The 57261-nt window shown below is 62.9% G+C and carries 51 protein-coding genes and 2 tRNA genes (1 of these 53 only partly in view); 33 read left to right on the top strand and 20 right to left on the bottom strand.

The features are described from left to right. Together greA and PSEMO_RS13305 are read left to right on the top strand one after the other, a co-directional pair. On the top strand, positions 1 to 218 hold the final stretch of the coding sequence (gene greA / locus PSEMO_RS13310) for a transcription elongation factor GreA (RefSeq protein WP_075803536.1). The gene continues 265 nt to the left of window position 1, outside the view; 218 of the gene's 483 nt are visible here — the last part of the coding sequence; its start codon lies beyond the left edge, outside the window; it ends in the stop codon at positions 216 to 218. Next, entirely contained in the window at positions 196 to 633 is a 438-nt protein-coding gene (locus PSEMO_RS13305) for an MFS transporter (protein WP_075803535.1), read from the top strand. The genes greA and PSEMO_RS13305 overlap by 23 nt, the downstream gene beginning before the upstream one ends. A 25-nt stretch (positions 634 to 658) precedes the next feature. Here the strand turns inward: PSEMO_RS13305 and yhbY are convergent, their stop codons facing one another. After that, entirely contained in the window at positions 659 to 967 is a 309-nt protein-coding gene (gene yhbY, locus PSEMO_RS13300) for a ribosome assembly RNA-binding protein YhbY (protein WP_075803534.1), read from the bottom strand. A gap of 103 nt (positions 968 to 1070) precedes the next feature. Between yhbY and rlmE the strand changes: the two genes are divergently transcribed. From rlmE to PSEMO_RS13220, 16 genes are all read left to right on the top strand, one after another. Continuing rightward, positions 1071 to 1697, top strand: a complete 627-nt coding sequence (gene rlmE, locus PSEMO_RS13295) for a 23S rRNA (uridine(2552)-2'-O)-methyltransferase RlmE (protein ID WP_075803533.1) — start codon at positions 1071 to 1073, stop codon at positions 1695 to 1697. 211 nt (positions 1698 to 1908) lie between these two features. Then, complete coding sequence (gene ftsH / locus PSEMO_RS13290) at positions 1909 to 3816, top strand: ATP-dependent zinc metalloprotease FtsH (protein ID WP_075803532.1); 1908 nt, start codon at positions 1909 to 1911, stop codon at positions 3814 to 3816. Between the two features lie 8 nt (positions 3817 to 3824). Beyond that, a complete protein-coding gene (gene folP / locus PSEMO_RS13285; protein WP_075803531.1) occupies positions 3825 to 4676 on the top strand; it encodes a dihydropteroate synthase in 852 nt (283 codons plus the stop codon). 17 nt (positions 4677 to 4693) lie between these two features. Next, the gene (gene glmM, locus PSEMO_RS13280) at positions 4694 to 6034 is read left to right on the top strand and encodes a phosphoglucosamine mutase (protein ID WP_075803530.1); all 1341 of its coding nucleotides are present in this window, start codon (positions 4694 to 4696) and stop codon (positions 6032 to 6034) included. Between the two features lie 66 nt (positions 6035 to 6100). After that, positions 6101 to 6856, top strand: coding sequence for a triose-phosphate isomerase (gene tpiA / locus PSEMO_RS13275; protein ID WP_075803529.1), 756 nt, complete (start codon positions 6101 to 6103; stop codon positions 6854 to 6856). Between the two features lie 3 nt (positions 6857 to 6859). After that, positions 6860 to 7255: a preprotein translocase subunit SecG gene (secG, locus tag PSEMO_RS13270; protein ID WP_075803528.1), complete on the top strand. Its 396-nt coding sequence runs from the start codon at positions 6860 to 6862 to the stop codon at positions 7253 to 7255. A gap of 20 nt (positions 7256 to 7275) precedes the next feature. Continuing rightward, positions 7276 to 7361, top strand: a tRNA-Leu gene (locus PSEMO_RS13265). 96 nt (positions 7362 to 7457) lie between these two features. After that, a tRNA-Met gene (locus PSEMO_RS13260) sits at positions 7458 to 7534 on the top strand. 129 nt (positions 7535 to 7663) lie between these two features. Then, entirely contained in the window at positions 7664 to 8122 is a 459-nt protein-coding gene (gene rimP / locus PSEMO_RS13255; RefSeq protein ID WP_009404298.1) for a ribosome maturation factor RimP, read from the top strand. Between the two features lie 58 nt (positions 8123 to 8180). Continuing rightward, a complete protein-coding gene (nusA, locus tag PSEMO_RS13250; protein ID WP_075803527.1) occupies positions 8181 to 9662 on the top strand; it encodes a transcription termination factor NusA in 1482 nt (493 codons plus the stop codon). A gap of 26 nt (positions 9663 to 9688) precedes the next feature. Next, positions 9689 to 12202 carry a translation initiation factor IF-2 gene (gene infB, locus PSEMO_RS13245; RefSeq protein ID WP_075803526.1) on the top strand — a complete coding sequence of 838 codons (2514 nt, stop codon included), beginning with the start codon at positions 9689 to 9691 and terminating at the stop codon, positions 12200 to 12202. Between the two features lie 122 nt (positions 12203 to 12324). After that, positions 12325 to 12726, top strand: coding sequence for a 30S ribosome-binding factor RbfA (rbfA, locus tag PSEMO_RS13240; protein ID WP_075803525.1), 402 nt, complete (start codon positions 12325 to 12327; stop codon positions 12724 to 12726). Between the two features lie 3 nt (positions 12727 to 12729). Next, the gene (gene truB, locus PSEMO_RS13235; protein WP_075803524.1) at positions 12730 to 13647 is read left to right on the top strand and encodes a tRNA pseudouridine(55) synthase TruB; all 918 of its coding nucleotides are present in this window, start codon (positions 12730 to 12732) and stop codon (positions 13645 to 13647) included. 147 nt (positions 13648 to 13794) lie between these two features. Beyond that, the gene (rpsO, locus tag PSEMO_RS13230; RefSeq protein WP_009404303.1) at positions 13795 to 14064 is read left to right on the top strand and encodes a 30S ribosomal protein S15; all 270 of its coding nucleotides are present in this window, start codon (positions 13795 to 13797) and stop codon (positions 14062 to 14064) included. A gap of 253 nt (positions 14065 to 14317) precedes the next feature. After that, the gene (pnp, locus tag PSEMO_RS13225; RefSeq protein ID WP_075803523.1) at positions 14318 to 16423 is read left to right on the top strand and encodes a polyribonucleotide nucleotidyltransferase; all 2106 of its coding nucleotides are present in this window, start codon (positions 14318 to 14320) and stop codon (positions 16421 to 16423) included. A gap of 366 nt (positions 16424 to 16789) precedes the next feature. Next, positions 16790 to 17140, top strand: a complete 351-nt coding sequence (locus PSEMO_RS13220; RefSeq protein WP_075803522.1) for a BON domain-containing protein — start codon at positions 16790 to 16792, stop codon at positions 17138 to 17140. Positions 17141 to 17247: 107 nt separating this feature from the next. Here PSEMO_RS13220 and PSEMO_RS13215 read toward each other — a convergent pair whose 3' ends face one another. The 15 genes from PSEMO_RS13215 to dksA form a co-directional block, all read right to left on the bottom strand. Next, positions 17248 to 20175 (bottom strand): DUF748 domain-containing protein, encoded by a 2928-nt coding sequence (locus PSEMO_RS13215; protein ID WP_075803521.1) that lies wholly within the window; start codon positions 20173 to 20175, stop codon positions 17248 to 17250. A gap of 97 nt (positions 20176 to 20272) precedes the next feature. Further along, positions 20273 to 21292: a class I SAM-dependent rRNA methyltransferase gene (locus PSEMO_RS13210; protein WP_075803520.1), complete on the bottom strand. Its 1020-nt coding sequence runs from the start codon at positions 21290 to 21292 to the stop codon at positions 20273 to 20275. Between the two features lie 79 nt (positions 21293 to 21371). Continuing rightward, positions 21372 to 22550, bottom strand: coding sequence for an acetyl-CoA C-acetyltransferase (locus PSEMO_RS13205; RefSeq protein ID WP_075803519.1), 1179 nt, complete (start codon positions 22548 to 22550; stop codon positions 21372 to 21374). A gap of 208 nt (positions 22551 to 22758) precedes the next feature. Beyond that, positions 22759 to 23631 (bottom strand): oxygenase MpaB family protein, encoded by an 873-nt coding sequence (locus tag PSEMO_RS13200; protein WP_075803518.1) that lies wholly within the window; start codon positions 23629 to 23631, stop codon positions 22759 to 22761. A 58-nt stretch (positions 23632 to 23689) separates the two neighbouring features. Next, positions 23690 to 25624, bottom strand: coding sequence for an acetate--CoA ligase (gene acs, locus PSEMO_RS13195; protein WP_075803517.1), 1935 nt, complete (start codon positions 25622 to 25624; stop codon positions 23690 to 23692). Positions 25625 to 25756: 132 nt separating this feature from the next. Then, positions 25757 to 27421, bottom strand: coding sequence for a glucose-6-phosphate isomerase (gene pgi / locus PSEMO_RS13190; RefSeq protein ID WP_075803516.1), 1665 nt, complete (start codon positions 27419 to 27421; stop codon positions 25757 to 25759). A gap of 165 nt (positions 27422 to 27586) precedes the next feature. Continuing rightward, the gene (gene panC / locus PSEMO_RS13185; protein WP_075803515.1) at positions 27587 to 28444 is read right to left on the bottom strand and encodes a pantoate--beta-alanine ligase; all 858 of its coding nucleotides are present in this window, start codon (positions 28442 to 28444) and stop codon (positions 27587 to 27589) included. Beyond that, the gene (panB, locus tag PSEMO_RS13180) at positions 28441 to 29241 is read right to left on the bottom strand and encodes a 3-methyl-2-oxobutanoate hydroxymethyltransferase (RefSeq protein WP_075803514.1); all 801 of its coding nucleotides are present in this window, start codon (positions 29239 to 29241) and stop codon (positions 28441 to 28443) included. The genes panC and panB overlap by 4 nt, the downstream gene beginning before the upstream one ends. A gap of 214 nt (positions 29242 to 29455) precedes the next feature. Further along, entirely contained in the window at positions 29456 to 29935 is a 480-nt protein-coding gene (folK, locus tag PSEMO_RS13175) for a 2-amino-4-hydroxy-6-hydroxymethyldihydropteridine diphosphokinase (protein ID WP_075803513.1), read from the bottom strand. Beyond that, complete coding sequence (locus tag PSEMO_RS13170; protein ID WP_075803512.1) at positions 29932 to 31320, bottom strand: polynucleotide adenylyltransferase PcnB; 1389 nt, start codon at positions 31318 to 31320, stop codon at positions 29932 to 29934. Before PSEMO_RS13170 ends, folK begins: the two co-directional genes overlap by 4 nt. Before the next feature lie 731 nt (positions 31321 to 32051). Further along, positions 32052 to 33491 (bottom strand): sigma-54-dependent transcriptional regulator, encoded by a 1440-nt coding sequence (locus PSEMO_RS13165; RefSeq protein WP_075803511.1) that lies wholly within the window; start codon positions 33489 to 33491, stop codon positions 32052 to 32054. 22 nt (positions 33492 to 33513) lie between these two features. After that, positions 33514 to 36468, bottom strand: a complete 2955-nt coding sequence (locus PSEMO_RS13160) for a sensor histidine kinase (protein ID WP_178391996.1) — start codon at positions 36466 to 36468, stop codon at positions 33514 to 33516. After that, complete coding sequence (locus tag PSEMO_RS32535) at positions 36452 to 36628, bottom strand: hypothetical protein (protein WP_003250005.1); 177 nt, start codon at positions 36626 to 36628, stop codon at positions 36452 to 36454. Before PSEMO_RS32535 ends, PSEMO_RS13160 begins: the two co-directional genes overlap by 17 nt. 152 nt (positions 36629 to 36780) lie before the next feature. Next, complete coding sequence (gene gluQRS / locus PSEMO_RS13155) at positions 36781 to 37668, bottom strand: tRNA glutamyl-Q(34) synthetase GluQRS (protein ID WP_075803509.1); 888 nt, start codon at positions 37666 to 37668, stop codon at positions 36781 to 36783. A 64-nt stretch (positions 37669 to 37732) separates the two neighbouring features. Further along, positions 37733 to 38179, bottom strand: coding sequence for an RNA polymerase-binding protein DksA (gene dksA, locus PSEMO_RS13150; protein WP_075803508.1), 447 nt, complete (start codon positions 38177 to 38179; stop codon positions 37733 to 37735). A gap of 213 nt (positions 38180 to 38392) precedes the next feature. On the opposite strand from dksA, the gene PSEMO_RS13145 reads away from it, so the two are divergent. Together PSEMO_RS13145 and sfsA are read left to right on the top strand one after the other, a co-directional pair. Further along, positions 38393 to 39565 (top strand): pyridoxal phosphate-dependent aminotransferase, encoded by a 1173-nt coding sequence (locus PSEMO_RS13145; RefSeq protein WP_075803507.1) that lies wholly within the window; start codon positions 38393 to 38395, stop codon positions 39563 to 39565. Then, positions 39565 to 40278 (top strand): DNA/RNA nuclease SfsA, encoded by a 714-nt coding sequence (gene sfsA / locus PSEMO_RS13140; RefSeq protein WP_075803506.1) that lies wholly within the window; start codon positions 39565 to 39567, stop codon positions 40276 to 40278. Before PSEMO_RS13145 ends, sfsA begins: the two co-directional genes overlap by 1 nt. Here the strand turns inward: sfsA and PSEMO_RS13135 are convergent. After that, entirely contained in the window at positions 40268 to 40585 is a 318-nt protein-coding gene (locus PSEMO_RS13135) for a Rieske (2Fe-2S) protein (protein WP_075803505.1), read from the bottom strand. The two genes, sfsA and PSEMO_RS13135, sit on opposite strands and share 11 nt — an antisense overlap. Before the next feature lie 137 nt (positions 40586 to 40722). On the opposite strand from PSEMO_RS13135, the gene PSEMO_RS13130 reads away from it, so the two are divergent. From PSEMO_RS13130 to PSEMO_RS13115, 4 genes are read left to right on the top strand one after another with little or no spacing between them, the layout of a single operon-like run. After that, positions 40723 to 41601 (top strand): heme/hemin ABC transporter substrate-binding protein, encoded by an 879-nt coding sequence (locus tag PSEMO_RS13130; protein WP_075803504.1) that lies wholly within the window; start codon positions 40723 to 40725, stop codon positions 41599 to 41601. Between the two features lie 50 nt (positions 41602 to 41651). After that, on the top strand, positions 41652 to 42635 hold the full coding sequence (locus tag PSEMO_RS13125) for a FecCD family ABC transporter permease (RefSeq protein ID WP_178391997.1): 984 nt from the start codon (positions 41652 to 41654) through the stop codon (positions 42633 to 42635). Next, positions 42635 to 43402, top strand: a complete 768-nt coding sequence (locus PSEMO_RS13120; RefSeq protein ID WP_075803502.1) for a heme ABC transporter ATP-binding protein — start codon at positions 42635 to 42637, stop codon at positions 43400 to 43402. The genes PSEMO_RS13125 and PSEMO_RS13120 overlap by 1 nt, the downstream gene beginning before the upstream one ends. A gap of 9 nt (positions 43403 to 43411) precedes the next feature. After that, positions 43412 to 44311, top strand: a complete 900-nt coding sequence (locus PSEMO_RS13115) for a ChaN family lipoprotein (RefSeq protein ID WP_075803501.1) — start codon at positions 43412 to 43414, stop codon at positions 44309 to 44311. Positions 44312 to 44610: 299 nt separating this feature from the next. On the opposite strand, the gene PSEMO_RS13110 is transcribed toward PSEMO_RS13115, so the two are convergent. From PSEMO_RS13110 to PSEMO_RS13100, 3 genes are all read right to left on the bottom strand, one after another. After that, a complete protein-coding gene (locus PSEMO_RS13110; protein WP_009398805.1) occupies positions 44611 to 44883 on the bottom strand; it encodes a TfoX/Sxy family protein in 273 nt (90 codons plus the stop codon). A 153-nt stretch (positions 44884 to 45036) separates the two neighbouring features. Further along, a complete protein-coding gene (locus PSEMO_RS13105) occupies positions 45037 to 45381 on the bottom strand; it encodes a pentapeptide repeat-containing protein (RefSeq protein ID WP_075803500.1) in 345 nt (114 codons plus the stop codon). A gap of 117 nt (positions 45382 to 45498) precedes the next feature. After that, on the bottom strand, positions 45499 to 47061 hold the full coding sequence (locus PSEMO_RS13100; protein ID WP_075803499.1) for a bifunctional aminoglycoside phosphotransferase/ATP-binding protein: 1563 nt from the start codon (positions 47059 to 47061) through the stop codon (positions 45499 to 45501). 118 nt (positions 47062 to 47179) lie between these two features. On the opposite strand from PSEMO_RS13100, the gene mrcB reads away from it, so the two are divergent. From mrcB to msrQ, 9 genes are all read left to right on the top strand, one after another. After that, entirely contained in the window at positions 47180 to 49501 is a 2322-nt protein-coding gene (gene mrcB, locus PSEMO_RS13095) for a penicillin-binding protein 1B (RefSeq protein ID WP_075803498.1), read from the top strand. A 25-nt stretch (positions 49502 to 49526) separates the two neighbouring features. Continuing rightward, a complete protein-coding gene (locus PSEMO_RS13090) occupies positions 49527 to 50270 on the top strand; it encodes a tetratricopeptide repeat protein (RefSeq protein ID WP_075803497.1) in 744 nt (247 codons plus the stop codon). After that, positions 50267 to 50599: a YqcC family protein gene (locus PSEMO_RS13085; RefSeq protein ID WP_075803496.1), complete on the top strand. Its 333-nt coding sequence runs from the start codon at positions 50267 to 50269 to the stop codon at positions 50597 to 50599. The genes PSEMO_RS13090 and PSEMO_RS13085 overlap by 4 nt, the downstream gene beginning before the upstream one ends. 424 nt (positions 50600 to 51023) lie before the next feature. Further along, positions 51024 to 52748 (top strand): acetolactate synthase 3 large subunit, encoded by a 1725-nt coding sequence (locus tag PSEMO_RS13080; RefSeq protein ID WP_075803568.1) that lies wholly within the window; start codon positions 51024 to 51026, stop codon positions 52746 to 52748. 1 nt (position 52749) lies between these two features. After that, positions 52750 to 53241 carry an acetolactate synthase small subunit gene (gene ilvN, locus PSEMO_RS13075; RefSeq protein ID WP_008096911.1) on the top strand — a complete coding sequence of 164 codons (492 nt, stop codon included), beginning with the start codon at positions 52750 to 52752 and terminating at the stop codon, positions 53239 to 53241. 54 nt (positions 53242 to 53295) lie between these two features. Continuing rightward, the gene (gene ilvC, locus PSEMO_RS13070; RefSeq protein ID WP_075803495.1) at positions 53296 to 54312 is read left to right on the top strand and encodes a ketol-acid reductoisomerase; all 1017 of its coding nucleotides are present in this window, start codon (positions 53296 to 53298) and stop codon (positions 54310 to 54312) included. A 147-nt stretch (positions 54313 to 54459) separates the two neighbouring features. After that, entirely contained in the window at positions 54460 to 55317 is an 858-nt protein-coding gene (gene pssA, locus PSEMO_RS13065; RefSeq protein ID WP_009398818.1) for a CDP-diacylglycerol--serine O-phosphatidyltransferase, read from the top strand. A gap of 66 nt (positions 55318 to 55383) precedes the next feature. Beyond that, positions 55384 to 56397: a protein-methionine-sulfoxide reductase catalytic subunit MsrP gene (gene msrP / locus PSEMO_RS13060; RefSeq protein WP_075803494.1), complete on the top strand. Its 1014-nt coding sequence runs from the start codon at positions 55384 to 55386 to the stop codon at positions 56395 to 56397. Next, on the top strand, positions 56397 to 57017 hold the full coding sequence (gene msrQ, locus PSEMO_RS13055) for a protein-methionine-sulfoxide reductase heme-binding subunit MsrQ (protein WP_075803493.1): 621 nt from the start codon (positions 56397 to 56399) through the stop codon (positions 57015 to 57017). The genes msrP and msrQ overlap by 1 nt, the downstream gene beginning before the upstream one ends. Positions 57018 to 57261 lie beyond the last annotated feature (244 nt).

Below are 57261 nucleotides of genomic sequence, written 5' to 3'. Positions count from 1 at the left end.
TCTTCGGTACCACCGTGGATCTGGAAAACACCGAAACCGGCGATCAGGTGACCTACCAGATCGTTGGCGAGGACGAGGCCGACATCAAGAAGGGCAAGCTCTCTGCGAGCGCGCCCATCGCCCGTGCCATCATCGGCAAGGAAGAAGGTGATGCGGTCGTGGTGAAAACCCCGAGCGGCACGGTCGAGTACGAGATTGTCGAAGTCAAGCACATCTGACGACAGCCTTGGCGGGCTACCCGTCGAGGCCATCCTCTGGCAACTGGCCCAGGTGTTCTGGGTCGGTGGCTTGTGGGTGTTTCATGTCGGGCTGGTGCCGGCATTGAAAGTCAGCAGTCTGGCGCCCCTGCTGGTGCAGGATATTTCCGTGCAGATCGACCGCTGGTTGATCGGCGTGGCGGCGCTTGGGTTGTTGACCCAGATGGCGGTGCTGCTGCGCCTGAGGGGTGTGGCGGCATTCGGAAAGCTGTTCAGCGGCAAGTTGCTGCTGGTCGGTTTCACCGCGTGCATTGGTTACTACACATTGCGTTACGGCGTTTCCGCTGGGGAGCGCTGGCAGGTGTTCTGCTTTGTCGTGCTGGGTTTCAGCGGTATTGCGCTGGTGGCCCAGCCCGTTCCGACCAGGGCGCGTTGAAACGCGCCACTGGCTGGAGCCACCGTCACTTGTAACGGTGGATATTGGACAGCTGCTTGTTCGGCTGCGGGTTGCGGCGGTACAGCAGGACCATCTTGCCGATGATCTGTACCTGCTCGGCACGGCCGACCTTGGCCAGCTCGTCCATGACGGCGCGACGTTCTTCCCGGTCTTCGAGCTTGACCTGCACCTTGATCAGTTCATGATCTACAAGGGCACGTTCCAGTTCGCCGAGGACACCTTCGGTCAAGCCATTGCCTGCCACGATCAGGACCGGTTTCAGGTCGTGACCAATGGATTTGTACTGTTTCTTCTGCTCGTTATTGAGCGGCATAATCTGACCCTTTCGTCTGGATTCTGTAAAAATGGCGGCCATTTTACCCGAGGGCCCGTGGCTCCGCCCAGTTAATCACGACGCTTAATCATCGAGGTGCCCAGTGGCGCAGCGTTCCAAGAGCAGCCATAACTGGCTGAGAGAGCATTTCAACGATCCTTTCGTCAAACAGGCGCAGAAGGATGGCTATCGCTCGCGCGCGAGCTACAAACTGCTGGAGATCCAGGAAAAGGACCGCTTGATCCGTCCGGGCATGAGCGTGATCGACCTCGGCGCGGCGCCAGGTGGCTGGTCCCAGGTCACCAGTCGGTTGATCGGCGGGCAAGGCCGGCTGATCGCCTCCGACATCCTGGAAATGGACAGCATTCCCGACGTCACCTTCATTCAGGGTGACTTCACCCGCGACGACGTGCTCGCGCAGATTCTCGAGGCCGTAGGTAATTCGCAAGTGGACCTTGTGATTTCCGATATGGCCCCCAATATGAGTGGTACGCCTGCCGTCGATATGCCACGGGCGATGTTCCTGTGTGAGTTGGCCCTTGATCTAGCCAGCCGGGTCCTACGCCCGGGTGGGGATTTTCTGATCAAGATCTTCCAGGGTGAAGGTTTCGACGTTTATCTGAAGGACGTTCGTCAGAAATTCGAGAAGGTCCAGATGCGCAAGCCGTCGTCTTCACGTGACCGTTCACGCGAGCAGTATCTGTTGGCGAGAGGGTATCGCGGCGAATAAGGCGTCAGCGCGGCAGCTTTCGGGCCTTCCGATAGGTTTTTCCAATCGGTGGGCCTGCCTGATGTGGATGAATATCGTGTAGTCTGAATTCACAAAGGGTTACAGACGGCGCCAACAGCCGTTGTAGGTAATGTAGTAAGTTAAGCCGCTGATTATCATGCGAGGCACGGTTGCGCCTAAACCTGCTTCAGAGGGTAGCGAATTGAACGATATGGCAAAGAATTTGATCCTGTGGTTGATCATCGCGGCCGTCCTGGTGACGGTGATGAACAACTTCTCCAGCCCGAATGAGCCGCAGACCCTCAACTATTCCGACTTCATCCAGCAAGTCAAGGATGGCAAGGTCGAGCGCGTCACGGTCGACGGTGCTGTCATTACCGGCAAGCGCAGCGACGGCGATACCTTCAAGACCATCCGTCCGGCGATCCAGGACAACGGCCTGATCGGCGACCTGGTCGACAACCACGTGGTGATCGAGGGTCGTCAGCCAGAGCAGCAGAGCATCTGGACCCAGTTGCTGGTCGCGAGCTTCCCGATCCTGGTGATCATCGCCGTGTTCATGTTCTTCATGCGCCAGATGCAGGGCGGTGCCGGCGGTAAAGGCGGCCCGATGAGCTTCGGCAAGAGCAAGGCGCGCCTGCTGTCGGAAGACCAGGTCAAGACTACCCTGGCCGACGTCGCTGGCTGCGACGAAGCCAAGGAAGAAGTCGGCGAGCTGGTCGAGTTCCTGCGTGATCCGGGCAAATTCCAGCGCCTCGGCGGTCGTATCCCCCGTGGCGTGCTGATGGTCGGCCCGCCTGGTACCGGTAAGACCCTGCTGGCCAAGGCCATCGCAGGTGAGGCCAAGGTGCCGTTCTTCACCATTTCCGGTTCGGACTTCGTGGAAATGTTCGTCGGTGTCGGCGCCAGCCGTGTGCGCGACATGTTCGAGCAGGCCAAGAAGCATGCACCGTGCATCATCTTCATCGACGAGATCGACGCCGTGGGTCGCCATCGTGGCGCCGGCATGGGCGGCGGTCATGACGAGCGCGAGCAGACCCTCAACCAGTTGCTGGTCGAGATGGACGGCTTCGAAATGAACGATGGCATCATCGTCATCGCCGCCACCAACCGTCCTGACGTGCTTGACCCGGCGCTGCTGCGTCCCGGTCGCTTCGACCGCCAGGTGGTGGTCGGCCTGCCGGACATCCGTGGTCGCGAGCAGATCCTGAAAGTGCACATGCGCAAGGTGCCGATCGGCGAGAACGTCAATCCGGCGGTGATTGCCCGTGGTACTCCTGGCTTCTCCGGTGCCGACCTGGCCAACCTGGTCAACGAGGCTTCCCTCTTCGCGGCACGTGGCGGCAAGCGCGTGGTCGAGATGAAGGAGTTCGAGCTGGCCAAGGACAAGATCATGATGGGCGCCGAGCGCAAGACCATGGTCATGTCGGAAAAAGAGAAGCAGAACACTGCCTACCACGAGGCGGGTCACGCCATCGTCGGGCGCATCGTTCCCGAGCACGATCCGGTCTACAAGGTTTCCATCATCCCGCGCGGTCGTGCGCTGGGTGTGACCATGTTCCTGCCGGAAGAAGACCGCTACAGCCTGTCCAAGCGTGCGCTGATCAGCCAGATCTGCTCGCTGTACGGCGGCCGCATCGCCGAGGAAATGACCCTGGGCTTCGATGGCGTGACCACCGGTGCCTCCAACGACATCATGCGTGCCAGCCAGATCGCCCGGAACATGGTGACCAAGTGGGGTCTGTCGGAAAAACTCGGCCCGCTGATGTACGCCGAGGAAGAAGGCGAGGTGTTCCTGGGTCGTGGCTCGGGTGGCCAGCACACCAACGTGTCTGGTGAAACCGCCAAGCTGATCGATTCCGAAGTGCGCAGCATCATCGACCAGTGCTATGCCACCGCCAAGCAGATCCTCACGGACAACCGTGACAAGCTCGACGCCATGGCCGATGCACTGATGAAGTACGAAACCATTGACGCCGACCAGATCGACGACATCATGGCAGGTCGTACTCCGCGCGAGCCGCGTGACTGGGATAACGATTCCGGCACCTCGGGCACCACTGCTTCGCAGGGTGACCGTCCTGAATCCCCGATCGGTGGTCCGGCTGCGCAACACTAAGGGCTGACATGACTTCACAGCAGTACCCAACCCGGTTGCCTTGCGGCAACCGGGTTCTTGACCTTTCCCGTGCCCATGTCATGGGTATCCTCAATATCACCCCGGATTCCTTCTCCGATGGCGGCCGTTTCACGCAGCGTGATGCGGCGTTGCGGCATGCCGCGGAAATGGTCGCGGCCGGTGCCACGCTGATCGATGTCGGGGGCGAGTCCACCCGCCCTGGTGCGCGGGTGGTGACGGCGCTCGAGGAACTGGAGCGCGTTGCCCCCATCGTCGAAGCGCTGAATCGCGAACTGGATGTGGTGATCTCCGTGGACACCTCCACGCCGGCGGTCATTCGCGAGTCGGCGCGGCTGGGGGCGGGGCTGATCAACGATGTCCGCTCGCTGTCACGCGATGGCGCCCTGGATGCCGCCGCGGCGACCGGCTTGCCGGTGTGCCTGATGCACATGCGCGGCGAGCCCGGAAACATGCAGGACGACCCGCACTACGAGGATGTGACTGCCGAGGTCGGCCGCTATCTCGAAGCGCGCATGGCGGCTTGCGCGGCGGTGGGTATCGAGGCGGAACGCATAATTCTTGATCCGGGTTTCGGCTTTGCCAAGAACCTGGAGCATAATCTCAGCCTGTTCAAACATATGGACAGCTTGCAGCGCCTGGGGCGCCCGCTGCTGGTGGGTGTTTCACGCAAGAGCATGATAGGCCTGACCTTGAATCGGCCAGTCAACGAGCGGATGTACGGCAGCCTGGCGCTGGCTGCCTTGGCGATGACCAAAGGGGCGAGCATCCTGCGTGTTCATGATGTCGCTGAAACCGTCGATGTCGTACGGATGATCGCCGCTGTACAGAACGCCGAATAAAGAGTGATGGAGCATTTATGAGCAGAAAATATTTTGGTACCGACGGCATTCGCGGTCGTGTCGGGGAGTACCCGATCACCCCTGATTTCATGCTCAAGCTCGGCTGGGCGGCGGGCATGGCCTTCCGCAAGCAGGGCAACTGCCGGGTGCTGGTGGGCAAGGACACGCGCATTTCCGGCTACATGTTCGAGTCGGCGCTGGAGGCCGGTCTGTCCGCCGCCGGTGCGGACGTCCTGCTGCTGGGCCCGATGCCGACCCCGGCCATCGCCTACCTGACCCGGACCTTCCACGCCGAAGCCGGTATCGTGATCAGTGCCTCGCACAACCCGCACGACGACAACGGCATCAAGTTCTTCTCCGGACAGGGCACCAAGCTGCCGGATGAAGTCGAACTGATGATCGAGGAGTTGCTCGACCAGCCGATGACCGTGGTCGAGTCCAGCAAGCTGGGCAAGGTCTCGCGGATCAACGACGCGGCCGGCCGCTACATCGAGTTCTGCAAGAGCAGCGTACCGAGCAGCACCGATTTCTCCGGTCTCAAGCTGGCCATCGATTGCGCCCATGGTGCGACCTACAAGGTTGCCCCGAGCGTGTTCCGTGAACTGGGTGCCGAGGTGACAGTGCTGGCCAACCAGCCGGACGGCCTCAACATCAACGAAAACTGCGGTTCGACCCATATCGAGTCGCTGCAGGCGGCGGTGCTGGTCGGGCATGCCGACCTCGGTATCGCCTTCGACGGTGACGGTGACCGCGTGCTGATGGTCGACCACACCGGCGCCATCGTCGATGGTGACGAGTTGCTGTTCATCATTGCGCGCGACCTGCAGGACCGCAACAAGCTGCAAGGCGGCGTAGTCGGGACCCTGATGAGCAACCTGGGCCTGGAGCTGGCGCTGAAGGACCTGGATATTCCCTTCGTGCGTGCCAAGGTCGGTGACCGCTACGTGATGGCCGAGCTGCTGGAGCGCGACTGGATCATCGGTGGCGAGAACTCCGGGCATGTCGTGTGCTGCAGTCACACCACCACCGGTGATGCGATCATTGCCGCGTTGCAGGTGCTGATGGCCCTCAAGCGCCGCGGCGAGACCCTGGCGCAAGCCCGCCAGGCCGTGCGCAAATGCCCGCAGGTGTTGATCAACGTGCGTTTCGGTGCGAGCAAGGTCGATCCGCTGGAGCACCCTGACGTGAAGGCGGCGTGCGAGCGCGTCACCGAGGAAATGGCCGGGCGTGGTCGCGTGTTGCTGCGCAAGTCCGGAACAGAGCCTCTGGTGCGTGTGATGGTCGAAGGCGACGACGAAACCCAGGTCCGCGGCCACGCCGAAGCCCTGGCAAAACTGGTAAGTGAAGTTTGCGTTTGAATTGCGCTTGCCAGCCATGAATTGGTTGGGTAACATCTGCGCCCACTTTGACCCACGAGGTAAAGCATGCGTCGCCCAATGGTAGCTGGTAACTGGAAAATGCACGGTACCCGCGCCAGCGTCGCTGAGCTGATCAAGGGCTTGAGCAATCAGGTCCTGCCGAGCGGGGTTGATGTCGCGGTGTTCCCACCGAGTCTGTTCATCAACCAGGTGATCGACGGCCTTGAAGGCAAGTCGATCGCGGTGGGTGCACAGAACTCCGCGGTGGAGCCTCAGCAAGGGGCTCTGACCGGAGAGGTGGCAGCGAGTCAGTTGGTCGATGCCGGTTGCAAGCTGGTGTTGATCGGTCACTCGGAGCGACGTCAGATTTTGGGCGAGCAAGACTCGACCTTGATCCAGAAGTTTGCAGCGGCACAGTCCTGTGGCTTGAAGCCTGTGTTCTGTGTAGGGGAAACCCTCGAAGAGCGCGAAGCGAACAAAACGCTCGAAGTAGTAGGGCGTCAGTTGGACAGCATCATCGACCAACTGGGTATATCTGCCTTTGCAGATGCGATTATCGCTTATGAGCCTGTATGGGCCATCGGCACCGGCCTTACGGCCACTCCGCAACAAGCGCAGGATGTGCATAAAGCCATTCGCGAGCAGTTGGCGGCGAAGGATCCAGAAGTTGCGCAGAATGTGCCTCTTCTATACGGCGGCAGCGTGAAGGCGGCCAATGCGGCTGAGCTGTTCGGCATGCCGGATATCGATGGGGGCCTGATTGGTGGGGCTTCCCTGAACGCAGACGAATTCGGTGCAATTTGTCGCGCCGCAGGAAACTGAAAAATGCTGGAAACAGTTATTGTCGTTCTTCATCTGTTGGGCGCACTGGGTTTGGTAGTGCTGGTTCTGCTGCAACAGGGTAAAGGTGCGGAAGCGGGTGCATCTTTCGGCGCAGGTGCTTCAAATACTGTGTTCGGAAGCCAAGGTTCTGCTACCTTTCTGAGTAAGTTTACTGCTATACTAGCTGCCTCTTTCTTCTTAACTGCTCTTGGGTTAGGATACTTTGCTAAGGAGAAAGCTCACCAGCTGACTCAAGTAGGGTTGCCAGATCCAGCAGTGTTGGAAGTGCAGCAAACCAAACCGGCAACAGATGATGTACCGGTGCTCCAGGGGCAGCAACAACAGAAGAACGAAGCTGGTAACAACAGCGATGTTCCTCAAGCTCCAGAGCAGAAGTAACGGGTTTCAAAAGTAGTATTGCCGAGGTGGTGGAATTGGTAGACACGCAACCTTGAGGTGGTTGTGCCCATAGGGTGTAGGGGTTCGAGTCCCCTTCTCGGTACCAATTGAAGCATGGGAGCCCGCGTCAGCGGGCTTTCTTGCAGGTGGAGGTTGATTGACCCTCCCAGGGTTCGGTCGTATACTTTCGCCCCAGCTTTGTCGCGGGGTGGAGCAGTCTGGTAGCTCGTCGGGCTCATAACCCGAAGGTCGTTGGTTCAAATCCAGCCCCCGCAACCAGTTTTAGCGGAGCCCCTTTTCAGGGGCTTTTTGTTAGCTAAACAGTTCTCAGGCGCCATATTCCACGGCGCATTTCACGATGGGCGCTTGCCCATTTTTTATTTGCACAGCATGCACGAGGGGGTTCAGGTGTCGAGCAAGCTAGAACAGTTGCAGGCCTTGTTGGCCCCGGTAGTCGAAGCGCTTGGCTATCAATGCTGGGGGATCGAGTTCATTTCCCAGGGCAAGCATTCGGTACTGCGTATCTATATCGACAAAGAGGACGGCATCCTGGTGGATGACTGCGAAGTCGTCAGTCGCCAGGTCAGCGGTATTCTGGACGTTGAAGATCCCATCAGCACCGAATACACCCTGGAAGTCTCCTCCCCTGGCATGGACCGCCCACTGTTCACCCTTGAACAGTTCGCTTCGCATGCCGGTGAACAAGTGAAGATCAAGCTGCGTACGCCCTTCGAAGGTCGTCGTAACTTTCAGGGCCTGATCCGTGGTGTGGAGGAGCAGGACGTCGTGGTCCAGGTGGACAATCACGAGTTCCTGCTGCCGATCGACTCGATCGACAAGGCCAACATTATTCCCAGTTTTGACTGAGACATGCCGGAGCCGCGGTTGACGCGGTTCCAATGGCTTGCGAAAGGCGAGGCGTACGATGAGCAAAGAAGTACTGCTGGTTGTTGAGTCGGTATCCAATGAAAAGGGTGTACCGGCAGGCGTGATTTTCGAAGCGCTGGAAGTGGCCCTGGCCACTGCAACCAAAAAACGTTTTGAAGACGAAGTGGACCTGCGTGTGGAAATCAACCGCCACACCGGTAACTACGAGACCTTCCGCCGCTGGACCGTGGTCGAGGACGAAGACCTGGACGACCCGGCGATCGAGCTGGCCGTGGACCAGGCCCAGGCCAGGAAGCCGGGTGCCGTCGCTGGCGAGATCATCGAAGAGAAGATCGAGTCCATCGAGTTCGGTCGCATCGCTGCCCAGACTGCCAAGCAAGTCATCGTGCAGAAGGTTCGCGAAGCCGAGCGCGCACAGGTGGTCGACGCTTACCGCGAACGTCTGGGCGAGATCATCTCCGGCACCGTGAAGAAAGTCACCCGCGACAACGTCATCGTTGACCTGGGTAACAACGCCGAAGCGCTGCTGGCTCGCGAAGACATCATCTCCCGCGAGACCTTCCGTGTCGGCGTGCGCGTTCGCGCGCTGCTCAAGGAGATCCGCACCGAGAACCGCGGTCCGCAGCTGATCCTGTCGCGTACTGCGCCACAGATGCTGATCGAACTGTTCCGCATCGAAGTGCCGGAAATCGCCGAAGGCCTGATCGAAGTGATGGCCGCGTCCCGTGACCCGGGTTCCCGCGCCAAGATCGCCGTCCGTTCCAAGGACAAGCGTATCGACCCGCAGGGCGCCTGCATCGGCATGCGCGGTTCGCGCGTCCAGGCCGTTTCCGGCGAACTGGGTGGCGAGCGTGTCGACATCGTCCTGTGGGACGACAACCCGGCGCAGTTCGTCATCAACGCCATGTCGCCGGCCGAAGTGGCCGCGATCATCGTTGACGAAGATGCCCATGCGATGGACATCGCCGTAGCGGCCGACAACCTGGCCCAGGCCATCGGTCGTGGTGGTCAGAACGTTCGCCTGGCGAGCCAACTGACCGGCTGGACCCTCAACGTGATGACCGAATCGGACATCCAGGCCAAGCAGCAAGCCGAAACCGGCGACATCCTGCGCAACTTCATCGAAGAGCTGGAAGTCGACGAAGAACTGGCCCAGGTGCTGGTCGACGAGGGCTTTACCAGCCTCGAAGAAATTGCCTACGTACCGCTGGAAGAAATGCTCAACATCGATGGCTTCGACGAGGAAATCGTCAACGAGCTTCGCGCTCGGGCCAAGGACCGCCTGTTGACCAAAGCCATCGCTACCGAGGAAAAACTGGCAGACGCCCACCCGGCCGAAGACCTGCTCTCCCTCGAGGGCATGGACGACGACCTGGCAGCGGAACTGGCGGTGCGCGGCGTGGTTAACCGCGAAGACCTGGCCGAGCAGTCGATTGACGACCTGCTCGACATCGACGGCATCGACGAAGAGCGTGCCGGCAAGTTGATCATGGCCGCCCGAGCGCATTGGTTCGAGTAAGCAGGCTGGCCTGAGGAGAGAAGTGCATGACGCAAGTCACGGTGAAAGAATTGGCCCAAGAGGTCGCTGCACCGGTAGAGCGCCTGCTGCAGCAGATGCGTGAGGCAGGTCTGCCGCACACCGACGCCGGTCAGCTGGTGAGCGATAGTGAAAAGCAGGCTCTGCTGACCCATTTGAAAAGCAGCCACAAGGCGAAAGTGGAAGAGCCGCGCAAGATTACCTTGCAGCGCAAGACCACCAGCACCCTGCGTGTTGCCGGCAGCAAGAGCATCAGCGTAGAAGTACGCAAGAAGAAGGTTTTCGTTCAGCGCAGCCCGGAAGAAATCCAGGCCGAGCAGAAGCGTGAGCTGGAAGAGCGCCGCGCGGTAGAAAACGCTGCCCGCGAGAAGTCCGAAGCCGAAGCGCGCCAGCGTGCCGACGAAGAAGCGCGTCGTCAGGCCGCTGTCGAGAAGGCTGCGGCACCTGCTTCGGCGGCCCAGCCAGCTGCTCCGGCGCCTGCCCCGGCTGCCGTAGAGCCTGCTGCTGCTCCGGCTCCGGCTGCCGATCGCAAGAAAGACGATGCCCGTCGCAACGACCGTGCCCGTGACGACGACCGTCGCGGTGGCGAGCGTCGCAACGAAGCGCCGCGCGTTTCGGTCAAGGTCAAGGAGAAAGAGAAAGCTCCGACCCCACGGGCTGCCCCACGTACCACCGACGAGGAAAGCGATGGCTTCCGTCGTGGCGGTCGCGGCAAGGCCAAGCCGAAGAAGCGCAACGCCCATGGTTTCCAGAACCCGACCGGTCCGGTTATCCGCGACGTGACCATCGGCGAGACCATTACCGTTTCCGAACTGGCGCAACAGATGTCGGTCAAGGCCGCTGAAGTCGTCAAGTTCATGTTCAAGCTGGGCACTCCGGTGACCATCAACCAGGTGCTCGACCAGGAGACCGCTCAACTGGTCGCCGAAGAGCTGGGTCACAAGGTCACCCTGATCAGCGACACCGCCCTGGAAGATTCCCTGGCCGAATCGCTGAAGTTCGAAGGCGAGAGCGTTTCCCGTGCGCCGGTCGTGACCGTCATGGGCCACGTCGACCACGGCAAGACCTCGTTGCTCGACTACATCCGTCGTGCCAAGGTTGCTGCTGGCGAGGCCGGTGGTATCACCCAGCACATCGGTGCCTACCACGTGGAAACCGACCGCGGCATGGTCACCTTCCTCGACACCCCGGGCCACGCCGCGTTTACCGCCATGCGTGCCCGTGGTGCCAAGGCCACCGACATCGTGATCCTGGTGGTTGCGGCGGACGACGGCGTGATGCCGCAGACCGTCGAAGCCGTCCAGCACGCCAAGGCTGCCGGCGTACCGCTGGTGGTTGCGGTGAACAAGATCGACAAGCCGGGTGCCGACCTCGATCGCATCCGCAACGAACTGTCGGTCCACGGCGTGACTTCCGAGGACTGGGGTGGCGACACTCCGTTCGTCAAGGTTTCGGCGAAGATGGGTACCGGTGTCGACGAACTGCTCGAAGCCGTTCTGCTGCAGGCCGAGATCCTCGAGCTCAAGGCAATGCCTACCGCTCCGGGTCGTGGTGTCGTGGTCGAATCGCGTCTGGACAAGGGCCGCGGCCCGGTCGCTACCGTGCTGGTTCAGGACGGTACCCTGCGTCAGGGCGACATGGTCCTCTGCGGTTCCAACTACGGCCGCGTTCGCGCCATGCTCGACGAAAACGGCAAGCCTGTTAAGGAAGCCGGTCCGTCGATCCCGGTCGAGATCCTCGGCCTGGACGGCACTCCGGATGCCGGTGACGAACTGAGCGTTGTGGCTGACGAGAAGAAAGCCCGTGAAGTCGCCCTGTTCCGTCAAGGCAAGTTCCGCGAAGTCAAACTGGCTCGCGCACATGCCGGCAAGCTGGAAAACATCTTCGAAAGCATGGGCCAGGAAGAGAAGAAGACCCTCAACATCGTCCTCAAGGCCGACGTTCGTGGTTCTCTCGAGGCTCTGCAAGGCTCCCTCGGTGGCCTGGGCAATGACGAAGTACAGGTTCGCGTGGTCGCCGGCGGTGTCGGTGGTATCACCGAGAGCGACGCCAACCTGGCGCTGGCTTCGAATGCGGTCCTGTTCGGCTTCAACGTGCGTGCCGACGCCGGTGCACGGAAGATCGTCGAGCAGGAAGGTCTGGATATGCGTTACTACAACGTGATCTACGACATCATCGAAGACGTCAAGAAGGCCCTGACCGGCATGCTCGGCAGCGATGTTCGCGAGAACATCCTGGGTGTCGCCGAAGTGCGTGACGTGTTCCGTTCGCCGAAGTTCGGCGCCATCGCCGGTTGCATGGTCGTGGAAGGTACGGTCTACCGTAACCGCCCGATCCGCGTACTGCGCGAAGACGTGGTTATCTTCGAAGGCGAGCTGGAATCGCTGCGTCGCTTCAAGGACGATGCCTCCGAAGTCCGTAACGGCATGGAGTGCGGTATTGGCGTCAAGAGCTACAACGACGTCAAGATCGGCGACAAGATCGAGGTCTTCGAGAAAGTCCAGGTGGCTCGTACGCTCTGATGCGCGAGCTTGGAAGCGCCAGGCAGGTGGCCGCAAGGCCCCGCTGGAGGCTCTGAACGCAACGCCCGGTCAGGCTTTATGCCTGGCCGGGCGTTTGCCGCTTTAGTTACAGGTAGCAAGACATGGCAAAAGAATATAGCCGTACCCAACGCATCGGCGATCAGATGCAGCGCGAGCTGGCCCAGCTGATCCGTCGTGAAGTGAAAGACCCGCGTGTCGGCCTGGTGACCATCACCGCCGTCGACGTCAGCCGCGATGTTGGCCATGCCAAGGTGTTCATCACCGTCATGGGCCAGGAAGGCGACGATGCGATCCAGCAAAGCCTCAAGGTCCTGAACGCTGCCGCCGGTTTCCTGCGCATGCAGCTGGGCCGCGAAATGAAGCTGCGCAGCGTGCCGCAACTGCATTTCCACTACGACGAGAGCGTCAGCCGTGGTGCCCACCTGTCGGCCCTGATCGAGCGTGCCGTTGCCGAGGACAGCCTGCACCAGAGCGCCGACGCTCCGGACAGCGACAAGGAGTAACCGGTGGCCCAGGTCAAACGCATCCGCCGTAACGTCAGCGGCATCATCCTGCTCGACAAGCCGCTGGGGTTCACCTCCAACGCCGCGCTGCAGAAAGTCCGCTGGCTGCTCAATGCCGAGAAGGCCGGGCACACCGGCAGCCTCGACCCGCTGGCCAGTGGCGTGCTGCCGTTGTGCTTCGGCGAAGCCACCAAGTTCTCCCAGTACCTGCTCGATTCCGACAAGGGCTACGAGACGGTCATGCAACTGGGCCAGACCACCAGCACCGCGGATGCCGAAGGCGAAGTCCTGCGCACCCGCGACGTGACCGTTGGTCGCGCGGACATTGAAGCGGTTCTGCCACAATTCCGTGGTGAAATCAGCCAGATACCGCCGATGTACTCGGCCCTCAAGCGTGATGGCCAGCCGCTGTACAAGCTGGCCCGTGCAGGGGAAGTAGTGGAGCGTGAAGCGCGTTCTGTTACTATTACCCGCCTGGAACTGCTGGAGTGCGAAGGCACCCGGGTTCGCCTGTCGGTCGGTTGCAGCAAAGGCACCTACATCCGCACCCTGGTCGAGGATATCGGCGAGGTTCTGGGCTGTGGCGCTTATGTCGCAGAACTGCGCCGGACCCAGGCCGGACCGTTCGAGCTGGCCCAGACCGTGACCCTCGAGGAACTCGAGGCAGCACACGCCGAAGGTGGCAACGAAGCGATCGACCGCTTCCTGATGCCGTCCGACAGCGGTCTGCAGGACTGGCCCCTGCTGCAGTTCTCCGAGCACAGTGCTTTCTACTGGCTGCATGGTCAGCCGGTACGTTCGCCGGACGCGCCGAAATTCGGCATGGTCCGCGTTCAGGATCACAACGGTCGTTTCATCGGAATCGGTGAAGTGAGCGAAGACGGGCGCATCGCGCCGCGTCGACTGATTCGGTCGGAATGACCGAAACCGTCAGTGCAGGGCTCCGGCCCGGTACTGGTGGAGACGAGGGTGGCTGTCAACAGGCACGGTCACATCTCATTTTTTAATACAGGGTTTGTCCCTGGCCTGTTGGAAGCCTTCGGGTTTCCGTTTATTGGAGAAAGCCAAATGGCACTCAGCGTTGAAGAAAAAGCCCAGATCGTTGCCGACTATCAGCAAGCCGCCGGCGACACCGGTAGCCCGGAAGTGCAGGTTGCCCTGCTGACCGCCAACATCAACAAGCTGCAAGGCCACTTCAAGGCCAACGGCAAAGACCACCACTCCCGTCGTGGTCTGATCCGCATGGTTAACCAGCGTCGCAAGCTGCTGGACTACCTGAAAGGCAAAGACACCACCCGTTACAGCGCCCTGATCGGTCGTCTGGGTCTGCGTCGCTAATAGCGGCCCGACCAGTGGTGTGCGCGGCGTGCTGCGGTCGTCAGCCGGGGGCTTCGGTTCCTCGGCAGGCGAACGCACCCCGCGTATCCGAGAGGTTGGTTGGCTGTTTCGCCGGAGCGCTTTGCGCGATGGCGGGGCAGGCTTCCAACCTCTAGTTTTATCTGGACGGTCGATGGGGCCGATTCCCCGTGCTGCCCAAGAATTCGCAAGAAACCAGTTCCCCCAAGTGCAACTGAAGAGAAGGTAGGAAACCGTGAACCCGGTAATCAAGAAATTCCAGTTCGGTCAATCGACCGTAACCCTCGAAACGGGCCGTATCGCCCGTCAGGCGTCCGGTGCCGTTCTGGTCACCGTCGACAATGATGTCACCGTGCTGGTCACCGTCGTCGGTGCCAAGCAGGCTGATCCGGGCAAGGGTTTCTTCCCGCTGTCCGTCCACTACCAGGAAAAGACCTACGCTGCCGGCAAGATCCCTGGCGGCTTCTTCAAGCGTGAAGGCCGTCCTTCCGAGAAAGAGACCCTGACCTCGCGCCTGATCGACCGTCCGATCCGTCCGCTGTTCCCGGAAGGCTTCATGAATGAAGTGCAGGTTGTCTGCACCGTCGTTTCCACCAGCAAGAAGACCGATCCGGACATCGCTGCGATGATCGGTACCTCGGCTGCCCTGGCTGTCTCCGGCATTCCGTTCGAAGGCCCGATCGGCGCCGCCCGCGTTGCGTTCCATGAAAGCACCGGCTACCTGCTGAACCCGACCTACGAGCAACTGGCTGCCTCCAGCCTGGACATGGTCGTGGCCGGTACTTCCGACGCCGTACTGATGGTTGAATCGGAAGCCAAAGAGCTGACCGAAGACCAGATGCTGGGCGCCGTGCTGTTCGCCCACGACGAATTCCAGGCCGTGATCCAGGCCGTCAAGGAATTCGCCGCCGAAGCTGCCAAGCCGACCTGGGACTGGAAACCAGCGGTTGCCAACACCGAACTGCTGAACGCCGTTCGCGCTGAATTCGGCGAAGCCGTTTCCCAGGGCTACACCATCACCGTCAAGGCCGACCGCTACGCTCGCCTGGGCGAGCTGCGCGACCAGGCGGTTGCCAAGTTCTCCGGCGAAGAAGGCCAGCCAAGCGCTGGTGAAGTGAAGGACATCTTCGGCGAGATCGAATACCGCACCGTTCGCGAAAACATCGTCAACGGCAAGCCACGTATCGACGGCCGCGACACCAAGACCGTTCGCCCGCTGAACATCGAAGTCGGTGTCCTGCCGAAGACCCACGGTTCCGCACTGTTCACCCGTGGCGAGACCCAGGCCCTAGTCGTTGCGACCCTGGGTACTGCCCGTGACGCACAGTTGCTGGACACCCTGGAAGGCGAGAAGAAAGACCCCTTCATGCTGCACTACAACTTCCCTCCGTTCTCGGTGGGCGAGTGTGGTCGCATGGGCGGTGCTGGCCGTCGCGAAATCGGTCACGGCCGTCTGGCCCGTCGTTCGGTCCAGGCCATGCTGCCGGCCGCTGACGAATTCCCGTACACCATCCGCGTCGTATCGGAAATCACCGAATCCAACGGTTCCAGCTCCATGGCTTCGGTCTGCGGTGCTTCCCTGGCCCTGATGGACGCCGGTGTACCGATGAAGGCGCCGGTTGCCGGTATCGCCATGGGTCTGGTCAAGGAAGGCGAGAAGTTCGCCATCCTGACCGACATCCTGGGTGACGAAGACCACCTGGGCGACATGGACTTCAAGGTGGCCGGTACTGCCAAGGGCGTTACCGCGCTGCAGATGGACATCAAGATCAACGGCATCACCGAAGAGATCATGGAAATCGCCCTGGGCCAGGCCCTGGAAGCGCGCCTGAACATCCTCGGCCAGATGAACCAGATCATCGGTCAGTCCCGTAGCGAACTGTCGGAAAACGCTCCGACCATGATCGCCATGAAGATCGACACCGACAAGATCCGTGACGTCATCGGTAAAGGCGGCGCGACCATCCGTGCCATCTGCGAAGAAACCAAGGCTTCGATCGATATCGAAGACGACGGCTCGATCAAGATCTTCGGTGAAACCAAGGACGCCGCTGAAGCTGCTCGCCAGCGCGTACTGAGCATCACCGCCGAGGCCGAGATCGGCAAGATCTACGTCGGCAAGGTAGAGCGCATCGTCGACTTCGGCGCGTTCGTCAACATCCTGCCGGGCAAGGACGGTCTGGTGCACATCTCGATGCTCAGCGATGCTCGCGTCGAGAAAGTCACTGACGTGCTGAAGGAAGGCCAGGAAGTCGAAGTACTGGTACTGGACGTGGACAACCGCGGCCGTATCAAGCTGTCGATCAAGGACGTTGCTGCTGCCAAGGCATCGGGCGTCTGAGTCCTCGCGACTTGAGCTGAAAGAAAGGGTCCTTCGGGGCCCTTTTTTTATGCAGTCTGAAAGCTTGCACCGACCCTGTGGGAGCTGGCTTGCCAGCGATGGCGTCGGTGAATTCACTACCGCTATCGCTGGCAAGCCAGCTCCCACAGGTTGCGCGGCGCGCTTTCGAACAACTTGCATCTTGCAAGCGAAACGGCAGCCCACTTTGCAAATTGCACGATCCTGCAAATCACATGAATTCGTAAGCTACTGTTTTTAAAGGATTTTATTTGGGTGAAAAACTGGCACAGCCCCTGCAATAACCCAAGTACACCTGCCGCCAGGACATGTCGGCGCAGGACCTTTCGAAAAACAGGAGTGTCTCGTATGAAGAAGTTCGCTATCGCTGCTGCCACCGCTGCTGCCCTGACCATGACTCTGGGCAACGTCGCCTTCGCTCAACAGTCCACCCAGGCTCCGATGATGCTCGCAGCCGGTGAAGTGACCAAAGCCAAGGAAGCCACTTCCGACACCTGGATCACCACCAAGGTCAAAGCGGACCTGGTCACCGAGAAAGGCATTCCAGGTACCGACATCAAGGTCGAGACCAACAAGGGCGTGGTATCCCTGTCCTCCGACGTAGCCGTGAGCGAGTCGCAGAAAGACATGGCCGTTGCCATCGCCAAGAAAATCAAAGGCGTCCAGGCCGTATCGGCTGATGGCCTGAAAACCAACTAAGGATTGTTCCGCTCGCTGACCCTGACGGTTCATGCGACAGCCCAAACGGATTTGGGCGCCCCGAGCCCCGGCCATGTGCCGGGGCTCATCTTTTTACGGTCAGGACATTACTCGGCGTCGAGGTGCATCGGGGTGATGACCCGGCCATCGGACTCGGCCTGGCCGAGGGTGGCATCGATGAAGTAGACGCGATCGTCCTCCAGCTTGCCCTTGTCCACCAGGTAATCCTTGATGCTGCTGGCCCTGGCCTGGCCCAGTTGGCGTAGCAGCACGCTGCTTTCCGCCCAGGTCTTGAGCACCGCGTCGCGCATATTGCCGATGCGCTGCTTGGTATCGAGTTGTTCCCACTCTTTCGGCGGCTGCTGCTTCAGGCGAGTGCGATAGATGCCTTCGAGCATGGCCGGCTTGTCGTCTTCCGGCACCTGCAGCAGGGAGGCCTGCGCCGGCACCTTGTCGCCGCGGCGCTGAAGCATCTTGTAGTAGGTGCTCTGGTATTCCCGTTCCAGCCGTTGCCCGGCAATCAGCGGGCCGTCGCTGCTCTGGGCGCTGGTGCCTTCGATTTCCAGGCGCAGGGTCGGGCGTTTTGCCAAGGCGGCGGCGAGCTTGTCGAGGGAGCCTTGCGCGTCCGCAGTGAGGTCGCTGGAGCCGGGGGCGAAGGCGACGGTGCCAAGGTCCTCGGAGCCACCGCCGGCAATCAGGCCTCCGATCATCTTGAACGGCGCCTGTACCGCACGCAGCACCAGGTTGCGCAGGGTCTGCCAGACGATCGGCATGACGCTGAACTGCGGGTTGTTGAGGTCACCCGTGACCGGCAGCTCGATGGAGATCTTGCCCTCGGTGTCCTTGAGCAGGGCGATCGCCAGGCGCACCGGCAGGTCCACGGCATCCGGGCTGTCGACTTTCTCGCCCAGTTGCAGCTGCTCCACCACCACCTTGTTCTCGGCCTTGAGCTGGCCGTTGGTGATCAGGTAATGCAGGTCGAGATTGAGCCGGCCCTTGCGGATGCGATAACCGGCGAACTTGCCGGAATAGGGGGTCAGGGTGGTCAGCTCGACGCGCTTGAAGCTGGTGGCGATATCCAGGCTGGCCAGCGGGTTGAACGGGTTGAGCGCGCCCTTGATGGTCACTGGCGCGTAGCGGTCGACCTTGCCCTTCACATCGACCTTGGCCGGAATCGGCTGACGGTTGTCGATGGTGCCGATCTGGCCGTTGAGCTGCTGCACGGCGGTGGCGAAGTTCGGCGTCAGGCTGAAGTCGGCGAAGTTGGCCGAGCCGTCGTTGATGTTGATCTGGCCGATGCGAATGCCCATGGGCTTCTCACTGCTGGCAGCGGCCTTGGCCTGGGGCTTGGCGCTCTTGTCGGCGGGCTGGGGGATCAGCAGGTCATCGACGTTGGTGGTGCGGTCCTCGTTGATCATGAAGCGCGCGTAAGGCTGTTGCAGATCGACCCGGGCAATGCTCAGCGCGTCGCCGTGGCGGTAGTCGATACCGCTCAGGTCGAGCTGCTGCCATTTGACGAAGTCCCGGTCCTTGATGGTGTCGAGGGTATGCAACTGGTTGACCCGGGCCTTGCCGGCGATGCTGAAAGCCAGCGGCTCGGTGCTTTGCAGATCGACGTCGAGGTCACTGCCGAGCATGCCGCTGCGCAGTTCGAGGCGGATGAACGGGCTGATATAGGCCTGGGCGACCCGCAGGTCGATATCCTGGGTGCTGACCTTCAGCTTCGCCTTGACCGGGGCCAGGTTGACCTCGCCGGAGGCCTGCAGCTTGCCCTGCTTGCCGATACCGCTGTCCAGTTTGAGGGTGAAGGGCGATTTGTTCAGGCTGTCGAAGTTCTGCAGGTCGGCGTTCAACGGACCGACATCCAGGGTGACCGGCTCCTTCTGGGTACGGTCGGCCAGGTGTACCTGATAGTTACGGACCTGGGTGTGTTTCAGCAGCACTTGCCATGGCTTGCTTTCCACGGCCTGTTCTTTCGGCGTGGGCTCGGCAGTAGCGGGTTCGGCCTTCTGCTTTTCCGTGGCCTTGGGCGGCTGGCTGGCGAACAGCTTTTGCCAGTCCAGTTGCCCGTCGGCCTCCACTGCAGCCCAGGTTTCCAGCTGTTCGCTGCGGACCTTGCCGACGGTGACCAATTGCTTGGCCAGGTCGATGGACGTCTCGCTGACATCCAGCTTGGCCAGGCGCACCAGCGGTCGGCCATCCGGTGCCTTGATGGCGAAGGCGGAAACGCTCAGCGCAGTGTTTTCCAGCAACAGCTCGGTCTGCTTGCCGAGGCTGAAGGTGTAGTCGCTTTGCAGGTTGTAGGTGCCGTCCTCCAGCACCAGCGGCACGGCGTCACGGACGTAGGGCCAGAAAGCCTTCATCTTGGCGTCGCTGACCTTCAGCGAGCCCTTGGAAGCGATCGGCGACAGGCTGAAGGTGCCTTTCCAGTCGATCTGCCCGCCGTGGGGGCCGGTGGCCAGGAGGGTCATATCGGTGTTGTCGTCGGGCAGGGTGCTGAGTTTCTTCAGCTCCAGGTTCATGTCGTCGTAGAGGAACTCGATCGGTTCGCTGGGGCGGGCGTCTTCGAAATGCACATAGCCACCGGCCAGCTTGATGCTGTCGATGCGCAGGGGGAAAGGATCGCTGGCCGGTTCTTCGGGCTTGGGCTCGCTGGGCGGCAGCGTGAACAGGTTGGCCAGGTTGAGCTGGCCATCCTTGGCGAACAGCACTTCAGTGCGCGGCTTGACCAGTTCGACCTGCTCCAGGTGCAGGGCCTTGGTCCACAGGCTGTCCATCTGCAGGTTGGCGTAGAGCTTCTCGAAGCCGATCTGTTCCTTGCCGGGCTCGCCGATCTGCAGGCCCCACAGGGACAGTTCCAGGCTGAACGGGTTGAGTTCGATGCGTTGCAGATGCGCGGGCACGCTGGCGTACTGTGCCAGTTGCTGATTGGCAATTCGAAGGGCAACGCCAGGAAGGATGAAAAAGCCGAGAAGGCTGTACAGGGCCAGGGCAACCAGCAAAGCGCCGAGGGCGCGTTTCAATCCTTTGGGCATGTGCGGCATCTGCGTGAAGAGCGGGACGCTTAGAGTATGGCAGGTAAATGGAGTTCCGAAGGCTGTCGGAGCGCTCCGACAGCCTCGCCAGGCCGTTTTACTTGAGGTGCAGGACCAGGGTTTTCAGCGGCGGTCGGCCGTCCTGGGAAGGGAAGTCGGCAGCCGGAGAGATCACCTGCCATTCGCGCACCGGGCGCCCGGCTTTTTCCGCGCAGCGCAGGACCAGTTCGCGCCAGTCGTCCATATCGACCTTGGCTAGGTTGTTGTTGCAGATCAGCACGCCGTCCTCGGCCGTGGCCAGCAGCGCCGGCTTGAGCAGGCTCTGGTAGTCGCGCAGCAGATCGACGGTGCCGAAGGCGCTCTTGGCCCAGGCCGGCGGGTCGAGGAACACCAGGTCGTACTGGCGCGCTTGCAGGCGCGGATAGGACGGCAGCTTCTGCCCGCGGCGCTGGCTGATCGGCAGGCCGGCCAGTTGGCGGATCGCCGGGAAGTAGTCGGACTGGACGAATTGCATGGTGGGTAGTTGTGGGTTGAGTGCGCCGTTCTCGCGGCCGACGGCCAGGTTGCCCTCGGCGAAGTCGAGGTTGCACACCTCCCGCGCACCACCTGCCGCCGCAGCAAGGCCGACGCCGCAGGTGTAGGCGAACAGGTTCAGCAAACTTTTGCCGGCACTGTGCTGCTTGACCCAGCCGCGGGCATTGCGCAGGTCGAGGAACAGCAGTGGATCCTGGCCGGCATGGCGCCCACGTACCCGGTAGTTCAGGCCCCACTCGTGCCCGATCATATCCACCAGGGCCTCGTCGCTGGCCTGGTACACCGCGTCATGCCGGTCGACCCGGCTGTTGCCACGGGAACGGTCGTTGTAGACCAGGTGCAGCGGCAGGCCGAGAAACCCTTCGATGGTCGCGTGCAGGTCCAGCAGATCATCCCGCTCTACTGCCTGGTGAAAGCTCTGCACCAGCAACTGCGGGCCATAGCGGTCGGCGGTGAGGCCGGGCGCGCCTTCCTGGCTGCCATGGAACAGGCGATAGCAATCGGTGCCCTGGGCATGCAGTTCGGCGAGCAGGGATTGACGGTGGTCGAGGGCGGCGCGCAGCGCCTGATTCAAGGAGGACATGCACGTGGCCTTGGTTGCGGGCGTGCAGTTTACCAGTTGGCGTAGCAGGGAGGAGCCAGGCTGGCTCCTCCCGTATCGATCAGCGCTCGATCGCCAGGGCCACGCCCTGACCGCCGCCGATGCACAGGGTGGCGAGACCCTTCTTCGCATCGCGCTTGATCATTTCATGCAGCAGGGTCACCAGTACGCGGCAGCCGGAAGCGCCGATCGGGTGGCCGATGGCGATGGCACCGCCATTGACGTTGACCTTCGAGGCGTCCCACTGCAGCTCCTTGCCTACCGACAGGGCCTGGGCGGCGAAGGCTTCGTTGGCTTCGATCAGGTCGAGCTGGTCGAGGGTCCAGCCGGCTTTTTCCAGGCAGCGACGGGTGGCGCCGACCGGGCCGATGCCCATGATCGCCGGATCGACGCCGGCGTTGGCGTAGGCCTTGATCCGTGCCAGTACCGGCAGTTTCAGTTGCTCGGCCTTGGCCGCGCTCATCAGCAGCACGGCGGCGGCGCCGTCGTTGAGCGAGGAGGCGTTGCCGGCGGTGACGCTGCCGTCCTTCTTGAACGCCGGCTTGAGCTTGCCCAGGGACTCGGCGGTGGTGCCGGCGCGGGGTTGTTCATCGGTAGCGAAGGCGACAGGATCGCCCTTGCGCTGCGGGATCAGGATCGGGGTGATTTCATCGACGAAGCGCCGGCCTTCGATGGCGGCGGCGGCTTTCTGCTGGGAGGCGGCGGCGAAGGCGTCCTGCTCTTCGCGGGTGATGCCGTACTTCTCCACCAGGTTCTCGGCGGTGATACCCATGTGGTAGTCGTTGAAGGCGTCCCACAGGCCGTCGCTGATCATGCTGTCGATCAGGCTGGCGTGGCCCATGCGCAGGCCGGTGCGGGCGCCGGGCATGACGTAGTTGGCCAGGCTCATGTTTTCCTGGCCACCGGCGATGATGACGTCGGCGTCGCCGCAGCGGATCGCCTGGGTGGCCAGGTGCAGGGCCTTGAGGCCGGAGCCGCAGACCTTGTTCAGGGTCATGGCGGGCACGGCGTGGGGCAGGCCGGCCTTGATCGCAGCCTGGCGGGCGGGGTTCTGGCCGGCGCCGGCGGTCAGTACCTGGCCGAGGATGACTTCGTCGACCTGCGCGCCGTCCAGGCCGCTCTGGGCCAGCAACCGGCGGATCACGGCGGCGCCGAGATCGACCGCGGGAATGTTCGCCAGCGCGCCCTGGAAGCTGCCGACCGCGGTGCGGGTGGCGGCAACGATTACGACATCTTGCATGCTCTAGTCCTCTGTATTGTTCGATTTGACGTTGAGTCTGCGGTGGGCTCGCGCATAGTCGCACAGATGGGCAGGTCGGGGCAGTGTGGTGATGCTCATGGCCTCATCGCTGGCAAGCCAGCTCCCACAGTGTTCGCGTCGAACATAAACCCTGTGGTCAACACAAAACCCTGTGGGAGCTGGCTTGCCAGCGATGAGGCCATCAAAGTCACTGCAGACCCATCCGCCGCCGCGCCCGATGCACCGAGCCATCGCGCATCGCCCAGCGCAACACCGGCCCGACCACCGTATTCATGCCCAGATCGACCACCCCTTGCTTCACCGGCCCCAACCTCAACCCCAACATGTCACCGGCCCACTCCGGTAGCAGCCCGATCCCCGCCTGCATCATCAGGCGCCCCACCGGCCGGGCGATCCGGCTCGGCGCCGGGGCGTCCAGCAGCACCCGCACCACCTCCCGGCTGCGCTCATCGCAAACCAGTTGCGGCCGCACCCTGCGCAGATAATCCGCCACTTCCTGCCGCGACCGCGGTACATCCCGCGCGCCAAGCCGCTCGGCGATCAGGGCGATCTCGCTGTAGTAGAGGTCCTGCGCCGCATCGGTCATGTGGGGATTGCGGTAACGCAGGTGCGCCGCGAGGAAGCTGCGTACTTCGGCGACATGCACCCAGGTCAGCAGGTCGGGATCGCTGGCGGCGTAGGGCGTGCCGTCGGCGGCGTGGCCGACTACCTGCAGGTGGATGGCCCTGACCCTTTCGATCAGCCACTCGGCATCCCGGGTGGCGCCGAAGGTGGTGCCGGAAATGAACTGGCTGGTACGGCGCAGGCGGCCAAGCATGTCTTCGCGGAAATTGGAGTGGTCCCAGACCCCGGCCAGGGCCAGCGGGTGGAGCATTTGCAGGAGCAGGGCGCTGATGCCGCCGACCAGCATGCTGGAGAAGTCGCCGTGCACCTGCCAACTGAGGCTGCGAGGGCCGAACAGGCCGGGGTCGCCCTTGGGGTTTTCCAGGTCGAGCTGGCCGAGGGACAGGCCGGTGAGGCTGAGAAGCTGGGTTTCGATGCGGCGGCGTAGGGCTTCCATGAATACCTTTGGGCTCGGGACACTGGGACCGCAAAGCGGCCCCAAAATACCCGGTATATCAGGTATTCAAGCGCTTATCGATCAGCCCTTGAACAACGCCGGGATCCGCCAGCGTCGAGGTATCCCCCAGGTTCTCCAGCTCGTTGCAGGCAATCTTGCGCAGGATCCGCCGCATGATCTTCCCCGAGCGGGTCTTGGGCAGCGCCGGTGCCCACTGGATCAGCTCAGGCTTGGCAAAACCGCCGATCTCCTTGCTCACCAGGGCCAGCAGTTCCTTCTTCAACGCCTCGTCCGGCTCGACCCCGTTCATCGGTGTGACAAAGGCATAGATCCCCTGGCCCTTGAGGTCATGGGGATAACCCACCACCGCCGCCTCGGCGATGCTGTCATGCAGCACCAGCGCGCTCTCGACCTCGGCAGTGCCGATGCGGTGCCCGGACACATTGATCACGTCGTCGATCCGCCCGGTTATCCACAGGTCGCCCTGTTCGTCGCGACGGGCGCCGTCACCGGTGAAGTAATACCCGGGAAAGGGTTTGAAATAGGTGTCGATCATTCGCTGATGATCGCCGTACACACTGCGGATCTGTGCCGGCCAACTGGCCTTGATCGCCAGCAAGCCGGCGCCGGGGCCCTCGATCAACTGGCCTTTCTCGTCCAGCAGGACCGGCTGCACACCGAACATCGGCCGCGTCGCGCAGCCGGGCTTGATATGCCGGTTACTGATCAACGGGGTGAGCATGATCCCGCCGGTTTCGGTCTGCCACCAGGTATCGACGATGGGGCAGCGCTGCTCGCCCACCGCATTGAAATACCACTCCCAGGCCTCAGGGTTGATCGGCTCGCCAACACTGCCGAGCAGGCGCAGGCTTTTGCGCGAGGTGCTCTTCAGCGGTCCCTCGCCTTCACGCATCAGCGCGCGCAGGGCGGTGGGCGCGGTATAGAAGATATTCACCTGGTGCTTGTCCACCACCTGCCAGAAGCGCGAGGCGTCCGGGTAGTTCGGCACGCCTTCGAACATCAGGCTGGTGGCGCCATTGGCCAGCGGGCCGTAGACGATGTAACTGTGCCCGGTGACCCAGCCGACATCGGCGCTGCACCAGAACACCTCGCCGTCGCGGTAATCGAACACCACCTTGAAGGTCATCGCCGCCTGCAACAGGTAACCGGCAGTGGTGTGCAGCACGCCCTTGGGTTTGCCGGTGCTGCCGGAGGTGTAGAGGATGAACAGCGGGTCCTCGGCGTCCATCGGCTCCGGCGGGCAGTCATCGCCGGCCTGGGCCGTGACTTCGTGGTACCAGAGGTCCCGCCCATCGTTCCACTCCACCGCGCCGCCGGTTCGCCGCACCACCACCACGCTGCCGACATTCGGGCAACTGGCCAGGGCCTTGTCGACGTTCTGCTTGAGGGCGATGGTCTTGCCACCGCGCACGCCTTCGTCGGCAGTGATCACGGTGCGGCAGTCAGCGTCGAGGATACGGTCGCGCAGGGCGTCAGGAGAGAAGCCGCCGAATACGACGGAGTGGATTGCGCCAATCCGCGCGCAGGCGAGCATGGCGAAGGCCGCTTCCGGGATCATCGGCATGTAGATGCACACCCGGTCGCCTTTCGTGACCCCGCGCTGCTTGAGCACATTGGCCAGGCGGCAGACCTGCTGGTGCACCTGGCGGTAGGTGAGGGTGGCGGAGCGGGCGGGATCGTCGCCTTCCCAGATGAACGCCGGCTGGTCGCCGCGCTGTTCCAGGTGACGGTCGAGACAGTTGTAGCTGACGTTGAGCCTGGCGTTCTTGAACCAGATGGCCTTGCCGCTGCGGATATCGCAATCCTGTATCACGCTCCACGGACTGATCCAGTCCAGGCGGCGCGCCTGTTCGGTCCAGAATTGCTCGGGTTGTTCGATGGATTGGCGGTAAAGGCGATCGTAGTCGCCCTGGCTCAGTTCGGCGGCACGGCTGACGGCATCGGCTTGGGGGAATTGACTGATATCGAACATGGGCACGACCTGTCCTGTTGTTATGGGACGGCGTTGCCTTCAGCGAAGACGCAAGGAAGCCTTTCGAAGGCAGCCGGGGTCAGGACAGTGTAGCCGCTGCCCCCGGCCATGCCCGGGGGCAGCGACCGGGGGTCAACCGCGGTGACGGCCGCGGAAGTAGTTGATCAGGCCCTGGGTCGAGGCGTCTTCCGCCGGCTCTTCGATGCCGCCGGTCAGACGCTGGTAGACGCCCTTGCCGAGCTCCTTGCCCAGTTCCACGCCCCACTGGTCGAAGGCGTTGATGCCCCAGACCACGCTCTGCACGAAGACCTTGTGCTCGTACATCGCCACCAGCGCGCCGAGACGCCGCGGGCTGATGCGCTCGACCACCAGGGTGTTGCTCGGGCGGTTGCCGGGGATCACCTTGTGCGGTGCCAGCTTCTGTACATCGGCTTCGCTCACGCCCTTGTCGCGCAACTCGGCCTCGGCCTCGGCGCGGGTCTTGCCGAGCATCAGCGCCTGGCTCTGCGACAGGCAGTTGGCGTACAGCCATTGGTGATGGTCGGCGACCGGGTTGAAGCTCACCACCGGGACGATGAAGTCGGCCGGAATCAGCTGGGTGCCCTGGTGCAGCAACTGGTGATAGGCGTGCTGGCCATTGCAGCCGACGCCGCCCCAGATCACCGGACCGGTGTCATGGTTGACCGGCGTGCCGTCCTGGCGCACGTGCTTGCCGTTGGACTCCATGTCCAGTTGTTGCAAGTGCTTGGTGATGTTGCGCAGGTAATGGTCGTACGGCAGGATCGCGTGGCTTTGCGCGCCCCAGAAATTGCCGTACCAGACGCCGAGCAGGGCCAGCAGCACCGGCATGTTCTGCTCAAAGGGGGCGGTCTGGAAATGCTGGTCCATGGTGTAGGCACCGGACAGCAGTTCCTTGAAGTTGGCGGTGCCGATGGCCAGGGCGATCGGCAGGCCGATGGCCGACCACAGCGAGTAACGCCCGCCGACCCAGTCCCACATCGGGAAGATGTTCTCTTCGCGGATGCCGAAGGCGACGGCGGCCGCCTTGTTGCTGGAAACGGCGATAAAGTGGCGGTACAGCTCGGCTTCCGAGCCGCCCTGGGCCAGGTACCAGGCGCGGGCGGCCTGGGCGTTCTTCAGGGTTTCCAGGGTGTTGAAGGATTTCGAGGAAACGATGAACAGTGTGGTTTCGGCACGCAGCTTGGCCGACAGCTCATGGAACTCGCTGCCGTCGATGTTCGCCAGGTAATGGCAACGCACGCCGCGCTGGGCGTAGGGCAGCAGCGCCTCGGAAACCAGCTCCGGACCGAGGAAGGAGCCGCCGATGCCGATGTTGACCACGTCGGTGATCGGCTTCTCGCTGTAGCCGCGCCACAGCCCGTCATGGATCTTGCCGACCAGCTCGGTGACCTGGTTGAGCACCTTGTGGACGTCCGGCATCACGTTGACGCCATTGACGCTGAGTTTGTCGCCCACCGGCCGGCGCAGGGCGGTGTGCAGCGCCGGGCGGCCTTCGGAGGCGTTGACGATTTCGCCGGCGAACAGCGCCTGGATCGCGTCTTTCAGGCCGACGTCATTGGCCAGGCCGACCAGCTTGTCGCGGGTTTCGGCATTGATCAGGTTTTTCGAGTAGTCGAGGAACAGGCCGCAACTGCTCAGGGAAAACTGGTTGAAGCGCTGCGGGTCGGCATTGAAAGCCTCGCGCATGCTGAAATCCTGCATGGCTTCGCGGTGTTGCTGGAGTGCCTGCCAGGCTGGCAGAGCGGTGACATCATGAGGAGTACGGTAATACGCCATCGCTGCAGGGTTCCTTGATTGCTTGACTGCCTTGGACACGGAGAACGTGTAGCCGTTACCGGCCCGTCGCGGATTATTTCGCGGCGGGCCGGTAAAAGCCATTGAGATATGTCATTTCGCTACAACCTGCGGCCCGGGCGGGTTGGTCCGGGGCATCCCGAGAGCTTAGCCGGCGTCGAGATCGAGGTGCAGGTTATCGATCAGGCGGGTCGGACCGAGGTAGGCGGCGACCAGGATCACCAGATCGCGGTCGGTATCCAGGGCCGGGCGCAGGTTGAGCGCCTGGCGGACTTCCAGGTAGTCGGGCTTGAGGCCGGCGGCGACCAGCGTCTGCTGGCCCTCGGCGATCAGCGCCGGGAAGTCGCGGCGGCCCTGGCGGATGCCGTCGGCCAGTGTGCTCAGGGTGCGATAGACCACGGGTGCGGTAGCCCGCTGCTCGGCATCCAGGTAGCCATTGCGCGACGACAGGGCCAGGCCGTCCTCGGCGCGTACCGTCGGCTCGCCGATGATCTGGATCGGCATGTTCAGGTCGCGAACCATGGCGCGGATCACCGCCAGTTGCTGGAAATCCTTTTGGCCGAACACCGCGATATCCGGCTGGACCATGTTGAACAGCTTGCTGACCACGGTCGCTACGCCTTCGAAGTGCCCGGGACGGCTGGCGCCGCAGAGGCCTTCGGAGAGCTGCGGGACGCTGACCCGGGTCTGCACGCCCATGCCGTCCGGGTACATCTCTTCGACGGTCGGGGCGAACAGCAGGTTGCAGCCGGCTTCGAGGAGTTTTTCCTGGTCGGCGGCGAGGGTTCGCGGGTACTTGTCGAGGTCTTCGCTGGGCCCGAACTGCAGCGGGTTGACGAAGATGCTGGCGACCACGAAGTCGGCGCGCTGGGCCGCCTTGGTCACCAATGCGGCGTGACCGCTGTGCAGGTTGCCCATGGTCGGCACGAAGGCGATGCGCTTGCCTTCGCCGCGGGCACGGGCGACGGCGGCGCGCAGTTCGAGGACGGTCTTGACGGTGTTCATGCGCTGAACCCGTGTTCGCTGCCTGGGAAACTGACGTCCTTGACCGCCTGGACGTAGGCCTGGAAGGCGCTCTGGATATCCGGCTGGCCCGCCATGAAGTTCTTCACGAACTTCGGTGCGCGGCCGCTCAGGGACAGGCCGAGCATATCGTGCATGACCAGGACCTGGCCGTCGGTGGCGCTGCCGGCGCCGATGCCGATCACCGGGATGCTCACCGCCTGGGTGATTTCCGCAGCCAGCTCGCTCGGCACGCATTCCAGCAGGAGCATGGCGGCGCCGGCCTGTTCCAGGGCGATGGCGTCGGCGCGCATCTGCCGGGCCTGGTTTTCCTGACGACCCTGGACCTTGTAGCCACCGAGGATATTCACCGCTTGCGGGGTCAGGCCCAGGTGCATGCACACCGGCACGCCGCGGTCGGCCAGCTGGCGCACGGTCTCGCCGAGCCAGGCCGCGCCTTCGAGCTTGACCATGTGCGCACCGGCGCGCATCAGCTCGGCGCAGTTGGCGAAGGCCTGCTCGGGGGCGGCGTAGGCCATGAACGGCAGGTCGGCGAGGATCAGCGCGCCTTCGTTGCCGCGCTTGACGCTGGCGACGTGGTAGGCCATGTCGGCATTGGTCACCGGCAGGGTGCTGTCGTGGCCCTGCAGGACCATCCCCAGGGAGTCGCCAACCAGCAGGATCTCGACGCCGGCACGGGCGGCGGCCTGGGCGAAGGTCGCGTCGTAGCAGGTCAGCATGGCGATTTTTTCCCCCTTGGCCTTGAGGGCCTGCAGGGTGGTCAGGGTTACGTCTGGCATGAAAAGCGATCCTCGTTCAGGCGCTGTGAAAACCACTGGAACGGCACATCATCGAGTGTGGTGTTTGGGGTCAATCCGTTCCCGGCCTTTGTAGACGGCACGGTCGTGCCACGGGACGCCTATAGTCGTGAGCGCGCGGGGGGAAGTCAATTACCGTGTTACCGCATTGTTACGTCGGAACTGTTACGGGCGTTACCGCTGGGGGAACGCCCGGCTACAGGCGTTCGAGGCCGACGAACGGGCAGGCTGCCAGCAGTTCTGCGAGAGGGCGCTGGTCCGCCAGACGGAAGTCTTCCGGTACCAGTTCGGCGAGGGGATACAGCACGAAAGCACGTGCATGCATGTGGTAATGCGGGACTTTCAGACGCGGCTCATCAATCACCTGATCGGCATAAAGCAGGATATCCAGATCAAGCGTCCGCGGCCCCCAGCGTTCCTTGCGCTCGCGACCCTGGTCAGCCTCGATGCCTTGCAGGGCATCGAGCAGGTCGAGTGGCTCGAGATCGGTATCCAGCGCGGCCACCGCGTTGGTATAGCGTGGCTGGCCGGGAGACAGCGAGTCACTGGCATAGAACGACGATACACCGGCCACTTGCGTCCCCGGCAACTGCGCCAGCGCCTCGAGGGCGCTGCGCAGTTGTGCGTCCGGGTTGGCCAGGTTGCTGCCCAGGCCGATGTAGGCGCGCTGGCTCATTCGCCAGCGCCACCGTCGGCACGCCGGCGCTTGCTCGGGCTGCGCTTGCGTTTGCGCGGGCCGGCACCGGTGCCTTCGTCACGACCACCAAGGTCGCGGATCATGTCGCGGCGCTCGCTTTCGTTGCATTCCTGGTAGTCGGTCCACCACTGGCCGAGGTCATCGGTGTCCTCGCCGGCGCTTTCGCGCAGCAGGAGGAAGTCGTAGCCGGCACGGAAACGCGGGTTGTCGAGGAGCAGGTCGGCGCGTTTGCCGCTACGCCGTGGCAGGCGTTCCTGCATGTCCCAGATCTCGCGGATCGGCAGGGTGAAGCGCTTCGGAATGGCAATGCGCTGGCACTGTTCGAAGATCAGCTGGTGGGCCGCTTCGTTCATCGCCGGGATCGGCGGCATGCCGCGGCTCTGCAGGTGCAGGGCGCGCGCCGGCAAGGCTGGCCAGAGCAGGGCGGCGAAGAGGAACGCCGGAGTGACCGGCTTGCCCTGGCGCACCCGCAGGTCAGTGTTGATCAGCGCGTTGCTGATCAGGGTGTGGGTGTAGGTCGGCTGCTCTTCGAGGGCCTCGGCACTGGCCGGGAACAGCGGATCGAACAGTTGCAGGTCGACCAGCATCTCGAAGGTGTCGGCGGCATGCCCGGACAGGAACAGCTTCAGCGACTCCTCGAACAAGCGCGCCGCCGGGATTTCCCGCAGCATCGGCGCCAGCTCGCGGATCGGCAGCACGGTGTGCTTCTCGATGCCGAAGTTGAGCTTGGCGGCGAAGCGCACGGCCCGCAGCATGCGCACCGGGTCTTCCTGGTAACGCTGGGTCGGATCGCCGATCAGGCGGATCAGGCGGTTGCGCACATCGTGCACACCGTTGGCGTAGTCGAGGATGCGCTCGCTGACCGGATCGTAGTACAGGGCGTTGATCGTGAAATCGCGGCGCTGGGCGTCGTCTTCCAGGGTGCCGTAGACGTTGTCACGCAGGATCCGGCCGCTTTCGTTGCGGGACGACTGGTGACTGTTTTCCTCTTCGTCATCTGGATGATTGGCACGGAAGGTCGCGACTTCGATGATCTCGCGGCCGAAATGCACATGGACCAGCTTGAAGCGCCGGCCGATGATTCGCGCATTGCGGAACTCCGCGCGGATCTGCTCCGGCGTGGCACTGGTGGCGACATCGAAGTCCTTGGGCGTGATGCCCAGCAGCAGGTCGCGCACGCAGCCACCGACCAGGTAGGCCTGGTAACCGGCGCTTTGCAGGCGCTCGACGATATTCACCGCATGACGGCTGAATTGATGGCGCTGCAGCGAGTGCTGCGAATGAGTGATCACCTCGGGCGTGGTGCGCTTGTGGTGCTGGACGCGCGCCGGGGGACGGAAAGACTGGAACAGCTTCTTCAGCATGGGATGCACTGTTTGAAGGAATTTTCGGCCAGAAACGAAGAATGGCCGCATGATGGGCACGGATTCTAGCATTTAGTCGGAAAAGGGTGTAGGCACCCGAGAAACGGGCTGCAAGGGCAAGGGAAGACGGGTTTTCCGAAAGGCGGAAACTACAAGGGGAGCCGAAGCTCCCCAAGAAGTAGTTGCGTGCTCTTATTGTTTTTGGGTCGGGCTTTTTGTTTTTGTTGAGTGCCCTGATCCACTGAATGCCCTGGGGCCCGTGGACTGTCTCCCTAATCGGGAGTACAAGAGCAAACGGATTGCTTTGGCCGCTGTATTGCGATGATCATTCGATCCAACCAGTTCAGGCTCTGCTTGAGTGCAGTTTTTGTTGTTCTCTGCCTGGTTGTGGGGCAAGCCCCAAACACAACACCTCTCCAAAAGAATCAGTTAGCTGCGCCTCCGCCGTCTTGTTCTTATTGTGCGTGAGCCGATTCGTCTTATTTTTATTGTGTTTTGCCGTGCTTGTTATTGTTCTTGTACCGAACATATAGCAGGTGCCGTGCCAACTCTTGCAAAGCCCAGTAAAACAAGGGGTTAGCGCGATTCGGGGGTGATTTCAGGGCGTAAAAAAACCGGGGTTTCGTTACCGTAAGCCCCGGTTTCTGTTACGACGTCGCGCAGAGGTAACAGTTTTTGGCCGAAACGCGGTGTTACCCGAATGAGGGTGACACCGTGTCGCACCCTCCTGCTCAGCTCTCGCTGGTGGCTCCACTCTTGCGCCGTGGAATGCCCAGGCGCTGGCGCCGTTCCCACAGGCACTTGCGGCTGACACCCAGCTTGCGGGCCAGCTCGGTCTCGGTCATGTGGTCCTGGTGCTCGAGGACGAAGTGCTGGAAATAGTCCTCCAGCGACAGGTCCTCGGTGGGCTCGTGGCTGGCGGCGTTGGCCTGGCTGGCGATGACCGGCAGGTTGTCGAAGGTCTCGTCGTCTTCCAGGTCGCTCAGCTCGATGTCGATGCCTAGCAGGTCCGCGGAGATTTCCGGGCTCTCGCACAGGATCACCGCACGCTCCACGGCGTTTTCCAGCTCACGCACGTTGCCCGGCCACGAATAGTGGCGGATCGCCTGTTCGGCGTCGTGGGCGAACTTCAGGTCGTTGCGCCCGATACGTGCGGCCTGGCGGGCGAGGAAGGCGTTGGCGATCTCGTTGACGTCGGCGCCGCGCTCGCGCAGGGCAGGCAACTTGAGGGCGATGACGTGCAGGCGGTAATAAAGGTCTTCACGGAACTGGCCGACCTTGGCCAGGTTCTTCAGGTCGCGGTGGGTGGCTGCGATCAGGCGCACATCGACCTTCTGCGACTGTACCGAGCCGACCCGGCGGATCTCGCCTTCCTGCAGCACGCGCAGCAGGCGGGCCTGGGCTTCCAGCGGCAGTTCGCCGATCTCGTCGAGGAACAGCGTGCCGCCGTCCGCCGCTTCCACCAAGCCGGCACGCCCGGCGCTGGCGCCGGTGAACGCGCCTTTCTCGTGGCCGAACAGTTCGGACTCGATCAGGGTTTCCGGAATGGCCGCGCAGTTCACCGAGATCATCGGCGCCTTGGCCCGGCGCGAGAGGTTGTGCAGGGCGCGGGCCACCAGCTCCTTGCCGGTGCCCGACTCGCCCTGGATCAGGACGTTGGAATCGGTCGGCGCGACCTTGCGGATCTTGCTGTACAGGTCCTGCATGGGTGGGCAGGAGCCAATGATGCCGATCTCGCCGTTGGCATTGGCGGTGCCGGCGGACTTGTCCGCAGCGGGGGCCTTGCCGTTGCTGCGCTCCACCGGCGCGGCTGGCGCGTTCTGCCGGTCGCGCAGGATGCGCGCGACGGCCTGGAGCATCTCGTCGTGGTCGAACGGCTTGGCGATGTAGTCCACCGCGCCCATCTTCATCGAGTCGACCGCCGAACGCAGGCTGGCATAGCTGGTCATGATCAGTACCGGCGTGCCCTGGCCCAGCTTGATCAGCTCGGTGCCGGGAGCGCCGGGGAGACGCAGGTCGCTGACGATCAGGTCGAAGGTGGCGATGCTGAATCGCTCCTGGGCTTCCTGGACCGATCCGGCCTCGCTGACCTGGTACTGGTTACGCTCCAGCAGGCGGCGCAGGGCAGAACGGATGATGGTTTCGTCTTCGACGATCAGAATATGAGGCATTGATTCAATTCTCTCGACGGTCTCAGTTCACAGCGGACGTCGCTTCGACATGTCGTGGCAGGGTCACACGGATGCGCGTGCCACGTTGGCTCTTGGTATCGGCCGGGCTGTCGATGGTGATCTGTCCATAATGCTCTTCCACGATGGAATAGACCAGAGCGAGCCCCAGCCCGGTTCCCTCGCCCGGATCCTTGGTGGTGAAGAAGGGTTCGAACAGGCGGTCCATGATGTTTTTCGGAATGCCGCTGCCTTCGTCCTCGACGATCAGGTCCACGGTATGTTCGCTGGCCTCGCTGCGCACCCGCACCGCCGCACCGGGCGGGGAGGCGTCGCGGGCGTTGGAGAGCAGGTTGATCAGCACTTGTGCGAGACGCTGCGGGTCGCCCTCGACCCAATGCTCCGGGTCGCACAGGTTGAAGAACTGCACTTCGAAATTGCGTCGGTTCAGGGCCAGCAGGCCGATGGCGTCCTGCGCGACTTCCGCCAGGCACACCGGTTCGTCGCTGTGCTGGTGGCTGCCGGCGTGGGCGAAGCTCATCAGCGACTGGACGATGCGCGAGATACGCTTGGTCTGTTCGAGAATCTGGCTGCTCAGTTCGGTGATCTCGCCGTCGTCCTCGCGCTCCTCGCGCAGGTTCTGCGCCAGGCAGGCGATACCGGTGACCGGGTTGCCGATCTCGTGGGCCACCCCGGCGGCCAGGCGACCGATGCTGGCCAGGCGTTCGGAATGCACAAGCTTGTCTTCGAGCATCTGGGTTTCGGTGAGGTCTTCCACCAGCAGCACCAGGCCGCTGTTACCCGGGGCCAGCGGTTCGTCGATGGCCGCCTTATGCAGGTTCAGCCAGCGGGTCTGGCCGTCCAGGGCCAGGCGCTGCTTGTGCAAGTGTTCGTCGGGCACGTTGATGAAGCCCAGCAGCAGCCCGCGCCACGGTTCGACGATGGTGCTCAGGCGCGAGCCTACCACGCGCTTGGCGGGAATCCCGGTGAGCTCCTCCATCGCCTTGTTCCACATCAGGATCTCCTGGTCCTTGGCCAGGGAGCAGACGCCCATCGGCAGTTCCTGCAGGGTCTGGCGGTGGTAGCGGCGCAGGGCGTCGAGCTCGGCGGCCAGGCCGGTGAGGCGCGAGTGATAGTCCTCGAGGCGGCTTTCGATGAAGTGGATGTCCTCGGTGACGTAGTTCTCGCTGCCGGACTTGTAGGGCAGGAAGGTTTCTACCATGTCCTGGGCCACGCTCGGGCCCATCAGGCCGGACAGGTTGGCCTCTATTCGGTCGCGCAGGCGGCGCAGGGCGTAGGGGCGGCGCTCATCGAAGGGCAGATAGAGATCGCGCAGCGCCTGCTCGACTTCCTTTTGCGCCGCCTTGGCACCCAGCGGCTTGGCCAGTTGCGTGGCGAACTCCTGTGGCGAGGCGGCGTACAGCTCGCGCCGTTGCGGGCGGCGCACGTTGTCCACGGCACAGGCTTCGGCGGCGCCGACCTCCTCGGAACTGGCATTGGTGAACAGCGAAATCAGGGTGAACAACAGCACGTTGGCCGCCAGCGAGGCGATTGCCGCCATGTGCCAGCTGGTGTCGTCGAGCACGTAGATCATGTTCAGCAGCGGGATATAGAAGCCCTGCAGGTTGCCCACCAGCGGCAGCAGCATGGTCACCATCCACACGGTGATCCCGGCCAGCAGTCCGGCGATGAAGCCGCGCCGGTTGGCGGTCGGCCAGTACAGCACCGAGAGCACGCCAGGCAGGAACTGCAGGGTGGCGACGAAGGCGACGATACCGAGGTTGGCCAGGTCCTGTTGCGCGCCGAGCAGCAGGTAGAAGCCGAAGCCGGCGGCGATGATCGCAACGATCAGGGCGCGGCGGGTCCATTTCAGCCAGCGGTAGATATTGCCTTCGGCTGGCGGCTGGTAGAGCGGCAGTACCAGGTGGTTGAGGGCCATCCCCGACAGCGCCAGGGTCGTCACGATGATCAGTCCGCTGGCTGCCGATAGCCCGCCGATATAGGCGAGCAGGGCCAGGGCCTGGCTGTTGGCAGCGATGCCCAGGCCGAGGGTGAAGTATTCCGGATTGGTGCTGGCGCCGAGCTTGAGGCCGGCCCAGAGGATCAGCGGCACCGCCAGGCTCATCAGCAGCAGGAACAGCGGCAGGCCCCAGCTGGCGCTGACCAGCGAGCGCGGGTTGAGGTTCTCGGTAAAGGCCATGTGATACATGTGCGGCATGACGATGGCCGAGGCGAAGAACACCAGCAGCAGGGTGCGCCACGGACCTTCCTGCAACGGCGTGTGCAGGGCGGCGAGGGCGGTCTGGTTCTGCAGCAGCCAGACTTCCAACTGGTGCGGCCCGCCGAATACGCCGTACAGCGCATACACGCCGATCCCGCCCAGGGCGAGCAGCTTGACCACCGACTCGAAGGCGATGGCGAACACCAGGCCTTCATGCTTCTCGCGGGTGGCGATATGCCGGGAACCGAAGAAAATGGTGAACAGCGTGATCATCGCGCAGAAGGCCAGGGCCACCCGGCTCTTCACCGGTTCGCCGGTGAGGATGCTGATGGAGTCGGCCACCGCCTGGATCTGCAGGGCCAGCAACGGCAGTACGCCGATCAGCATGAACACCGTGGTCAGCGCCCCGGCCCAGGTGCTGCGGAAGCGGAAGGCGATCAGGTCGGCCAGCGACGAGAGCTGGTAGGTGCGGGTGATCTTGAGGATCGGGTAGAGCAGCACCGGCGCCAGCAGGAAGGCCCCGGAAACCCCGAGGTAACAGGCGAGGAAACCGTAGCCGTACTGGTACGCCAGGCCGACCGTGCCATAGAAGGCCCAGGCGCTGGCATAGACGCCGAGCGACAACGTGTAGGTCAGGGGATGACGGATGATCGCCCGGGGGATCATGCCGCGTTCGCTGATCCAGGCCACGCCGAACAGCACCATCAGGTAGGCGGCGCTGATCAGGATCATCTGGGTCAGGCTAAAGCTCATCGGCATCACGTTGGCTCTGCAGGATAAAGGTCACGACGATCAGGATCAGCCAGAGCAGGTAAGGGCGATACCAGGCACCGGTCGGCTCGATCCACCAGTCCATGATGGCCGGGGAGAACAGGTAGATCCCCACGACCAGAAGCAGGACCAAACGATAGATGTACATGCTGGCCTCGATGGAATTGTGCGCTGCGGACTGGATTTATTATTGGCGCAAAACGCGGGTGATGGTAACGGAAGGGCGGGCGCCTGCAAACGGGCAGGCGAATCTGGCCCAAGGGTTTGAATCTATTGGCCTTTCCGCTCCCCGGCAAACACTTAGCGCAGATCCGCTTCGGGCAAGGTCAGGCTGCGCGGAATCGCTTGCGCATCCCACTGCCGGGCAGCATGGGCCAGGACTTCGGCGGGGCGGGCCTCGGCCATCGCTGCGTCGGTCGTCTGGCCCAGCGCGCGCAGGGCCCGCAGGATCAGCGGTGACGCCTGCTCGGCCGGGAGTGGCGCCGAGCGGTAGGTCTTGCCCAGCTTGTGCCCGTCCGGCTGGATGATCAACGGCACGTGCAGGTAGCGCGGTTGCGACAGGCCCAGCAACTCCTGGAGGTAGAGCTGGCGCGGGGTGTTGTCCAGCAGGTCGGCGCCGCGCACGATGTCGGTCACGCCTTGCCAGGCGTCATCCAGCACCACGGCCAGTTGGTAGGCGTAGAGGCCGTCGCGGCGGCGGATGATGAAGTCGCCGACGTCCTTGCCCAGATGCTGCTGGAAATGCCCCTGGACGCGGTCGGTGAAGCTGTAGGTCAGTTCCGGCACGCGGATGCGAATCGCCGCGTCTTCCTGGCTGTGACCGAGATTGCGGCACAGCCCTGGGTAGATGCCGTTATAGCCTTCCAGTTGTTTGCGCGAGCAGGTGCAGGCGTAGGCCAGGCCCTGGCGGAACAGGCGGTCGATGACTTCGGCGTAGGCCTGATGGCGGTCATGCTGGTAGACCACCTCGCCGTCCCATTCCAGGCCGTAGCTTTCCAGGGTTTCGAGGATCGCCTTCTGCGCGCCGGGGGCTTCCCGGGGCGGGTCGATGTCTTCCATGCGCAGCAGCCATTGGCCGCCGACGGCGCGGGCATCGAGCCAGGAGGCGAGGGCCGCGACCAGCGAGCCGAAATGCAGGAAACCGCTGGGGGTGGGGGCGAAGCGCCCGATGTAGCGGGAGTCGGTCATGATCTGTGCAGGCTATATAAATGAAACGGGGCGCATGATGCGCCCCGTTCTGCAGGAGTCAGGATCAGCCTTTGCCGACCTGCTTTTCCTTTTTCTCGGCGAGTTCCTTGCAGTCGAAGCACAGGTCCGCGGTGGGACGGGCTTCCAGGCGGCGCAGGCCGATCTCGATGCCGCACTGCTCGCACCAGCCGTAGTCATCGTCCTGGATTTTCTGCAGGGTCTTGTCGATCTTCTTGATCAGCTTGCGCTCTCGGTCGCGGTTGCGCAGTTCCAGGGCAAACTCTTCTTCCTGGCTGGCACGGTCGGCCGGGTCGGGGAAGTTGGCGGCTTCGTCCTTCATGTGGTCCACGGTGCGGTCGACACTCAGCATCAGGTCCCGTTTCCAAGCGTCGAGCAGCTTGGTGAAGTGAGCCTTCATGGGCGCGCCCATGTACTCCTCGCCTTTGGTCTCCGCGTAAGGGTCGATACCGTACATGGAATGACCGGCTTTTTGCTTTTCTACGGTGGACATGAATAGACCGCCTCTCACTCATCTGATCCAATGCGCAGGCATGTTTCCGTATCCGGCGACCGCCGGCCCTGCGACTGCGAGCCGCCGAACTTACCAGATAGGATCGGGGTGCGCTACTCCCGGTTATCTCCGGTAGGACAGCGGGGTTTATCCATACGTTCACCGCAACGCGCGGTTAGAATCATCAGTCTAGTCCTGATTGAGAGAAGGCCAATGGCTCAGTCCTACAGTGCGCGCAGTCGCGCCATCGAACCCTTTCATGTGATGGCGTTGCTGGCGCGGGCCAATGAGTTGCAGGCCGCCGGCAACGACGTCATCCACCTGGAAATCGGCGAGCCGGATTTCACCACCGCCGCGCCCATCGTCGAAGCCGGCCAGGCCGCGCTGGCCGCCGGGCATACCCGCTACACCGCGGCCCGGGGGCTGCCGGCGCTGCGTGAGGCGATCTCCGGGTTCTATGAGCAGCGCTACGGGCTGAACATCGATCCCCAGCGCATTCTCATCACCCCGGGCGGTTCCGGCGCGCTGCTGCTGACCAGCAGCCTGCTGGTGGACCCAGGCAAGCACTGGCTGCTGGCCGACCCGGGGTATCCGTGCAACCGGCATTTCCTGCGCCTGGTCGAAGGTGGCGCACAGCTGGTGCCGGTGGGGCCGGAGGTCAACTACCAGCTCAACGCCGACCTGGTGGAGCGCTACTGGGACCACGATACCGTCGGCGCCCTGGTGGCCTCGCCGGCCAACCCGACCGGCACCGTGCTCGACCGTGAGGCGCTGGCCGGCCTGTCCCGGGCAACCCGGGCGCACAACGGCCACCTGGTGGTGGACGAGATCTACCACGGCCTGACCTACGGCCTGGATGCGCCAAGCGCCCTGGAAGTCGACGACCAGGCGTTCATCCTTAATAGTTTCTCAAAATATTTCGGCATGACCGGCTGGCGCCTTGGCTGGATGGTCGCGCCACCGGCGGCCGTCCCTGAACTGGAGAAGCTGGCACAGAACCTCTATATCAGTGCCCCGAGCATGGCCCAGCATGCCGCGCTGGCCTGCTTCGAGCCGCGTACCATCGAAATCCTCGAGGAGCGCCGTGCCGAATTTGCCCGTCGTCGCGATTTCCTCCTGCCTGCCTTGCGCGAGCTGGGCTTTGGCATCAGCGTCGAGCCGCAGGGCGCCTTCTATCTTTACGCCGATATCAGCACGTTCGGTGGTGACGCCTTCGCCTTCTGCCGGCACTTCCTGGAAACCGAACATATTGCCTTTACTCCGGGCATCGATTTCGGCCGCCACCAGGCCCATCACCATGTACGTTTCGCCTACACCCAGAGCCTGCCGCGCCTGCAGGAAGCGGTGGAGCGGATTGCCCGTGGCTTGCGGAGCTGGCAAGGCTGATGGAATTTGCCCCGTTGCTCGAGCAAGCGCGCCTGCTGAAACGCTACAAGCGCTTCCTCGCCGATATCGAAACGCCCAGCGGCGAGCTGCTGACCATCCACTGCCCGAATACCGGCTCGATGCTCAATTGCATGAAGGAGGGTGGTCAGGTCTGGTTCAGCCGTTCCAGCGATCCCAAGCGCAAGTTACCGGGTACCTGGGAGATCAGTGAAACCCCGCAGGGCCGTTTGGCCTGTGTGAATACCGGGCGCGCCAACGCCATCGTCGAAGAAGCGCTGCGTGCCGGGCTGATCAGCGAGTTGGCCGGCTTCACGGCGCTGCGCAGGGAGGTGCCCTACGGCGAAGAGAAAAGCCGGATCGACTTCCAGCTGACCTACGACAGCGGCCTGGCCTACGTCGAAGTGAAAAGCGTGACCCTTGGCTTCGATGGCACCACCACGGCAGCCTTTCCGGATGCGGTGACCCAGCGCGGCGCCAAGCACCTGCGCGAGTTGGCGGCCCTGGCTCGCCAAGGCGTGCGGGCGGTGCAGCTGTATTGCGTGAACCTGACCGGTATCGAGGCGGTGCGCCCGGCCGAGGAGATCGACCCGGGCTATGCCATGGCCTTGCGTGCGGCGGTGCTCGACGGCGTCGAGGTCCTGGCCTACGGTGTAGCGCTGGACGAACACGGGGTACGGATCGACCGGCCCTTGCCGGTGTTGCTCAATCCCTGAGCCAGATGCCCTGGCTGTCCTCGTGGCAGTCCAGGGTTTCCAGCAGTTCGCCCTCGCAGGGGCCGGCAACGCATTCGCCGGTCTCGACCAGGAACAGCGCGCCATGATGAGCGCAGGCGATCAGGCTGGCGCTGCTGTCGAGAAAGTCGTTCGGCTGCCAGTTCAGCGGGATGCCACGGTGTGGGCAGCGGTTGCGGTACAGAAAGACCTGGCCCTGGCGGCGCACGCCCAGCAACTCCATGCCGGCGTGCCTGAAGCCACGGCTCTGGCCTTCGCCCAGTTCGGCAGACGTGCAGAGAAGGTGCATGGGAAACTCCGTGACAGGTGAGGTCGGCTTGACGCTCAAATGCAAATAATTATCAAATTACCGACTCGGGCCGCGTCGGGCGTCTTTATACCCTGTCCGTCATCCCCCTCCTAACACCCTGAACAGGAAGCTTCGTTATGCGCCGATGTGCCAGCCTGGTCGCCCTTTGTATCGGGCTTGTGTTCAACCCGGCCCAGGCGGAGCAACTGCCGCAGCGCTGGGTCAGCGCCGGAGGTGCGCTGAGCGAATGGATCGTCGAGCTCGGCGCAGAGCCCCGCCTGGTCGGTGTCGATACCACCAGCCAGCATCCTGAAACCCTGAAGGCGCTGCCGAGCATCGGCTATCAGCGCATGCTCTCCGCCGAGGGTGTGCTGAGCCTGCGTCCGGATGTGCTGGTGGGCACCGAGGAAATGGGCCCGCCGCCGGTGCTGGCGCAGGTTCGTGGCGCCGGGGTGCGGGTCGAGCTGTTCTCCAGCCAGGCCGATCTGGACGCCGTGCATGGCAACCTCAAGCATCTGGGCGAGCTGCTGGGCAAGCCGGAGCAGGCCGAGCAGCGCTTCGTCGCCTACCGCCAGCAACTCGACGGGCTGCAGGCGAAGATCAAGGCGGTGCAGGCTTCCGAAGAGGCACCGGGGGTGATCCTGCTGGTCGGCCATGCGGGGGCCAAGCCGATGATTGCGGGCAAGGGCACCGCCGGTGACTGGCTGATCGAGCAGGCTGGCGGGCGCAACCTTGCGACCAACGAAGGCTACAAGAACTTCTCCACGGAAACCCTGGCTGCGCTGAATCCGCAAGTGGTGGTGTTCTCCGACCGCGCCCTGACTGGCGATGCGGCGTTGCAGGCGCTGATCAAGGAAAACCCGGCATTGGCCGCGTCCCGTGCGGTACGCATGAAACGCCTGGTCGATCTTGATCCGACCTTGCTGGTCGGCGGCCTCGGTCCGCGCCTGCCAGCCAGCCTGCAAGCGCTGGCGCAGGCGTTCTATCCAGCGGCCAAGGCCCAACTCGCCCCATGACCCGACTGGTAACGCCCCGCACGCTGTTTATTGCCCTGAGTCTGTTGTGCCTGCTGGCGGTGTGGCTGTCGCTGGCCCTCGGGCCGGTCAGCCTGCCGTTGCTGGATACCTTGCGCGCTGGCCTGCGTTTGATGGGCTTGCCGGTGAATGGCGAGGGGCTGGAGCAGGCGGAACTGATCCTCGGGCAGATCCGCCTGCCGCGGACCTTGCTTGGTCTGGCGGTAGGCGCTGTACTGGCGCTGGCCGGGGTTGCGATGCAGGGACTGTTTCGCAATCCGCTGGCGGACCCGGGGCTGGTCGGGGTGTCCAGCGGTGCGGCACTGGGGGCGGCGATCGCCATTGTCGGCAGCACCTGGATTGGCGGCGTGCCGGAGGTGTTCGCACCTTATCTGCTGTCGTTGTTCGCGTTTCTCGGCGGTCTGGGCGTGACCGCGCTGGTCTACCGGCTTGGCCGCAAGGACGGGCAGACCAGCGTCGCCACCATGTTGCTGGCCGGTATCGCCCTGACTGCACTGGCCAGTTCGGCGGTCGGCCTGTTCACCTACCTGGCGGACGACGCCACCTTGCGCACCCTGACCTTCTGGAACCTCGGCAGCCTCAACGGTGCCAGTTACCAGCGCCTCTGGCCGCTGGTGCTGGTGGCGACCGGTGTCGCGCTCTGGCTGCCACGTCGGGCCGAAGCCCTGAATGCCCTGTTGCTGGGTGAGTCAGAAGCGCGCCACCTGGGCTTCGAGGTGGAAAAACTCAAGCGCGAGCTGGTGTTCTGCACGGCCCTGGGTGTCGGCGCTGCGGTGGCGGCGGCCGGGTTGATCGGCTTTATCGGCCTGGTAGTACCGCATCTGGTGCGCCTGCTGGCCGGGCCTGACCATCGCGTGCTGCTGCCTGCCTCGTTGCTGGCCGGCGCCTCGCTGCTGCTGTTCGCCGACCTGATCGCCCGCCTGGCGCTGGCGCCGGCAGAACTGCCTATCGGTATCGTCACCGCGTTCATCGGTGCGCCGTTCTTTCTCTATCTGCTATTGCGGGGGCGCGCCTGATGCTCCAGGTCCGGGATCTGCAGGTCATTCGCGGGCACAAGAGCGTGCTCGACGGTATCAGCCTCGATGTCGCGCCGGGGCAGGTGCTCGGTGTGCTCGGCCCCAACGGGGCGGGGAAAAGCACACTGCTCGGAGCCCTGTGTGGCGAGCTGACGCCGCATCGGGGGCGTGTCCTGCTGCATGACCGGCCATTGACCGACTGGGCGGGGCAGGAGCGAGCACAGCGCCTGGCAGTTTTGCCGCAGGTGTCGAGCCTCGGCTTTGCGTTCCGTGTCGAGGAAGTCGTGGGGATGGGGCGTTTACCCCATCGCACCGGGCAGGGCCGCGACCGCGAGATCGTGACCGAGGCACTGCAAGCGGCGGATGCCCTGCATCTGGCCGATCGCAGTTACCTGGCATTGTCCGGCGGCGAGCGCCAGCGGGTGCATCTGGCCCGGGTGCTGGCGCAGCTATGGCCGGGCGAGGAGGGGCGGACGCTGTTGCTCGACGAGCCGACCTCGGCCCTTGACCCGCTACACCAGCACACCACCCTGCAGGCGGTGCGCGGTTTCGCCGATCGCGGCGCGGCGGTGTTGGTGATCCTGCACGACCTGAACCTGGCCGCACGCTATTGTGATCGCATCCTGCTGCTGGAAGGCGGCCAGCCCTATGCTCTCGACGTGCCGGATACCGTGCTGCAACCGGCGGCGCTGAAGGCGGTGTTCGGCCTCGATGTGCTGGTGCAGCGTCATCCCGAGCGGGGGCATCCGCTCATCATTGCCCGATAGGAGTCGTACATGTCCCGGTCCCGCGCGTTTGGCCTCGTCTTCCTGCTGGCCTGGGGGCTGGCGGGGTGTCAGTCCACGGCCACGCCCCCCGCCTTGCCGCCGCTGCCGGCATGGCAGAGCCCGGAAGGCCGCGAACATGCCGACCTGGGGCTGATTCGCGAGACGGCCAGTGGCAAGGTGCTGACGCCGGAGCAACTGGTCCAGCGCCTGGCTGCGGCACCGCGGGTGCTGGTTGGCGAGCAGCACGACAATCCTGACCATCATGCCCTGCAACGCTGGCTGCTCCAGGCGCTGAACCAGCAGCGAGCGCAGGGCAGCGTGCTCCTGGAAATGCTCGAGCCGGTGCAGCAGGTCAAGGTGGACCTGGTGCGGCAGCAGAATCCCCTGCCCACGGACCTGGCCAAGGCCATCGACTGGCAGCAAGGCTGGGACTGGAAATTCTATGCGCCGATCATTCGTGACGCCTTTGCCGAGGACTACCCGGTGCTGGCGGCGAATCTGGATCGTGGGGAAATGTCGGCCATCTATCGCAATCCGCCGGAGCTGACGGGGGCTCGATCCACTGCGTCAGCGGTGCGCGAGGTGTTGATGGAAGAAGTGCGCAGCGGCCACTGCGGCATGCTCCCGGAAAGCCAGTTGCCGTCGATGCTTGCCGTGCAACAGCAGCGTGACCGGCGCATGGCCGAGCGCATGCTGGCCGCGCCGGCCCCGAGCCTGCTGCTGGCGGGTGGGTATCACGTGCGCAAGGATGTCGGCGCGCCGGTGCACCTGGCGGACCTGGGGGCGGAGCGGGGGACGTTGGTGTTGATGCTGGCGCAGGTTGGGGAGGAGGTCGGCCCGCAGATGGCTGATTTCGTCTGGTACACGGCGGCGCTGCCGAAGAAGGATTACTGCGCCGATCTACGCTGAGTTTTGTGCTGTTCATTCTGGCTTCATCGCTGGCAAGCCAGCTCCCACAGGGTTCGCGGTGCACGCATGACCTGTGGGAGCTGGCTTGCCAGCGATGAGGCCGGTACTGCCAACACCAATTTTCGAGCAGGCAAAAAAAGACCCGGCAAAGTGCCGGGTCAATAACCGTGATTAGCCTGATGAGGAGATAATCTGAGAGTCCGAACCAGGGGCTTTCAGCTTATCCAACCAGTCTCGCGACCAGTTGTGATAATCATAACGATTCTCATTTCGAAGTCAACCGGCCAATCCGGTTATTTTCAATTTTTTTTCCGCAGGCTCGTCGCATCGAGTTGCTGGTTCAGCGCTTCCTTGCGTTCGGCGGGGATATCGTTCCAGTGCACATCCAGCAACGCGCCTTCAATGGCGTACAGCAGCACCTTCGATGCCCGGAATCCCCGCGTGCGTACTGCCCGATAGGCATCCACCGCGCCAAGGCGGCGCAGGTCCGATGCGCTGTGGATGCCTACCGCGTGCAACCACTGCGCCGAGGTCTTGCCAAGATTCTTCAGGTGCTGGAGTTCATCGTTCATCTAGCCTCCTTGCGCCGGCTGAACGGGTCTTGTGGAGGAAGTCGTGGAATATCAATCAGCAGTGTAGCGGCACTTGGCAATAACGCGGCCTTTTGCCAGTGCCGTTGGGAATACCGCTTTGCGCGGACGTTGAGGCTGATCCTGTGGAAGGCTTTAGCGCGTGCGATAGCGCATGCGGGTACCGAATTTCACCGACATGAGAATTTCGTCGGCGCTCAGTTCAGCAGGGAAGTAGGTCCCGGAAATTTGCGCATGGGCCAGGCTGGCACCTTCAAGCGGCACATCGCGCAGGTCGAGGCCACGCAGGTCGGCAGCGCGGAAGTAGGCATCGCGGAAATCGACGCCGGCGGGGTCGAGGTCGCGCAGGTCGAGGCCGCGGAAGTCTCCACCCCGGAAATCGATGCTGGCGTCCTTGGGTTTCTCGCGGTTGAAGCCCGCGATGTCCTCGTTGCGAATCAATGCAAACAGCGAACTGTCCAGTAGCCGTGGCTGATTCATGGTGAGCGCCTCGTGATCGGTCGGAGGGAGGTGGCCGGATACTGGCATTATAGTGTCACTGCCTCCGCAGGCAGGAGCAGAGGCGTGAAGTGTGGACTGCTTCACGCCTCCAGGGGCTTACAGGCCGGGCAGGCGCTGGCGGATCTGTTCGATCAGCTTGTCGAGGCTGTCGCTCTCGTTGGTTTCCACGCGCTTGCTGTGCAGTTGCTCGTCGGCGTCCAGGGCGTCACGGCTGGCCTGTTGCGCGGCGATCACTTCCAGGGTGGCGTCGGACGGATCGTTGCGGTCTGCCTGGCGTTGGGCCAGCCAGCTGGCGATCACCGCATCCGGCGCGTTGCAATCGAGGATCAGGAACGGCACGCCGGTTTCGCTGGCGACTTCGGCCGCAGCCTGGCGCTGTGGCTGCTTCAGGTAGGTGGCGTCGATCACCACCGGGAAGCCGGCGCGCAGGATCACCGCGGCCAACTGGTGCAGGCGCTCGTAGGTGGTCTGGCTGGCGTCGTTGCTATAGATACCGGCTTGCAGTTCGCCGGCCGCGTCGCTGGCCTGCTCGCCAAACAGGCGCTTGCGCTCCACGTCCGAACGCAGGCGGATGGCACCGAGGGCCTCGACCAGGCGCATCGCCACATGGCTCTTGCCCACGGCGGAAACACCATGGGTGATCGCCAGCAGGCGCGAAGGGATGGCGCTGTAGCTTTCCGCCAGGTTGGCGTAGTTGCGGTACTGGCGCAGGGTAGTGGCGCGCTGCACGCCGTCGGCATCGGCCGGCATGCTGAACAGCGCGACCTTGGCCCGGACCAGGGCACGGTAGGCCTTGTAGAAGTTCAGCAGTTCCAGGCCAGCGTAGTCACCGGTCAGTTCCAGGTACTGGCTGATGAAGCGTCGGGCCAGGCATTTCAGGCCGCGGTCTTCCAGGTCCATGGCCAGGAAGGCGGTATCGGCGTAGACGTCGGTCAGGCGGAACGGCTCGTTGAACTCGATGCAGTCGAAGATCACCACTTTGCCGTCGATGACGGTGGCATTGCCCAGGTGGATATCGCCATGGCATTCACGGATGAAGCCCTCGGCCTTGCGCGCTTCGAGCAGCGGGTGCAGGCGGTCGAAGCTGCTGCGGGCCCAGGCCTGCAGGGCGTCGAGCTGTTGCAGGTCGGCCTTGTCGGTGAGGAACGGGCGGATCTGCTCGAAGTTCTGCTCCACCGGGGCCATCACGCTGTCCGGGGTGCCGAGCGGGTGCTCGACGGCGACGCGTGGCGCCTGCAGATGGAAGTCGGCGATCTGTTTCGCCATCTGGTCGATATGCGCGGCGGTCAGATCGCCGTTGGCCTGCAGGGTGCTGAGCATCTGCTCCTGGGGGAACTGGCGCATCTTCAGGGCGAACTCGATGGCCTCGCCTTCACCACCCAGTTGTGGCGCTTCGGCGCTGCCGGTGATCGGCAGGACTTCCAGGTACAGGTCGTCGGTCAGGCGCGTGTTCAGGCGCAGTTCTTCGTTACAGAAGTGTTCACGATCGGCCAGCTCGGTGAAGTCGAGGAAGCCGAAATTCATCGGTTTCTTGACCTTGTAGGCGTAGTCGCCAGTGAGCACGACCCAGGAAATATGCGTCTCGATAACCCGGAAATCCTTCACAGGATGCGGGTACAGGGCGGGGTTCTGCAGGGCTGTGATCAGGGCTTGGCTCACGGGCGGTCCTTCCGGGGCAAATGGGATTCTAATCGGCCATTATGGCGGCAAGCATGCCGTCTGGAAACCGCCGGGGGGCGTCTGTCGATGAACGATAAAGTGCGTATAATCCGCGCCCATGACACGTACCCGATCTTCCCGTACCCCCAAAAAACAAGCGTCCGGCCGCTCTCGCGCCTGGCTCGGCTGGGTCATCAAGCTCAGCCTGGTCGGCCTTGTAGTGCTGGCCGGTTTCGCCGTCTACCTCGATGCGGTCGTCCAGGAGAAATTCTCCGGCAAGCGCTGGACCATCCCGGCCAAGGTGTATGCCCGGCCGCTGGAGCTGTTCGTCGGCCAGAAGCTGAGCAAGGAAGACTTCCTCGTCGAGCTCGATGCCCTCGGCTATCGCCGCGAAAGCGTGGCCAATGGTCCGGGCGCGGCGGCGGTGAGCGGCAATACCGTGGACCTGAACACCCGCGGCTTCCAGTTCTATGAAGGCATGGAGCCGGCGCAGAAGGTCAGTGTGCGCTTCTCCGGCGATTACGTGGCCGGCCTCAGCGCCGCCAACAACGCCAAGCTGGCGGTGGTGCGCCTGGAGCCGCTGCTGATCGGCGGCCTGTATCCGAAGAACCTCGAAGACCGCATCCTGATCAAGCTCGACCAGGTGCCGCCATACCTGCTGGAAACCCTGGTGGCCGTGGAAGACCGCGACTTCTATCACCACTTTGGTGTGTCGCCCAAGTCCATCGCCCGTGCCGTCTGGGTCAACACCTCGTCCGGCGCCATGCGCCAGGGCGGCAGTACCCTGACCCAGCAGTTGGTGAAGAACTTCTTCCTGACCAACGAGCGCAGCCTCAGCCGCAAGCTCACCGAAGCCATGATGGCGGTGCTGCTGGAGATGCATTACGACAAGAAGGAAATCCTCGAGGCCTACCTGAACGAAGTGTTCATCGGTCAGGACGGCCAGCGCGCGGTGCACGGCTTCGGCCTCGCCAGCCAGTTCTTCTTCAGCCAGCCGCTGTCGGAGCTGAAGCTGCACCAGGTGGCCTTGCTGGTGGGCATGGTCAAGGGACCGTCCTACTACAACCCGCGGCGTTATCCGGAGCGTGCCATCCAGCGCCGCAACCTGGTGCTCGACCTGCTAGCCGAGCAGGGCGTGGCGACCCCGGAAGCGGTGGAAGCGGCGAAGAAAATGCCGCTGGGCGTGACCAAGCGCGGCAGCCTGGCCGACAGCTCGTTCCCCGGCTTCCTCGACCTGGTCAAGCGTCAGCTGCGCCAGGATTACCGCGACGAAGACCTGACCGAAGAAGGTCTGCGCATCTTCACCAGCTTCGATCCGATCCTGCAGATGAAGGCAGAGTCGTCCATGGCCGACACCTTCAAGCGCCTTGCCGGGCGCAAGGGCTCGGATGAAGTCGAAGCAGCAATGGTCGTGACCAACCCGGAAACCGGTGAGGTCCAGGCCCTGATCGGCAGTCGCCAGGCCGGTTTCGCCGGCTTCAACCGGGCCATCGACGCGGTGCGGCCGATCGGCTCGCTGGTCAAGCCGGCGGTGTACCTGACCGCGCTGGAGAAACCGAGCCAGTACACCCTCACCAGTTGGGTCCAGGACGAGCCATTCTCGGTCAAGGGCGCCGATGGCCAGGTGTGGAAACCGCAGAACTACGACCGCCGGGCCCACGGCACCATCTACCTGTACCAGGGCCTGGCCAACTCCTACAACCTGTCGACGGCCAAGCTGGGCCTGGAACTGGGTGTGCCGAATGTGCTCAAAACCATTGGCCGTCTCGGTGTCGAGGTCGACTGGCCGGCATTCCCGGCGATGCTCCTGGGCGCCGGCGGCATGTCGCCGATGCAGGTCGCGACCATGTACCAGACCCTGGCCAACGGTGGTTTCAATACGCCGATGCGCGGTATCCGCAGCGTGCTGACCGCCGAGGGCGAGCCGCTCAAGCGTTACCCGTTCCAGATCCAGCAGCGTTTCGATCCGGGCTCCATCTACCTGGTACAGAACGCCATGCAGCGGGTGATGCGTGAAGGTACCGGCCGTTCGGTGTACAGCGTGCTGCCAAGTTCGCTGAACCTGGCGGGCAAGACCGGTACCAGTAACGATTCCCGCGACAGCTGGTTCGCCGGCTTCAGCCAGGACCTGCTGGCGGTGGTCTGGCTCGGTCGTGACGACAACGGCAAGACGCCCTTTACCGGTGCCACCGGTGCCCTGCAGGTCTGGACCAGCTTCATGCGCAAGGCCGACCCGCTGCCGCTGGACATGCCGCAACCGGACAACGTGGTGCAGGCCTGGGTCGATCCGCACACTGGCCAAGGCTCCGATGCGAGCTGCCCGGGTGCGGTGCAGATGCCTTATATTCGCGGAAGCGAGCCGGTCGCGGGCACGGCCTGCGGCGGCGAACAGACCCCGGCCGATTCAGTCATGGACTGGGTCAAGGGCTGGATGAATTGATCGGCGATAGCCAAGAGGACCTGACGTGAAAAAATGGTGGTTTCCAGCCCTGACGGCGCTGGCATTGCTCAACGGCTGCGCCACCGTGCAGCGTGGTTCGATCCCGGTGGTGGACTCGGGTACCCGAGTCTCCAACAGCGAGCGTGTGCAGGCCAATCGTGGCAATACCGCGGCAGTGCGCAATGGCACCAGCCAGGCGCAATCCGTACCGCAGGACAGCGGCGTGACCGTGATGATCCCGCAAGGCAGCGGAGCCGCACCGATCCAGACCTTCCCGGCGTCTACCGCACCGTCCGGAATCAGCACCGGGCCAATCGTCCCGGGGCCGTCGACGTCGCAGCCGTACACCCCGCAAGGGAGCAGCAGCACCTACACGATGCCGTCGGCGCCGACCGGCATTCCGCGGGCCAACACCAGTTCGGGCGGCCTGTCGGCTGACGAGCAACTGGACGGTCCGGTACTCGCGCTGTTGACCACCGCCCAGCAACAGCAGGGCAGTGGCGACTACAACGGTGCTTCGTCGAGCCTGGAGCGTGCCCAGCGCATCGCCCCGCGTGAGCCGCAAGTGCTTTACCGCCTGGCCCAGGTGCGCCTGGCCCAGGGTGACGCCGCGCAATCCGAGCAACTGGCGCGTCGTGCGCTGACCTATGCGAACGGCCGACCTGACCTGCAGGCCGGGCTGTGGAACATCATCGCCCAGGCCCGCGACAAGCAGGGCGACGCTGCGGGTGCCGCTCAGGCCCGGCAGAAAGCCCAGGCGACCCTGTGATGGACCAGCGTATTCTCGATATCGCCGATCACCTGCTGCTGATCGAGCGCGAACTGCATGTCCAGGGCTGGTGGAGCGACGAGGCGCCGAGTGCCGAGGCGCTGGCCAGCACCGTGCCTTTCGCCGTCGACACAATGGGCTTCGATCAATGGCTGCAATGGATCTTCCTGCCGCGCATGAAGCAGATCCTCGAGCACGGCCTGGCATTGCCCAATGCCTCGGGCATCCTGGTCATGGCCGAGACGGTGTATGTGGATCGTCCGGAGGAAAGTCGCGAGTTACGCCGGCTGCTGGCCGAGTTCGACCAATTGATTAGTCCATCTGCCTGATTTGCTTGCCGTTTATCGACCGGGGCCGCTTTTGCGGCCCCGTTTCGTTGTGGCCGGGCCTCGGCAAGGGCAGGGCAAACGTTTCCGCCCGGCTGGCAAAGGCCCTGCGGCGGAATTTAAACGGTGAAGTCACTTGACTTGCGCAGTTCGAATCACAACAATCCGAAGTCCGCTGTAGGGGGACTGCCAGAAGCAGACCCGCTAAGCAGATCATGAGGCGCACACCCGCGCCGACCTGTTACACCCCGCAACGCGTTACCTCGCGCTGGGTGGGAAAACCCCGCAACACTTTGGGGCGCTCCCAATACTTGCTCAGTCAGTGCTGACGTAGTGGCATTTTCGTCGCTCATGCTCTGCTTGGCAGTAAACCTATTAAGACCCGTTCCGGAGCGAACGGTATTCTGGCGTTTTAGAGGTGAACAACGTGGAGCTTTTATCCGGCGCTGAAATGGTCGTCCGCTTCTTGCGTGACGAAGGCGTTAAGCACATCTATGGGTACCCTGGCGGTGCTCTCCTTCATGTTTACGATGCCCTGTTCAAAGAACCGGAAGTGCACCACATCCTGGTTCGCCACGAGCAGGCCGCTACCCATATGGCGGACGGTTATGCCCGTGCCACCGGCAAGGCCGGCGTGGTACTGGTGACCTCCGGTCCGGGCGCGACCAATGCCATCACCGGCATTGCCACCGCGTACATGGACTCCATCCCGATGGTCATCCTGTCCGGTCAGGTGCCAAGCACCATGGTCGGCACCGATGCCTTCCAGGAAACCGACATGATCGGCATTTCCCGGCCGATCGTGAAGCACAGCTTCATGATCAAGCACGCCTCGGAAATCCCCGAAGTCCTGAAAAAAGCCTTCTACCTCGCCCAGTCCGGTCGTCCGGGCCCTGTGGTCGTGGACATTCCGAAGGACATGACCAACCCGGCTGAAAAGTTCGAGTACGTCTATCCGAAGAAGGTCAAGCTGCGCTCCTACAGCCCGGCCGTCCGTGGTCACTCCGGCCAGATCCGCAAGGCTGCCGAGATGATCCTCGCGGCCAAGCGCCCGATCATCTACGCCGGTGGTGGCGTGATCCTCGGTGGTGGCGCCGAGCCGCTGACCGAACTCGCACAACTGCTGAACGTCCCGGTCACCAACACCCTGATGGGCCTCGGTGGCTATCCGGGTACCGACCGCCAGTTCATCGGCATGCTGGGCATGCACGGCAGCTACACCGCCAACCTGGCGATGCACCATGCCGACGTGATCCTCGCTGTCGGCGCGCGTTTCGACGACCGCGTGGTCAACGGCCCGGCCAAGTTCTGCCCGAGCGCCAAGATCATCCACATCGACATCGACCCGGCGTCCATCTCCAAGATGATCAAGGCCGACGTCCCGATCGTCGGTCCGGTCGAAAGCGTTCTCACCGAAATGCTCGCTGCGGTTCGCGAGATCGGTGAAAAGCCTGAGAAGGCGGCGATGGATGCCTGGTGGAAGCAGATCGAAGAATGGCGTGGCGACCGCGGCCTGTTCCCTTACGACAAGGGCGACGGCAGTGTCATCAAGCCACAGACCGTGATCGAGACCCTGTGCGAAGTCACCAAGGGCGACGCTTTCGTCACCTCCGACGTTGGCCAGCACCAGATGTTCGCGGCGCAGTACTACCGCTTCAACAAGCCGAACCGCTGGATCAACTCCGGTGGCCTGGGCACCATGGGCTTCGGTTTCCCGGCGGCCATGGGCGTCAAGCTGAACTTCCCGGAGGCTGATGTAGCCTGCGTTACCGGCGAGGGCAGCATCCAGATGAACATCCAGGAGCTGTCGACCTGCCTGCAGTACGACCTGCCGGTGAAGATCGTCAACCTGAACAACGGTGTACTGGGCATGGTTCGCCAGTGGCAGGACATGGCCTACAACAGCCGTCACTCGCATTCCTACATGGAGTCGCTGCCTGATTTCGTCAAGCTGGCCGAGGCCTATGGTCATGTGGGCATCCGCATCACCAGCCTGAAGGACCTCAAGCCCAAGCTCGAAGAAGCCTTCGCCCTCAAGGATCGCCTGGTGTTCATCGACATCCAGGTCGACAACAGCGAGCACGTCTATCCGATGCAGATCAAGGATGGTTCGATGCGCGACATGTGGCTGAGCAAGACGGAGCGGACCTGATATGCGGCACATTATTTCCCTGCTGTTGGAAAACGAACCCGGTGCCCTGTCCCGCGTCGTCGGCTTGTTCTCGCAACGCAACTACAACATCGAAAGCCTGACCGTAGCGCCGACCGAAGACCCGACCCTGTCGCGTCTGACGCTGACCACGGTCGGTCACGATGAGGTGATCGAGCAGATCACCAAGAACCTGAACAAACTGGTTGAGGTGGTCAAGCTGGTCGACCTGTCGGAAAGTGCTCACATCGAGCGCGAACTGATGCTGGTCAAGGTCAAGGCCACTGGCGCCCAGCGTGCCGAGATCAAGCGCACCACCGATATCTTCCGTGGGCAGATCGTCGACGTCAGCGCCAGCGTGTACACCGTGCAGCTGAGCGGCACCAGCGACAAGCTCGACAGCTTCATTCAGGCTATCGGCACTGCGTCCATCCTGGAAACCGTGCGTAGCGGTGTCACCGGGATTGCCCGTGGCGACAAAGTGCTGAGCATCTAACTTCTACAAAATTAGCGAATGGCCTGAACAAGGCCGAGATAACAGGGGTATTTCATGAAAGTTTTCTACGATAAAGACTGCGATCTGTCGATCATCCAGGGCAAGAAAGTTGCCATCATCGGTTACGGCTCCCAGGGCCACGCTCAAGCGTGCAACCTGAAGGACTCCGGTGTGGATGTCACCGTCGGTCTGCGTAAAGGTTCGGCTACCGTTGCCAAGGCTGAAGCCCACGGCCTGAAAGTCGCTGACGTCGCTACCGCCGTCGCTGCTGCCGACCTGGTCATGATCCTGACCCCGGACGAATTCCAGGGCACCCTGTACAAGAACGAAATCGAGCCGAACATCAAGAAGGGCGCTACCCTGGCCTTCTCCCACGGCTTCTCGATCCACTACAACCAGGTCGTTCCTCGCGCCGACCTGGACGTGATCATGATCGCGCCGAAGGCTCCAGGCCACACCGTTCGTTCCGAGTTCGTCAAGGGCGGCGGTATTCCTGACCTGATCGCTATCTACCAGGACGCTTCGGGCAATGCCAAGAACGTCGCCCTGTCCTACGCCGCTGGCGTTGGTGGCGGCCGTACCGGCATCATCGAAACCACCTTCAAGGACGAAACCGAAACCGACCTGTTCGGTGAGCAGGCCGTTCTGTGTGGTGGTACCGTCGAGCTGGTCAAAGCCGGTTTCGAAACCCTGGTCGAAGCGGGCTACGCGCCGGAAATGGCCTACTTCGAGTGCCTGCACGAGCTGAAGCTGATCGTTGACCTCATGTACGAAGGCGGCATCGCCAACATGAACTACTCGATCTCCAACAACGCCGAGTACGGTGAGTACGTCACCGGTCCGGAAGTCATCAACGAAGAATCCCGCAAGGCCATGCGCAACGCTCTGAAGCGCATCCAGGACGGCGAGTACGCGAAGATGTTCATCTCCGAAGGTGCTACCAACTACCCATCGATGACCGCCAAGCGCCGTAACAACGCCGCTCACGGCATCGAAATCATCGGCGAGCAACTGCGCTCGATGATGCCTTGGATCTCGGCAAACAAGATCGTCGACAAGACCAAGAACTGATTGTTCTTGATGCAATGAAAGCGCGGCTTCGGCCGCGTTTTTTCATTTCCGGGGTCAGGTTCTGGTATAAGCTTTCCATCCGTTTGTCGGCGAACCCTCGCCGCAAACCTTTGTCAAAACTTTCCAAACCGTTGCAAGGTAATCTCAATGAGCGAACGTCCCGAAGAGCCGAACAAGGCCTCTGACGCCGAAAGCCTGCTACCGATCGATGAGCATGTCGAAGAAGGACATGACGCCGAAGGACGCAAAGTCCGTCACCGCGGCATCTATCTGCTGCCTAACCTGTTCACCACCGCGAACCTGTTCGCCGGTTTCTACTCCATCATCAACTCGATGAGCGCCCAAAGCGCCTTGAGTGCCGGTGATCCGAAGGAGGCGAGCAAGTATTTCGCCTTTGCCGCGATCGCCATTTTCGTGGCCATGGTCCTCGATGGGCTGGATGGTCGCGTTGCGCGCATGACCAATACCCAGAGTGCCTTCGGTGCCGAGTACGACTCGCTGTCCGACATGGTCGCCTTCGGCGTGGCTCCGGCCTTGCTGGCCTTCGGCTGGGCGCTGGGTGACATGGGCAAGGTCGGCTGGATGGTCGCCTTCATCTATGTCGCCGGTGCGGCGCTGCGCCTGGCACGCTTCAATACCCAGGTCGGCAAGGCCGACAAGCGCTACTTCATCGGCCTGGCCAGTCCGGCTGCGGCGGGCGTGGTGGCCGGTACCGTGTGGGCCTTCAGCGACTTCGGTATCCAGGGCTCGAAGCTGTCGTTCCTGGTGGCGTTGCTGGTGGCCGGTGCGGGCATGTTGATGGTCAGCAACATCAAGTACAACAGCTTCAAGGAGCTGGACCTGAAGGGCCGCGTGCCGTTCGTGGCGATCCTCGCCGTGGTCCTGGTGTTCGCTGTGGTCTTCAGCGACCCGCCGCGCATCCTGCTGCTGGTGTTCCTTGCCTATGCGGCCTCTGGTCCTGCGCAATATCTGTTGCGTATGCGCCGGCGCAAAAACGTCGAGTAGGGCTGCAATATTTTCAGGACTCCGTAGTCTACTGCTGCATCTGTCCAGCGGTTCTGCGGAGTCATCATGCTGATCAAGTTCCCCCGGGCCTCCGACTGTTCCGAGTCGGAGGTCACGCCCGAGTCGCTTTACCTTTCCCGTCGTTCCCTGTTGGGTGCCTCCATGGCCGGTCTGGCCGTTGCCGGGCTGCCATCGTGGGCGCGGGCGGCCGATACATCGCGTTATGCCGATGTGCAGCCGGGTTCGCCGCCAGCCTGGTTCACCGAGAAACTGCCCGGGGTTCGCTGGCAGGCGGTGACCGTGCAGGGCGAGGCGATCACCCCGTTCAAGGACGCGACCCACTACAACAACTTCTATGAGTTCGGTACCGACAAGGGCGATCCGGCGGAAAACGCCGGCAGCCTGCCGACCTCGCCCTGGACCGTGGTCATCGACGGTGAAGTGGGCAAGCCGGGGCGTTACGCCCTGGAAGACTTCATGAAGCCGTACCAGCTGGAGGAGCGGATCTATCGCCTGCGCTGCGTGGAGGCATGGTCGATGGTCATTCCCTGGCTGGGCTTTCCGCTGTCGGCGCTGCTCAAGGCGGTCGAGCCTACGTCCAAGGCGAAGTACATCCGCTTCGAGACGCTGCAGGATCCCAAGCATATGCCCGGACAGCGCTCGGGTTTCGCCCTGATCGACTGGCCTTATGTAGAGGGGCTGCGCCTGGACGAGGCGATGAATCCGCTGGCGATTCTTGCGGTGGGCATGTACGGGCGTGAGTTGCCGAACCAGAACGGCGCGCCGCTGCGTCTCGTGGTGCCGTGGAAGTATGGCTTCAAGAGCGTGAAGTCGATTGTGCGCATCAGCCTGGTCAGCGAGCAGCCGCGAACCACCTGGGAGAAGATCGCTCCGGACGAGTATGGCTTCTATGCCAACGTCAATCCGACCGTGGATCACCCGCGCTGGACCCAGGCGCGAGAGCGGCGTCTGCCCAGCGGGCTGTTCAGCCCCAATGTGCGCGAGACGCAGATGTTCAATGGCTATGCCGATGAGGTGGCTTCGTTGTATACCGGTCTTGATCTGCGGAAGAACTATTGATGCGTTATCCCCTGTTTCGCCTGTGCATCTTTATCCTGGCAGCGGTCTGGCCGTTGCTGTGGCTGTACCAGGCCTGGATCTTTGCCCTTGGGCCGGACCCGGGCAAGGTGCTGGTCGATCGCCTGGGGCTGGGCGGGCTGATCTTCCTGCTGATCACCCTGGGCATGACGCCGTTGCAGCGCATGACCGGCTGGGCCGGCTGGATCGTGGTCCGCCGCCAGTTGGGGTTGTGGTGCTTTGCTTATATAGCCTTGCACCTGAGTGCATACCTCTTCTTTATCCTCGGGCTCGACTGGGGGCAACTCACGGTGGAGTTGCGCAAGCGTCCCTACATTATTGTCGGGGTCCTGGGCTTCCTTGGTTTGCTCGCCCTTGCTGTAACGTCCAACCGCTACAGCCAGCGCCGGCTCGGCGCGCGCTGGAAGCGCCTGCACAAGCTGGTGTACGTGATTCTCGGCTTGGGTTTGCTGCATTTCCTCTGGATCGTGCGTGCGGACCTGAAGGAGTGGAGTATCTATGCGGTCATCGGCGTAGCGCTGTTGATGCTGCGGGTGCCCGCCGTACTCCAGCGGTTACCGCGTTTTGCAGGGCGGAAAAGCGCTTCGGTAACAAAAGTTTAAATAAGTGCTTGACGCCCCATTTTATCTCTCTATAATTCGCCCCACTTCCGGCGCAGTCGGAACGGAAAACTCCTTGAGATTCAACGAGTTAGATGTTCTGGAGAGTGTAGGAAGTGCTTCGGTCTTCTCCGAAAGCGGTTGAAAAAGGTGGTTGACAGCAGGTTGTAACGCTGTAGAATTCGCCTCCCGCTAACGAGAGATCGCAGCGAGTCAAGTGGTTGAAGTTCAAAGAGAAATTCTGAAA

The sequence above is a fragment of the Pseudomonas putida genome (assembly GCF_001941965.1).
Taxonomy (GTDB): Bacteria; Pseudomonadota; Gammaproteobacteria; order Pseudomonadales; family Pseudomonadaceae; genus Aquipseudomonas; species Aquipseudomonas putida_L.
Note: the sequence above shows the minus strand (reverse complement) of the source record. Positions and strands in the feature narration are given on the sequence as shown.

Bases quoted from the DNA above. Each gene is read 5' to 3' on its own strand.
- yhbY (WP_075803534.1), bottom strand. From the start codon at position 967: ATGCCGCTCAATAACGAGCAGAAGAAACAGTACAAATCCATTGGTCAC.
- ftsH (WP_075803532.1), top strand. From the start codon at position 1,909: ATGGCAAAGAATTTGATCCTGTGGTTGATCATCGCGGCCGTCCTGGTG.
- folP (WP_075803531.1), top strand. From the start codon at position 3,825: ATGACTTCACAGCAGTACCCAACCCGGTTGCCTTGCGGCAACCGGGTT.
- glmM (WP_075803530.1), top strand. From the start codon at position 4,694: ATGAGCAGAAAATATTTTGGTACCGACGGCATTCGCGGTCGTGTCGGG.
- tpiA (WP_075803529.1), top strand. From the start codon at position 6,101: ATGCGTCGCCCAATGGTAGCTGGTAACTGGAAAATGCACGGTACCCGC.
- secG (WP_075803528.1), top strand. From the start codon at position 6,860: ATGCTGGAAACAGTTATTGTCGTTCTTCATCTGTTGGGCGCACTGGGT.
- nusA (WP_075803527.1), top strand. From the start codon at position 8,181: ATGAGCAAAGAAGTACTGCTGGTTGTTGAGTCGGTATCCAATGAAAAG.
- infB (WP_075803526.1), top strand. From the start codon at position 9,689: ATGACGCAAGTCACGGTGAAAGAATTGGCCCAAGAGGTCGCTGCACCG.
- rbfA (WP_075803525.1), top strand. From the start codon at position 12,325: ATGGCAAAAGAATATAGCCGTACCCAACGCATCGGCGATCAGATGCAG.
- rpsO (WP_009404303.1), top strand. From the start codon at position 13,795: ATGGCACTCAGCGTTGAAGAAAAAGCCCAGATCGTTGCCGACTATCAG.
- PSEMO_RS13220 (WP_075803522.1), top strand. From the start codon at position 16,790: ATGAAGAAGTTCGCTATCGCTGCTGCCACCGCTGCTGCCCTGACCATG.
- PSEMO_RS13215 (WP_075803521.1), bottom strand. From the start codon at position 20,175: ATGCCCAAAGGATTGAAACGCGCCCTCGGCGCTTTGCTGGTTGCCCTG.
- PSEMO_RS13210 (WP_075803520.1), bottom strand. From the start codon at position 21,292: ATGTCCTCCTTGAATCAGGCGCTGCGCGCCGCCCTCGACCACCGTCAA.
- PSEMO_RS13205 (WP_075803519.1), bottom strand. From the start codon at position 22,550: ATGCAAGATGTCGTAATCGTTGCCGCCACCCGCACCGCGGTCGGCAGC.
- PSEMO_RS13200 (WP_075803518.1), bottom strand. From the start codon at position 23,631: ATGGAAGCCCTACGCCGCCGCATCGAAACCCAGCTTCTCAGCCTCACC.
- acs (WP_075803517.1), bottom strand. From the start codon at position 25,624: ATGTTCGATATCAGTCAATTCCCCCAAGCCGATGCCGTCAGCCGTGCC.
- pgi (WP_075803516.1), bottom strand. From the start codon at position 27,421: ATGGCGTATTACCGTACTCCTCATGATGTCACCGCTCTGCCAGCCTGG.
- panC (WP_075803515.1), bottom strand. From the start codon at position 28,444: ATGAACACCGTCAAGACCGTCCTCGAACTGCGCGCCGCCGTCGCCCGT.
- panB (WP_075803514.1), bottom strand. From the start codon at position 29,241: ATGCCAGACGTAACCCTGACCACCCTGCAGGCCCTCAAGGCCAAGGGG.
- folK (WP_075803513.1), bottom strand. From the start codon at position 29,935: ATGAGCCAGCGCGCCTACATCGGCCTGGGCAGCAACCTGGCCAACCCG.
- PSEMO_RS13170 (WP_075803512.1), bottom strand. From the start codon at position 31,320: ATGCTGAAGAAGCTGTTCCAGTCTTTCCGTCCCCCGGCGCGCGTCCAG.
- PSEMO_RS13165 (WP_075803511.1), bottom strand. From the start codon at position 33,491: ATGCCTCATATTCTGATCGTCGAAGACGAAACCATCATCCGTTCTGCC.
- PSEMO_RS13160 (WP_178391996.1), bottom strand. From the start codon at position 36,468: ATGCCGATGAGCTTTAGCCTGACCCAGATGATCCTGATCAGCGCCGCC.
- PSEMO_RS32535 (WP_003250005.1), bottom strand. From the start codon at position 36,628: ATGTACATCTATCGTTTGGTCCTGCTTCTGGTCGTGGGGATCTACCTG.
- gluQRS (WP_075803509.1), bottom strand. From the start codon at position 37,668: ATGACCGACTCCCGCTACATCGGGCGCTTCGCCCCCACCCCCAGCGGT.
- dksA (WP_075803508.1), bottom strand. From the start codon at position 38,179: ATGTCCACCGTAGAAAAGCAAAAAGCCGGTCATTCCATGTACGGTATC.
- PSEMO_RS13145 (WP_075803507.1), top strand. From the start codon at position 38,393: ATGGCTCAGTCCTACAGTGCGCGCAGTCGCGCCATCGAACCCTTTCAT.
- sfsA (WP_075803506.1), top strand. From the start codon at position 39,565: ATGGAATTTGCCCCGTTGCTCGAGCAAGCGCGCCTGCTGAAACGCTAC.
- PSEMO_RS13135 (WP_075803505.1), bottom strand. From the start codon at position 40,585: ATGCACCTTCTCTGCACGTCTGCCGAACTGGGCGAAGGCCAGAGCCGT.
- PSEMO_RS13130 (WP_075803504.1), top strand. From the start codon at position 40,723: ATGCGCCGATGTGCCAGCCTGGTCGCCCTTTGTATCGGGCTTGTGTTC.
- PSEMO_RS13120 (WP_075803502.1), top strand. From the start codon at position 42,635: ATGCTCCAGGTCCGGGATCTGCAGGTCATTCGCGGGCACAAGAGCGTG.
- PSEMO_RS13115 (WP_075803501.1), top strand. From the start codon at position 43,412: ATGTCCCGGTCCCGCGCGTTTGGCCTCGTCTTCCTGCTGGCCTGGGGG.
- PSEMO_RS13110 (WP_009398805.1), bottom strand. From the start codon at position 44,883: ATGAACGATGAACTCCAGCACCTGAAGAATCTTGGCAAGACCTCGGCG.
- PSEMO_RS13105 (WP_075803500.1), bottom strand. From the start codon at position 45,381: ATGAATCAGCCACGGCTACTGGACAGTTCGCTGTTTGCATTGATTCGC.
- mrcB (WP_075803498.1), top strand. From the start codon at position 47,180: ATGACACGTACCCGATCTTCCCGTACCCCCAAAAAACAAGCGTCCGGC.
- ilvN (WP_008096911.1), top strand. From the start codon at position 52,750: ATGCGGCACATTATTTCCCTGCTGTTGGAAAACGAACCCGGTGCCCTG.
- ilvC (WP_075803495.1), top strand. From the start codon at position 53,296: ATGAAAGTTTTCTACGATAAAGACTGCGATCTGTCGATCATCCAGGGC.
- pssA (WP_009398818.1), top strand. From the start codon at position 54,460: ATGAGCGAACGTCCCGAAGAGCCGAACAAGGCCTCTGACGCCGAAAGC.
- msrP (WP_075803494.1), top strand. From the start codon at position 55,384: ATGCTGATCAAGTTCCCCCGGGCCTCCGACTGTTCCGAGTCGGAGGTC.
- msrQ (WP_075803493.1), top strand. From the start codon at position 56,397: ATGCGTTATCCCCTGTTTCGCCTGTGCATCTTTATCCTGGCAGCGGTC.